Source organism: Variovorax sp. Soil_C_17 (assembly GCF_057657265.1).
This window is the reverse complement of record NZ_JBDGIT010000004.1, coordinates 438606-494706: the sequence shown is the minus strand read 5'-3', so window position 1 is coordinate 494706 and position 56101 is coordinate 438606. Positions and strand designations below refer to the sequence as shown.

Annotated in this window: 51 protein-coding genes and 1 pseudogene (2 of these 52 only partly in view); 34 read left to right on the top strand and 18 right to left on the bottom strand. The window is 68.0% G+C overall.

Annotation, left to right across the window (positions count from 1 at the left end; translation table 11 throughout):
* Window positions 1-99, bottom strand: partial view of a cytochrome c-550 PedF gene (pedF, locus tag AC3A6Y_RS22455; RefSeq protein WP_487870426.1) — the 5' portion only. The gene continues 417 nt to the left of window position 1, outside the view; only the first 99 of its 516 coding nucleotides appear in the window; it begins with the start codon at window positions 97-99; the stop codon falls past the left edge of the window.
* A gap of 286 nt (window positions 100-385) precedes the next feature.
* On the opposite strand from pedF, the gene AC3A6Y_RS22450 reads away from it, so the two are divergent.
* The 11 genes from AC3A6Y_RS22450 to AC3A6Y_RS22400 all read left to right on the top strand — a co-directional run bounded on the left by AC3A6Y_RS22450 (window position 386) and on the right by AC3A6Y_RS22400 (window position 11023).
* A complete protein-coding gene (locus tag AC3A6Y_RS22450) occupies window positions 386-2494 on the top strand; it encodes a sigma-54-dependent Fis family transcriptional regulator (RefSeq protein WP_487870425.1) in 2109 nt (702 codons plus the stop codon).
* A gap of 375 nt (window positions 2495-2869) precedes the next feature.
* Window positions 2870-2944 carry a pyrroloquinoline quinone precursor peptide PqqA gene (gene pqqA, locus AC3A6Y_RS22445; protein WP_409050622.1) on the top strand — a complete coding sequence of 25 codons (75 nt, stop codon included), beginning with the start codon at window positions 2870-2872 and terminating at the stop codon, window positions 2942-2944.
* Window positions 2945-3006: 62 nt separating this feature from the next.
* Window positions 3007-3939: a pyrroloquinoline quinone biosynthesis protein PqqB gene (gene pqqB, locus AC3A6Y_RS22440; protein ID WP_487870424.1), complete on the top strand. Its 933-nt coding sequence runs from the start codon at window positions 3007-3009 to the stop codon at window positions 3937-3939.
* A gap of 62 nt (window positions 3940-4001) precedes the next feature.
* Window positions 4002-4724 (top strand): pyrroloquinoline-quinone synthase PqqC, encoded by a 723-nt coding sequence (pqqC, locus tag AC3A6Y_RS22435; RefSeq protein ID WP_487870524.1) that lies wholly within the window; start codon window positions 4002-4004, stop codon window positions 4722-4724.
* Window positions 4721-4996: a pyrroloquinoline quinone biosynthesis peptide chaperone PqqD gene (gene pqqD / locus AC3A6Y_RS22430; RefSeq protein WP_487870423.1), complete on the top strand. Its 276-nt coding sequence runs from the start codon at window positions 4721-4723 to the stop codon at window positions 4994-4996. The genes pqqC and pqqD overlap by 4 nt, the downstream gene beginning before the upstream one ends.
* Before the next feature lie 56 nt (window positions 4997-5052).
* The gene (gene pqqE, locus AC3A6Y_RS22425; RefSeq protein ID WP_487870422.1) at window positions 5053-6270 is read left to right on the top strand and encodes a pyrroloquinoline quinone biosynthesis protein PqqE; all 1218 of its coding nucleotides are present in this window, start codon (window positions 5053-5055) and stop codon (window positions 6268-6270) included.
* Window positions 6264-6977 carry an ABC transporter ATP-binding protein gene (locus AC3A6Y_RS22420; RefSeq protein ID WP_487870421.1) on the top strand — a complete coding sequence of 238 codons (714 nt, stop codon included), beginning with the start codon at window positions 6264-6266 and terminating at the stop codon, window positions 6975-6977. The genes pqqE and AC3A6Y_RS22420 overlap by 7 nt, the downstream gene beginning before the upstream one ends.
* 9 nt (window positions 6978-6986) lie before the next feature.
* Window positions 6987-7967 (top strand): PQQ-dependent catabolism-associated beta-propeller protein, encoded by a 981-nt coding sequence (locus tag AC3A6Y_RS22415; RefSeq protein ID WP_487870420.1) that lies wholly within the window; start codon window positions 6987-6989, stop codon window positions 7965-7967.
* Window positions 7960-9147 (top strand): type 1 periplasmic-binding domain-containing protein, encoded by a 1188-nt coding sequence (locus AC3A6Y_RS22410; protein WP_487870419.1) that lies wholly within the window; start codon window positions 7960-7962, stop codon window positions 9145-9147. Before AC3A6Y_RS22415 ends, AC3A6Y_RS22410 begins: the two co-directional genes overlap by 8 nt.
* Window positions 9147-10046 carry an ABC transporter permease gene (locus AC3A6Y_RS22405; RefSeq protein WP_487870418.1) on the top strand — a complete coding sequence of 300 codons (900 nt, stop codon included), beginning with the start codon at window positions 9147-9149 and terminating at the stop codon, window positions 10044-10046. Before AC3A6Y_RS22410 ends, AC3A6Y_RS22405 begins: the two co-directional genes overlap by 1 nt.
* The gene (locus tag AC3A6Y_RS22400) at window positions 10043-11023 is read left to right on the top strand and encodes a Bug family tripartite tricarboxylate transporter substrate binding protein (protein WP_487870417.1); all 981 of its coding nucleotides are present in this window, start codon (window positions 10043-10045) and stop codon (window positions 11021-11023) included. Before AC3A6Y_RS22405 ends, AC3A6Y_RS22400 begins: the two co-directional genes overlap by 4 nt.
* Window positions 11024-11135: 112 nt before the next feature.
* Here the strand turns inward: AC3A6Y_RS22400 and AC3A6Y_RS22395 are convergent, their stop codons facing one another.
* On the bottom strand, window positions 11136-11456 hold the full coding sequence (locus tag AC3A6Y_RS22395; protein WP_487870416.1) for a high-potential iron-sulfur protein: 321 nt from the start codon (window positions 11454-11456) through the stop codon (window positions 11136-11138).
* A 37-nt stretch (window positions 11457-11493) separates the two neighbouring features.
* Window positions 11494-13275: a PQQ-dependent methanol/ethanol family dehydrogenase gene (locus AC3A6Y_RS22390; protein WP_487870415.1), complete on the bottom strand. Its 1782-nt coding sequence runs from the start codon at window positions 13273-13275 to the stop codon at window positions 11494-11496.
* Between the two features lie 377 nt (window positions 13276-13652).
* Between AC3A6Y_RS22390 and AC3A6Y_RS22385 the strand changes: the two are divergent.
* The 4 genes and pseudogenes from AC3A6Y_RS22385 to AC3A6Y_RS22370 all read left to right on the top strand — a co-directional run.
* Window positions 13653-14030 (top strand): annotated as a pseudogene (locus tag AC3A6Y_RS22385) (group III truncated hemoglobin); the annotation flags it as partial.
* 57 nt (window positions 14031-14087) lie between these two features.
* Window positions 14088-14732: a hemerythrin domain-containing protein gene (locus AC3A6Y_RS22380; protein ID WP_487870523.1), complete on the top strand. Its 645-nt coding sequence runs from the start codon at window positions 14088-14090 to the stop codon at window positions 14730-14732.
* 23 nt (window positions 14733-14755) lie between these two features.
* Window positions 14756-15259 carry a universal stress protein gene (locus AC3A6Y_RS22375; RefSeq protein ID WP_487870414.1) on the top strand — a complete coding sequence of 168 codons (504 nt, stop codon included), beginning with the start codon at window positions 14756-14758 and terminating at the stop codon, window positions 15257-15259.
* Window positions 15260-15432: 173 nt separating this feature from the next.
* Window positions 15433-15864 (top strand): ribonucleotide reductase subunit alpha, encoded by a 432-nt coding sequence (locus tag AC3A6Y_RS22370; protein WP_487870413.1) that lies wholly within the window; start codon window positions 15433-15435, stop codon window positions 15862-15864.
* A 32-nt stretch (window positions 15865-15896) separates the two neighbouring features.
* Here the strand turns inward: AC3A6Y_RS22370 and AC3A6Y_RS22365 are convergent, their stop codons facing one another.
* The 11 genes from AC3A6Y_RS22365 to AC3A6Y_RS22315 all read right to left on the bottom strand — a co-directional run bounded on the left by AC3A6Y_RS22365 (window position 15897) and on the right by AC3A6Y_RS22315 (window position 31376).
* The gene (locus tag AC3A6Y_RS22365; protein WP_487870522.1) at window positions 15897-17105 is read right to left on the bottom strand and encodes an NAD(P)H-dependent flavin oxidoreductase; all 1209 of its coding nucleotides are present in this window, start codon (window positions 17103-17105) and stop codon (window positions 15897-15899) included.
* Between the two features lie 146 nt (window positions 17106-17251).
* On the bottom strand, window positions 17252-17980 hold the full coding sequence (locus AC3A6Y_RS22360) for a carbonic anhydrase (RefSeq protein WP_487870412.1): 729 nt from the start codon (window positions 17978-17980) through the stop codon (window positions 17252-17254).
* A 19-nt stretch (window positions 17981-17999) separates the two neighbouring features.
* Entirely contained in the window at window positions 18000-18830 is an 831-nt protein-coding gene (locus AC3A6Y_RS22355) for a peptidylprolyl isomerase (protein ID WP_487870411.1), read from the bottom strand.
* A gap of 20 nt (window positions 18831-18850) precedes the next feature.
* Window positions 18851-19585, bottom strand: a complete 735-nt coding sequence (gene narI / locus AC3A6Y_RS22350) for a respiratory nitrate reductase subunit gamma (protein ID WP_487870410.1) — start codon at window positions 19583-19585, stop codon at window positions 18851-18853.
* A complete protein-coding gene (gene narJ / locus AC3A6Y_RS22345; RefSeq protein WP_487870409.1) occupies window positions 19582-20277 on the bottom strand; it encodes a nitrate reductase molybdenum cofactor assembly chaperone in 696 nt (231 codons plus the stop codon). The genes narI and narJ overlap by 4 nt, the downstream gene beginning before the upstream one ends.
* Before the next feature lie 2 nt (window positions 20278-20279).
* Window positions 20280-21812: a nitrate reductase subunit beta gene (gene narH / locus AC3A6Y_RS22340; protein WP_487870408.1), complete on the bottom strand. Its 1533-nt coding sequence runs from the start codon at window positions 21810-21812 to the stop codon at window positions 20280-20282.
* Window positions 21809-25627 (bottom strand): nitrate reductase subunit alpha, encoded by a 3819-nt coding sequence (locus AC3A6Y_RS22335; protein WP_487870407.1) that lies wholly within the window; start codon window positions 25625-25627, stop codon window positions 21809-21811. Before AC3A6Y_RS22335 ends, narH begins: the two co-directional genes overlap by 4 nt.
* A gap of 26 nt (window positions 25628-25653) precedes the next feature.
* Window positions 25654-27306 carry an MFS transporter gene (locus tag AC3A6Y_RS22330; RefSeq protein ID WP_487870406.1) on the bottom strand — a complete coding sequence of 551 codons (1653 nt, stop codon included), beginning with the start codon at window positions 27304-27306 and terminating at the stop codon, window positions 25654-25656.
* Window positions 27303-28592: an MFS transporter gene (locus AC3A6Y_RS22325; RefSeq protein WP_487870405.1), complete on the bottom strand. Its 1290-nt coding sequence runs from the start codon at window positions 28590-28592 to the stop codon at window positions 27303-27305. The genes AC3A6Y_RS22330 and AC3A6Y_RS22325 overlap by 4 nt, the downstream gene beginning before the upstream one ends.
* 163 nt (window positions 28593-28755) lie before the next feature.
* On the bottom strand, window positions 28756-29439 hold the full coding sequence (locus AC3A6Y_RS22320) for a response regulator (protein ID WP_487870404.1): 684 nt from the start codon (window positions 29437-29439) through the stop codon (window positions 28756-28758).
* Between the two features lie 17 nt (window positions 29440-29456).
* On the bottom strand, window positions 29457-31376 hold the full coding sequence (locus tag AC3A6Y_RS22315; protein WP_487870403.1) for a type IV pili methyl-accepting chemotaxis transducer N-terminal domain-containing protein: 1920 nt from the start codon (window positions 31374-31376) through the stop codon (window positions 29457-29459).
* Between the two features lie 56 nt (window positions 31377-31432).
* Between AC3A6Y_RS22315 and AC3A6Y_RS22310 the strand changes: the two genes are divergently transcribed.
* From AC3A6Y_RS22310 to AC3A6Y_RS22260, 11 genes are all read left to right on the top strand, one after another.
* Window positions 31433-31951, top strand: a complete 519-nt coding sequence (locus AC3A6Y_RS22310; RefSeq protein WP_487870402.1) for a universal stress protein — start codon at window positions 31433-31435, stop codon at window positions 31949-31951.
* A gap of 95 nt (window positions 31952-32046) precedes the next feature.
* Window positions 32047-33468, top strand: coding sequence for an oxygen-independent coproporphyrinogen III oxidase (gene hemN / locus AC3A6Y_RS22305; RefSeq protein WP_487870521.1), 1422 nt, complete (start codon window positions 32047-32049; stop codon window positions 33466-33468).
* Window positions 33469-33555: 87 nt separating this feature from the next.
* Window positions 33556-35958 (top strand): adenosylcobalamin-dependent ribonucleoside-diphosphate reductase, encoded by a 2403-nt coding sequence (locus AC3A6Y_RS22300; RefSeq protein WP_487870401.1) that lies wholly within the window; start codon window positions 33556-33558, stop codon window positions 35956-35958.
* 21 nt (window positions 35959-35979) lie between these two features.
* Window positions 35980-36618 carry a nitroreductase family protein gene (locus AC3A6Y_RS22295; RefSeq protein WP_487870400.1) on the top strand — a complete coding sequence of 213 codons (639 nt, stop codon included), beginning with the start codon at window positions 35980-35982 and terminating at the stop codon, window positions 36616-36618.
* Window positions 36615-37166, top strand: coding sequence for a hemerythrin domain-containing protein (locus AC3A6Y_RS22290; RefSeq protein WP_487870399.1), 552 nt, complete (start codon window positions 36615-36617; stop codon window positions 37164-37166). Before AC3A6Y_RS22295 ends, AC3A6Y_RS22290 begins: the two co-directional genes overlap by 4 nt.
* Window positions 37167-37415: 249 nt before the next feature.
* Window positions 37416-37706, top strand: a complete 291-nt coding sequence (locus AC3A6Y_RS22285; protein WP_487870398.1) for a DUF2249 domain-containing protein — start codon at window positions 37416-37418, stop codon at window positions 37704-37706.
* A 36-nt stretch (window positions 37707-37742) separates the two neighbouring features.
* A complete protein-coding gene (locus AC3A6Y_RS22280) occupies window positions 37743-40055 on the top strand; it encodes a nitric-oxide reductase large subunit (protein ID WP_487870397.1) in 2313 nt (770 codons plus the stop codon).
* Between the two features lie 20 nt (window positions 40056-40075).
* A complete protein-coding gene (locus tag AC3A6Y_RS22275; RefSeq protein WP_487870396.1) occupies window positions 40076-40546 on the top strand; it encodes an Rrf2 family transcriptional regulator in 471 nt (156 codons plus the stop codon).
* A complete protein-coding gene (locus AC3A6Y_RS22270; protein ID WP_487870395.1) occupies window positions 40543-40866 on the top strand; it encodes a metal-sulfur cluster assembly factor in 324 nt (107 codons plus the stop codon). Before AC3A6Y_RS22275 ends, AC3A6Y_RS22270 begins: the two co-directional genes overlap by 4 nt.
* A 68-nt stretch (window positions 40867-40934) precedes the next feature.
* Complete coding sequence (locus tag AC3A6Y_RS22265) at window positions 40935-42017, top strand: hypothetical protein (protein WP_487870394.1); 1083 nt, start codon at window positions 40935-40937, stop codon at window positions 42015-42017.
* A complete protein-coding gene (locus AC3A6Y_RS22260) occupies window positions 42017-43213 on the top strand; it encodes an NnrS family protein (protein WP_487870393.1) in 1197 nt (398 codons plus the stop codon). The genes AC3A6Y_RS22265 and AC3A6Y_RS22260 overlap by 1 nt, the downstream gene beginning before the upstream one ends.
* Before the next feature lie 40 nt (window positions 43214-43253).
* Here AC3A6Y_RS22260 and AC3A6Y_RS22255 read toward each other — a convergent pair whose 3' ends face one another.
* Together AC3A6Y_RS22255 and AC3A6Y_RS22250 are read right to left on the bottom strand one after the other, a co-directional pair.
* Window positions 43254-43730 (bottom strand): bacteriohemerythrin, encoded by a 477-nt coding sequence (locus tag AC3A6Y_RS22255; RefSeq protein WP_487870392.1) that lies wholly within the window; start codon window positions 43728-43730, stop codon window positions 43254-43256.
* Window positions 43731-43761: 31 nt separating this feature from the next.
* The gene (locus tag AC3A6Y_RS22250) at window positions 43762-44412 is read right to left on the bottom strand and encodes a YitT family protein (protein WP_487870391.1); all 651 of its coding nucleotides are present in this window, start codon (window positions 44410-44412) and stop codon (window positions 43762-43764) included.
* Window positions 44413-44607: 195 nt separating this feature from the next.
* On the opposite strand from AC3A6Y_RS22250, the gene AC3A6Y_RS22245 reads away from it, so the two are divergent.
* The 8 genes from AC3A6Y_RS22245 (at window position 44608) to AC3A6Y_RS22210 (ending at window position 54612) form a co-directional block, all read left to right on the top strand.
* A complete protein-coding gene (locus AC3A6Y_RS22245) occupies window positions 44608-44916 on the top strand; it encodes a DUF485 domain-containing protein (protein ID WP_487870390.1) in 309 nt (102 codons plus the stop codon).
* Entirely contained in the window at window positions 44913-46640 is a 1728-nt protein-coding gene (locus AC3A6Y_RS22240; RefSeq protein WP_487870389.1) for a cation acetate symporter, read from the top strand. The genes AC3A6Y_RS22245 and AC3A6Y_RS22240 overlap by 4 nt, the downstream gene beginning before the upstream one ends.
* A 36-nt stretch (window positions 46641-46676) precedes the next feature.
* The gene (locus tag AC3A6Y_RS22235; RefSeq protein ID WP_487870388.1) at window positions 46677-47732 is read left to right on the top strand and encodes a DUF294 nucleotidyltransferase-like domain-containing protein; all 1056 of its coding nucleotides are present in this window, start codon (window positions 46677-46679) and stop codon (window positions 47730-47732) included.
* 14 nt (window positions 47733-47746) lie between these two features.
* On the top strand, window positions 47747-47947 hold the full coding sequence (locus AC3A6Y_RS22230) for a hypothetical protein (RefSeq protein ID WP_487870387.1): 201 nt from the start codon (window positions 47747-47749) through the stop codon (window positions 47945-47947).
* 1 nt (window position 47948) lies between these two features.
* Window positions 47949-50705: an ATP-binding protein gene (locus tag AC3A6Y_RS22225; RefSeq protein WP_487870386.1), complete on the top strand. Its 2757-nt coding sequence runs from the start codon at window positions 47949-47951 to the stop codon at window positions 50703-50705.
* Window positions 50702-51070, top strand: a complete 369-nt coding sequence (locus tag AC3A6Y_RS22220) for a response regulator transcription factor (protein WP_487870385.1) — start codon at window positions 50702-50704, stop codon at window positions 51068-51070. Before AC3A6Y_RS22225 ends, AC3A6Y_RS22220 begins: the two co-directional genes overlap by 4 nt.
* A complete protein-coding gene (locus AC3A6Y_RS22215; protein WP_487870384.1) occupies window positions 51067-53238 on the top strand; it encodes a 3'-5' exonuclease in 2172 nt (723 codons plus the stop codon). The genes AC3A6Y_RS22220 and AC3A6Y_RS22215 overlap by 4 nt, the downstream gene beginning before the upstream one ends.
* A 909-nt stretch (window positions 53239-54147) precedes the next feature.
* Complete coding sequence (locus AC3A6Y_RS22210) at window positions 54148-54612, top strand: hypothetical protein (protein WP_487870383.1); 465 nt, start codon at window positions 54148-54150, stop codon at window positions 54610-54612.
* A gap of 205 nt (window positions 54613-54817) precedes the next feature.
* On the opposite strand, the gene AC3A6Y_RS22205 is transcribed toward AC3A6Y_RS22210, so the two are convergent.
* Both AC3A6Y_RS22205 and AC3A6Y_RS22200 read right to left on the bottom strand, forming a co-directional pair.
* Window positions 54818-55873: a ParB/RepB/Spo0J family partition protein gene (locus AC3A6Y_RS22205; protein WP_487870382.1), complete on the bottom strand. Its 1056-nt coding sequence runs from the start codon at window positions 55871-55873 to the stop codon at window positions 54818-54820.
* Between the two features lies 1 nt (window position 55874).
* Window positions 55875-56101 carry the 3' portion of a ParA family protein gene (locus AC3A6Y_RS22200; RefSeq protein WP_487870381.1) on the bottom strand. Its footprint extends 970 nt past the window's final position, so the window shows 227 of its 1197 coding nt (coding positions 971-1197); its start codon lies beyond the right edge, outside the window — the gene reads right to left on this strand; it ends in the stop codon at window positions 55875-55877.

Here is a 56101-nt window from a genome sequence, read left to right as displayed (position 1 = left end):
GGCGACGCAGGCGCACAGGGCGAGCAGCAGTGCGTTGGCCTTCGCGGCGCCGCGCCTGGACGCGGAACGAATGGAAACAGGGGTGGGGGTGCGCTTCATGTCAGGTCTCCGTCATGGTTGTGTTGAAGGATGCGCAGCGGTCCGCAAACCCCGTGCCACGCCGACCTGTTGCAGGCTGGAACACAAATTGCCTTCCCGTGCCGGCCGGTTGCTCCAGATCAAGGCAGCCGGCCGGTTCGATGGCATTCTTCGGACGGATCGGCCAGATCGGACCGAGAAGCTGTACCCGAACAGCACAGTGCCGCGCCGGCCCCCCCGGGGCGCGCGGAATTCGATGGAGACGAGCTGCCCGTCCGCGGCAGCGACACGAGCAGGAGACACGAAGATGTCCGTATCCCATCACGTTCCGGCGACGGCCGGGAGCTGGTCGACGCCCACCGCCCTGCCCTGCATGCAGCATCCCGCGCGCATGGAGCAGATCGAGCAATCGCACCAGCGCTGCGCCGCCCTCGGGCTGACGCGGGTCGAGCGTCCCGATTTCGAGCCGCTGATGCGCAGCGACCTGAGCGTGGCGCGGGAGCGCAACCACCGCCTGTTCACGCATGCGGCTCCGGTGATGGAGATGCTGTTCGAGCAGATCGTCGATACCGAAAGCATGATCGTGCTGGCTGACGCCCAGGGCACCATCCTGCATTCGGTCGGCGACGACCGGTTCCTCGAGCGCGCCGGCAAGGTCGCCCTGGCGCCGGGGGTCAACTGGGCCGAGCATTCCAAGGGCACGAACGCCATCGGCACCGCGCTCTTCCAGGAGTCGCCCACCGTCGTGCATGGTGGCGAGCACTTCATCCACGCCAACAACTTTCTCACCTGCTCGGCGGCCCCCATCTTCGACCCGCGCGGCAACATGCTGGGGGTGCTCGACGTCACGGGCGACCACCGCGCCTACCACCAGCACACCATGGGGCTGGTGCGGATGTCGGCGCGCATGATCGAGAACCAGTGGCTCTCCGACGACTTCGGCAACCGCCTGAGGCTGCATTTCCACAGCCGCGCCGAATTCATCGGCACCTTGCTCGAGGGCATCGTCGTCGTCGGCGCCGACGGCAAGATCCTGGGCGCCAACCGCAGCGCCATCGACCAGCTCGATATGAGCAGCGCGGCGCTGCGCATGCACAGCCTGACCAGCCTGTTCGGCACGAGCGTGTCGGCGATCGTCGATCATTTCCGCGCGCCCCTGTCCACGCCCGCCTGCCTGAGCCTGGCGAACGGTCGGCAGTTCTTCGTGAACGCCCGTTTCAACAGCCCTCGCACGATGATGGCCGGCATGGACGTCGACGCGGCGGACGCGCCCGGCGGCCCGACCCACCCGAGCGTTCGCGCCGGCGCCGCTGCGGCTCTTCCAGGCGCTTCCACGCCCGCCGCGGGCAGCAGCTTGTCGGGCCTGCACTACCTCCGCACCGGCGACCCGCAGATCGAAGCGGTGGTCCAGAAGGTGCAGCGCGTCCTCAACCGCGACATTCCGCTGCTGATCCTCGGCGAAACAGGCACCGGCAAGGAGCTCCTGGCGCGTGCCGTTCACCAGGACTCCAGCCGCGCCAAGCAGCCCTTCGTCGCCGTCAACTGCGCTTCGATTCCCGAGTCGCTGATCGAGGCCGAGCTGTTCGGTTACGAGGACGGCGCCTTCACCGGTGCGCGCCGCAAGGGGGCCAGCGGGCGCATCGTGCAGGCCAACGGGGGCACCCTTTTTCTCGACGAGATCGGCGACATGCCGCTCGCGCTGCAGGCGCGGCTGCTGCGCGTGCTGCAGGAACGCTGCGTGACGCCGCTCGGCAGCCAGAAATCCATCTCGGTGGACATCGCCGTGATCGGCGCCACCCACCGCAACCTGCGCGAGATGATCGAGGCCGGAACCTTCCGCGAGGACCTGTACTACCGCCTCAACGGGCTGGTGGTGCGCCTGCCGGCGCTGCGCGAGCGCCGCGACCTCGACATCGTGGCGCAGCGCATCCTGCTGGCCGAGTGCCCGCAGGGCACTCCCGTGATCGCGCCCGCCGTGGCCGCGCTCTTCGGGCGCTACGCGTGGCCCGGCAACATCCGGCAGCTCGCCAACGTGCTGCGGACCGCGGTCGTGATGGCGGGGAGCGAGGCGCAGATCACCGAGGACCATCTGTCCGACGACTTCCTCGATGACGCACGGCGGCTCGGCGCACCCCCGGCGGCCACGCCGCCGGCCCATCCGATCGCAGGGCAGGATGGCGCAGCCGGCCGCGCCTTCGCGTCAGAGGCTGCAACGGCATCCGGCATGCCTCCGGCGGCCATTGCGCCGCCCGAGCGCTCCCTGGCGCCCGAAGGCGCCGCGGCCCGCACGCTCGAGGAAGCCGAGATCGAGATGATCCGCGCCGCCGTCGCTGCCGCGCAGGGCAACATCTCCGTCGCCTCCAAGCGTCTGGGCATCAGCCGCAACACCATCTACCGCAAGCTGCGCTGGAAGTGAACCCCACCCCCGTATCGGCTCACTTCGTGTAGCCGAGTACCCCCTCAAGGGGGCAACACCAGCGGCCCGGCCCTTCGCCGGGCTCAGGACAGGCCAAGCCCGGCTCCGCGGTGTTTCCCGCCTGGGTCGTGCCAGTTTCCCGGGAAATCCCTGTGCCGTGGCTGCGCAGCACTGCTCCACGGTGGAACAGTGTCACGCGGGCCCCGGCAAGCGTTCGCCGCGTCCGGCGCGCAAATGCCCAGGACAACTCAGTGCAATCCCTTGTCCGGACGCCACCAGCGCCGACAACGTGCCACCGGCACACCTCTTGCAGAAAGGTGATCGTCCTCAAGGCAATTCCGCCCGGACCTCACCTCAACGCTCAAGGAGACTCTCATGCAATGGTCGCAACCCACCTTCGAAGATCTGCGCTTCGGCTTCGAGATCACGATGTACATCTCGAATCGCTGAACCCTTCGGCCCGTCGGCGGCGCATCGAGGGCGATGCGCCGCCCGCAGCCCCACGCACTCCCATGAAAATCCTCGTGCTCGGTTCCGGCGCCGGCGGCGGCTTCCCGCAATGGAACTGCAATTGCCGTCTGTGCGCGGGTCACCGCCAGGGCGCGCTGAGCGCGCATGCACGCACGCAAAGCTCGATCGCCGTGTCGGCCGACGGCGAGTCCTGGGTGCTGCTGAACGCATCCCCCGACATCGGCCAGCAGCTTCGCGGCCACGCGCAGCTGCATCCGCGCGGCGGCCTGCGCGACACGCCAATCAAGGCGGTGGTGCTGATGGACGCACAGATCGATCACGTCACCGGCCTGCTGGGCCTGCGTGAAGGCCCCTGCATCGACGTCTACGCCACGCCCTGTGTGTTCGAGGACCTGACCACGGGCCTGCCGCTGCTCAACGTGCTGCAGCACTACTGCGGCACGCGCTGGCACATGCTGCCGGTGGCGGGCAAGCAGACCCGCGCCGAGTTCCGCATCGAGGGAGTCGCCTCGCTGCGCTTCACGGCGCTGGCCATTCCCGGTATGGCGCCGCCCTACTCGCCGCACCGCCGCGAGCAGCTGGTGGGCGACAACATCGCCCTGCTCATCGAGGACCCGGGCGAGGGCAGGTGCCTTTTCTACTCGCCCGGCCTGGCGGAGGTGGGTCAGCAGGAGCTGCACTGGATGAGCGAGGCCGACTGCCTGCTCGTCGACGGCACCTTCTGGGAAGAAGACGAGATGCGGCTTGCCGGCCTGAGCCACAAGTCCGCCACCGAGATGGGCCACCTGCCGCAGACGGCCAGCGCGGCGCGCGCCGGCATGGTCGAGGCCATGCAGGCCAGCAGTGCGCGCCGCAAGGTGCTCATTCACATCAACAACAGCAACCCCATCCTCGACGAAGACAGCGCGCAGCGCCGACTGCTGGACGCGCACGGCATCGAGGTGGCGTACGACGGCATGGAGATCACCCTGTGAACACCACCACCACCGAACGGCAGGACACCCCGGCGCCGGCGGCTGCCTGCAGCACGCCATCCCTGCGCACGTGGCGTCCCGAGGAATTCGAGGCCCGCCTGCGTGCCTGCGAAGCGCGCTACCACATTCACCACCCCTTCAACCTGCGCCTCAACCGCGGCGAGTTGCAGCCCTTCCAGGTGCGCGGCTGGGTCGCGAACCGCTTCTACTACCAGCTCTGCATCCCGCAGAAGGACGCGGCGGTGCTGGCCAACTGTGCGCAGCGCGAAGAGCGACGGCGCTGGCTCGAGCGCATCCTCGACCACGACGGGCGCGGCGACTTCGCCGGTGCCAATGCCGGCGGCATCGAGGCCTGGAGCCGGCTCGGCCAGGCGGTGGGCCTCGGGCCCGACGCGCTCTGGTCGCAGCGCCACGTGCAGCCCGGCGTGCGCTTCGCCGTCGACGCGTACCTGAACTTCGCGCGCAGCAGGCCCTGGGAGGAAGCGGCGATCTCCTCGCTGACCGAGATGTTCGCCCCCAAGATCCACGCCGATCGCCTGGCGGGCTGGCCGGCGCTGTACCCGTGGATCCAGGCCGAGGGCCTCGCCTACTTCCGCCAGCGCATCCCGCTGGCCACGCGCGACGTCGAGCATGGCCTCGAGGTCGCGCGCCGCTGGGCCTGTACACGCGAGCGCCAGGAGCGCGCGCTCCAGATCCTGAATTTCAAGCTGGACATCCTGTGGTCCATGCTCGACGCCATCGAGCGCGCCTACCCCGACGAACTGGCCGAGGAGCTGCGGCCATGACGGCCCCCGACGCCAGGCCTCACGTGGCCACGATGTTCCGGCTGCAGTTCGAGCCGGCGCAAGACAGTTGGGTGCTGCTCTATCCGGAGGGCATGGTGCGGCTCAACACGCCGGCGGCCGAGATCCTGCGGCGCTGCGACGGCTGCCGCTCGGTGGACGAGATCGTGGCCGAACTGGAGCTCGCCTTCGCGCAGCCCGCGCTGCACGACGATGTCTGCGCCTTCCTCGCGCAGGCCCGGCAGCGCGGCTGGCTGCGGCAGGACCTGCAATGAACCGCCGGGCCGCTCCCGGGGCGAATGGCAACGCAGCCGAAGGCGAAGGCGCTCCCATGCGCGCCACGCACGCGGCCCACGGGGTGCCCGGCCCCGCCACCAAGCCGCCGATGTGGCTGCTGGCGGAATTGACCTACCGCTGCCCGCTGCATTGCCTCTTCTGCTCGAACCCGGTCGACTACGCCCGGCACCAGGACGAGCTGGACACGCCGACCTGGAAGCGCATCCTCGGCGAGGCACGCGCGCTCGGCGCGGTGCAGCTCGGCTTCTCGGGCGGCGAGCCGCTGCTGCGCGAGGACCTGGAGGCGCTGGTGGCCCATGCGCGCGGGCTCGGCTTCTACACCAACCTCATCACCTCCGGCGTCGGGCTCACCGAAGGCCGCGCCAAGGCGCTGAAAGCGGCCGGACTGGACCACATCCAGCTCTCCTTCCAGGATTCGACGCGCGAGCTCAACGACTTCATCAGCTCGACGCGCACCTTCGAGCTCAAGTCCAGGGTCGCCGCGATCATCAAGGCGCAGGGCTACCCGATGGTGCTGAACTGCGTCATGCACCGCTTCAACCTGCCGCACGTGGGCCGCATCATCGACATGGCAGAGCGCATGGGCGCCGACTACCTCGAGCTTGCCAACACGCAGTACTACGGCTGGGCCTGGCTCAATCGTGCGGCCCTGATGCCCACGGTCGAGGAGCTGCGCGATGCCGAAGCCATCGTGATGGCCCATCGCGAGCAGCAGGGCAGCCGCATGAAGGTCCTCTGGGTCTCGCCCGACTATGCCGACGCCAAGCCCAAGCCCTGCATGGCAGGCTGGGGCTCCCTGTTCATGGTGGTGGCGCCCGACGGCAAGGCCTTGCCCTGCCACAGCGCGCGCATGCTGCCCGGCATCGACTTTCCGGACCTGCGCGACACGCCGGTGCGCGACGCCTGGTATGACAGCGGCGCCTTCAACCGCTACCGCGGGCAGGGCTGGATGAAGGACGGCTGCAGCGACTGCGACGAGCGCGAGAAGGACTTCGGCGGCTGCCGCTGCCAAGCCTTTCTGGTCACCGGCGATGCGGCCGCCACCGACCCGGTGTGCCCGAAAAGCGAGCACCGCGGGCACATCGACGCGATGCTGGCCGAGGCGCAGGCCGAGCGCACGCAACAAGCGGGATGCGGCGCGCCGGTGCAGCCGCTTCGCTTTGTGCCCGGCGCCTCCAGGCAGGCAGGGCTGATCTACCGCGGCGACGAGAACTCGCGCCGGCTGTCGGCCATGAAGGACGCACCATGCTGACGGTGCGCAGCCTCACCCACCGCTACGGCGAGCGCGTGGCACTCGATGCGCTCAGCCTGTCGGTGCCGCGCGGCAGCTTCACCGTCCTGCTCGGGCCCAATGGCGCCGGCAAGTCCACGCTGTTCCAGCTGCTCACCGGCCTGTTCGCCGCCGCGGCCGGCGACATCGAGGTGGCCGGCTTCTCGATGCGCCGCCAGGCGCGGCGGGCGCTCGCGCACATCGGCGTCGTCTTCCAGCAGCAGTCGCTGGACCTCGACCTGAGCGTCGCGCGCAACCTCCAGTTCCACGCCGACCTTCACGGCTTGCCGCGCGCACAGGCGGCCGAGCGCATCGCCTCGCAGGCACAGCGCTTCGGCCTGGCCGACGAGCTGGCGCGGCGCGTGCGCGAGCTCTCGGGCGGCACCCGGCGCAAGGTGGAGCTGGCGCGCGCGCTGCTGCACCGGCCCGGGCTCCTGCTGATGGACGAGGCCACCGCCGGGCTGGACCCGAAGTCGCGCCGCGAGCTGGTCGAGGGCCTGCGGCAGGAGGTGCGCCAGCGCGGCGCGGCCGTGCTGTGGGCCACCCACCTCGTGTCCGAGGCGGAGGCGGCGGACCAGGTGCTGGTGCTCCACCGCGGCGAGCTGCTGGCCGGCGGCACGCCGGATGAAGTGACCGCCGCGCTCGGCGGCCCGACGCTCGAAGACGCCTTTCTCCATGCCACACGCTGAGGCCCCGCCATGAGATCACGCCACCTGCTCCCGATCTTTGCGCTCGCAGCCCTGCTGGGCGCCGTCCCTGCGCGGGCGGACGACAGCGGCATCGCCTACATCTCCAGCGAGAAGGACCATGCGATCACCCTGGTCGACCTGAAGACGCTGACCGTGGTGGGCAGCATCCCGACCTGCAAGCGCCCGCGCCACATGCAGCGCCTGCCGAACGGCCGTCGGCTGATGGTGGCCTGCAGCGACTCGGGCCGCGCCGACCTCATCGACCTGGACAGCCGGCGCTCGCTCGGCAGGCTGCCGCTGGGCGAGGATCCCGAGGTCTTCGATCTCTCGCCCGACGGCCGCACCGCCTATGTCTCGGCCGAGGAGGACGGCGCGCTCAACGTCTTCGACCTGGTGGCGAAAAAACTGGTGCGCAGCGTGCCGCTCGGCAAGGAGCCCGAGGGGGTGAAGGTCTCGGCGGACGGCAAGCGGGTGTATGTCGCTTCCGAAGTCGCCAACATGGTCCATGTGGTCGACGCGGCCACGCTCCAGGTGGTCAAGAACATCGCGGTGGGCAAGCGCCCGCGCCGGATGGCCTTCTCGGCCGACGGCAGCGAGCTGTGGGTGAGCAACGAGCTCGGCAGCAGCGTCAGCGTGATCTCGCTGCGCACGCTGGCGGTGGAAGCCACCATTCCCTTCGAGCTCAAGGGCATGCGGGCCGACGACATCACGCCGGTCGGACTTTCGCTGTCGCCCGACGGCAGGACGATGTACGTGGGCCTGGGCCGCGCGAACCACGTGGCCTTCGTCGACGTGGCCACCCGCCGGACCACGCAGCTGGTGCTGGTGGGCAAGCGCGCCTGGAACCTGGCGCCCAGCCGCGATGGCGCGCGCCTGTTCGTGCTCAACGGGCTGTCCGACGACATGACGGTGATCGACACGGCCAGCGCGAAGCCGCTGAAGACGCTGGCCGTCGGCCGCGTGCCGCACACGGTGGTGATCGATGACTGAGCGGCACATCGCCCGCTGCGCCGCGGCGTTCGCCCTGGCGGCGCTGGCGTTCGGCGCCTCGGCCGCAACCCTGACCCTGGGCATCGTGCAGCGCGCCGACGACGAGCGCCTCGACGCGCGGCGCGTGGCGCTGGCCTACCCGGGCCATCCCGGCGGCCCGTTGCATGAAGCCGTGGCGCTGGCCGTGTCGGAAAGCCGATTCGAGCTCGACCACGCCGGGCTGCAGGTGCGACTCGAGCTGCGCGACGTGCGCAGCGCCGAGGAGGCCGGCGCCCAGTTGCGCCAGCTCGAAAAGGCCGGTGCCGGCGGCGCCGTGCTCGACCTGCCGGCCGCCTGGATCGCGGTCGCGGCTTCCGCCACCGGCTTGCCGGTGCTCAACGCCGGGGAGAGCGCCGACGCACCGCGCCAGCAGGGCTGCCGCCCCAACCTCTTCCACACCCTGCCCACCGAGCGCATGCGCGCCGACGCGATCGCGCAGGCGCTGCTGGCGCGCCGCTGGACGCGGGTGCTGCTGCTGCACGGCGGCAGCACCGGGGACCCCACGCGGCTCGCACAGACGCAGGCGGCGCTCAAGCGCTACGGCATCAAGGTGATGGCGCTCAAGCCTTTCAAGCGCTCGGGCGATCCGCGCGAGCGCGATCTCGCCAACCCGCTGCTGCTGACCAGCCCCGGCGTCGGCGGCGAGTACGACGCAGTGTGGGTGGTCGACGGCGACGGCGAGTTCGCGCGCAGCCTGCCGTATCGCACCGCCTTGCCCCGGCCGGTGGTGGGCGACGCCGGGCTGGTCGCCGAGGCCTGGGCGCCGCGCTTCGACCGCTACGGCGCGCCGCAGCTGGAGCGGCGCTTCCAGCGCGCGGCCGGGCGGCCGATGACCAGCTTCGACTGGGCCGCCTACGTGGCCGCCAAGGCGCTGCTGCAGGCAGCGCTGGAGCGGCCCGCGGCCCCGGGTGCCGCGCAGATGCTGAAGGCGCTGGGCCATGCCGGCTTCACGCTCGACGGCTTCAAGGGCGTGCGCCTGAGCTTTCGCGCGTGGGACCGGCAGCTGCGGCAGCCCTTGCTGCTGACCGATGGCGTGGCCGTGATCGGCAGCGCGCCGGTCGAAGGCGTGATGCATCCGAAGAACGTGCTCGACACGCTGGGCACCGACGCGGCCGAATCGGCCTGCAACGGAGCGCCCTGATGGCCGAACCGCCCCGCAGCAGCGCCGCGGCCCACGGGCCTACCACTGCGTCCGCATGCGGTGCCGGGGGGCTTGGGAGCGGCCCCGCGGCGCATGCGCTCCTGGCCCTGCGCGCCATCGTGCAGCGCGAACTGCTGCGCTTCGTGCACCAGCGCACCCGGCTGCTCTCGGCGCTGGTCCGGCCGGTGCTGTGGCTGGCGGTGTTCGCCGCCGGCTTCCGCAACGTGTTCGGCATGGCCATCGCCGAGCCTTACGACACCTACATTCCCTACGAGCTCTACATCGCGCCGGGGCTCATCGGCATGGTGCTGCTGTTCAACGGCATGCAGTCCTCGCTCGCCATGGTCTACGACCGCGAGATGGGGCAGATGCGGCTGCTCCTCACCGCACCGCTGCCGCGCTGGTGGCTGCTGGCCGCCAAGCTCCTTTCGGCGGCGCTGCTGAGCCTGCTGCAGGTGCTTGCCTTCCTCGGCGTGGCCGCACTGCTGGGCACCACGCTGCCGCTCGCGCCGGCATCGCTGCTGCATGCGCTGGCGGCCACGCTGGCCGCTGCGCTGATGCTGGCCGCGCTGGGCCTGCTGCTGTCCGTGTACGTGCGTCAGCTGGAGAACTTCGCCGGCGCGATGAACTTCGTCATCTTCCCGATGTACTTTCTCTCGACCGCGCTCTATCCGCTGTGGAAGCTGGAGGAATCCGGCGCCGTCTGGGTCTGGCGCGTGGCCCAGCTCAACCCCTTCACCCATGCGGTCGAATGGATCCGCTTCGCGCTCCACGGCAAGGACCCCGGCATCGCGCCGCTGGTCGTGCTGGGCGCGCTCGCGCTGTGCTTCCTGCTGGCCTGCCTGGGCTATGACCCGCAGCGCGGCTTCGGCAAGCTGGCGCAGAGGGGCCAGCCATGACGACGCGGCGCAGTCTGCTGCTCGCGACGGCGTCCGCGATCGCCGCACCGCGCGTTCTTGCTTCGCAGCCGGCGGGCGCCGCGTGGTTGCCGCAGCGCCCCATCACGCTGTGGGTGCCCTGGCCCGCGGGCGGCGCCACGGACCTCACGCTGCGCCTGCTGGCCGAACTGGCGGGCCGGCGGCTGGGCCAGAAGGTGGTGATCGAGAACCGCGGGGGCGCCGGCGGAACGCTGGCGATGCCGGTGCTGCAGCAGGCGGCACCCGACGGCCACACGCTCGCGCAGATGCCGCAGCCGGTGTTCCGCGCGCCGTACACGCACAAGGTGGCCTGGGACCCGATCCGCGACACCACGCCCATCCTGCAGGTCAGCGGCGTGACCTTCGGCCTGGTGGTGCCCGTGTCGAGCCGCTGGCACAGCGTGGACGATCTGCTGAAGCACGCGGCCGCTCATCCGGGCCGCCTGAGCATCGCCACCAACGGCATCGGCACCACGCCGCACGTGGTGCTCGACGAATGGTTCGCGCGGCATGGCCTGAGCTACATCCACGTCCCCTACAAGGGCAGCGCCGAGCAGATGGTGGCGGTGGCCTCGGAACAGGTCCTGGCCGGCATCAACTCGAATGGCTTCGCGCCCTACGTGGACGCCGGCCGGCTGCGCCTGCTCGCCACCTTCGGCGCCGCACGCACCCGGCGCTGGCCCGAGGTGCCGACCCTGCGCGAACTGGGGCACGGCATCGTCGCCACTTCGCCCTACGGCCTGGCCGGCCCGCGCGGCCTCCCATCCGCGGTGGCGCAGACGCTGCACGACGCGTTCAAGGCCGCGCTCTTCGATCCCGCGCACATCGCGGAGCTGGCCCGCTACGACCAGGAGATCGCGTACCTGGACAGCGCCGACTACGGCCGCAGCATGCGCGAGGCCTTTGCCGCGGAGCGGCGCGTCGTGGAGCGGCTGGGCCTGGCGCCGGCGGCGTCCTGACCCCCGCGCGCTCAGCTTTTGAACCGCTGGACCGCGACGTCCTGCGCCATCGCCGTGACGCCGATGCAGGGCGCCACGGCAACGACAGCGCGGCAATTCCGCGCCGCCGCCTTCAGACGGGCTTGGCGGCCCAGGCGTTGCACCAGCCCGGGCCCGCGATCTGCTTGCGCCCGAACATGGCGCAGCCGCCCCATTCGTCAGTGGCACTGCCCTGGAAGAACGAGCAGTTGGTGCAGCGCTGCGTCGGGCTGTGCTTGGGAAAGCGCTTCTTGTCGACCTTGGCGGTGTCGTGCACGTAGCCCAGGGCCTTTGCGGTCTCGTCGCTCTCCTCCACCCGCGCGGGGGCGGCCCGCGCGAGTTCGGGAAGCGCGAGGACGGCGCCGGCGCCGGCCACGGTGCGGATGATGAAGATGCGGCGCGTGGTGTCTTTCATGTGGGGTTCTCCGGTCTTGGTTGGATGCGTGCCTCTGTCAGTTCGCCTTGGCGGTGCGGGTGCTGCCCTTGCCGTCGCCGGCCTTGGGGATCTTGAACACCCACACCATGCCGCCCTGTTCGAGGAAGTTGACCTTCTTGGCCACCTCGCCGCCCCACAGCGGCACCGCGCCGCCCCAGCCGGAGACCACGCTCACGTACTGCTCGCCGTCCTGCTGCCAGGTCACGGGCGGCGCCACCACGCCGGAGCCGGTCTGGAACTCCCACACCACCTTGCCGGTCTTGGCATCGGCGGCCTTCAGGAAGCCTTCGGGCGTGCCCCAGAACACCAGGTTGCCGCCGGTGGTCAGCACGCCGCCCCACAGGGGCGCGTTGTTCTTGACCTCCCAGGCGATCTTCCCGGTCTTCGGATCGATCGCGCGCAGGGTGCCGATGTAGTCCTCGTTGAGCGGCTTGATGGTGAAGCCGGCACCGAGGTAGGCTGCGCCCTTCTTGTAGGCCACCGGTTCGTTCCAGATCTCCATGCCCCACTCGTTGGCGGGCACGTAGAACATCTTCGTGTCGGGGCTGTACGCCATCGGCATCTGGTTCTTGCCGCCGAGGAAGCCCGGCGCGGCAAAGACCGCGCTGCCCTTCTTGCCGTCGGTCGTTGCCGTGGGATCGCCGGGCCGGTTCTCGGCGATGAAGTTGGGCCGGCCGCTCTTCAGGTCGATGCTGCTGGCCCAGGTGATCTTCTTGACGAACGGAAAGGCGTTGATGAGCTTGCCGGTGGCCGCGTCGTTCACGTAGAAGAAGCCGTTGCGGTCCGCCTTGCCGCCGACGCGCTTGCCATCCATGTCGAAGGTCACGAACTCGTTCACGCCGTCGAAGTCCCAGCTGTCGTTGGGCGTGTTTTGGTAGTGCCACTTGATCTGGCCGGTCTTCACGTCGATGGCCACGGTCGAGCAGGAGAACAGGTTGTCACCCTCGCGCAGGTGGCTGTTCCAGGGAGCGGGGTTGCCGGTGCCGAAGTAGGCCAGGCCCGTCTTGGCGTCATAGGTGCCGCCGAGCCAGGTGGCGGCGCCGCCGGTCTTCCACAGGTCGCCCGGCCAGCTCTGGTTGGCAGTGCCCGAGACGCCGCTCTCCTTGGCAGTGCCGTCGGGGTCGTAGGTGTAGCCCATGTGGCCTTCGACGGTGGGACGCATCCACACCAGCCGCCCGGTCTTGGCATCGCGCGCCTCCACGCGGCCGACCACGCCGAACTCGCCGCCGGACACCCCGGTGAGAATCAGCCCGTTGGCGATGATGGGGGCCGCGGTGGCCGAATAGCCGGCCTTGTAGTCGTCGATCTTCTCCTTCCACACCACGTCGCCGGTGTTCTGGTCGAGCGCCACGAGCTGCGCATCCAGCGTGGCGAAGATCACCAGGTTGTCGTACAGCGCGGCACCGCGGTTGACCACGTCGCAGCAGGGCATGATGCCCTCGGGCAGGCGGTGCTCGTACTTCCACAGCTTGCGACCGGTCGTGGCATCGAGTGCGAACAGGCGGGAGTAGGAGGCGGTGACGAACATCTTGCCGTTGTGGATGACCGGCTGGGATTCCTGTCCGCGCTGCTTCTCGCCGCCGAAGGAAAAGGCCCACACCGGCGCCAGCTTGCCGATGGTGGCCGTGTTGACCTGCTTGAGCGGCGAGTAGCGCTGACCCTGGGTGTTCAATCCCCAGGTCAGGATGTTGCCGGTGGCGGTGGCTTCGTTCTCGATCATCTTGTCGGTCACGACGGCATGGGCCGCGGAGGCGGCCAGGCCGGCGGAGATGAGAACGGTCAAGAGCTTCAGTTGCATGGGGTCGTCTCCTCGGGGGGTTGAAAAACGCGGGTCGGACACGTCCTGACGGCCGCGTCTTCCACGCTTGTCGATGGCAATGTCCGTGCCACGCGGCCAGCGGGGCCGGACGGCTGCCCAGGCCTTCGATTGAACCGGCGAGCCGCGGGTTTTCCCGCTGCACTGCTCCACGTTTGAGCAGCCGGGCCGTCACGGGCCGTGGCACGAAGGCACACCCGCCACGGCCAAGCGCAAGGAGCTTGCTTCAGATCAAGGAAGCGGCGACCCACCCGCGTTAGGCTTGCGTTGCAGTTCCGATCGGAACGCCAGGAGACACAAGGAGATGCGGGATGGTCGCGGAGAAAGAGGTCACCGGCGCGCGGCTTGCGAGTTCTCTCATGCCGGACCCTGACCTTTGCACGGAAGAGGAGGTCGTGGGCCTGGTCCATGCCTTCTATTCAAAGGTGCGCAAGGACCCGGTGCTGGCCCCGATCTTCGAATCGCACGTCGCCGACTGGGAGTCTCACCTGGCCAAGCTGGTCGACTTCTGGTCGTCTGCCCTCAGAGGCACGGCTCGCTACAAGGGTGCGCCCATTCCCAGGCATGCGGCATTGCCGGGGCTCACGGCCGCGCTGTTCCATCGCTGGCTCGCCCTCTTCCGCGAGACCACCCAGGCACTGGAGAACGCCGCGCTGCGGCAGCGCGCCGACGAGCTCGCGCATCGCATGGCCGGCAGCCTCTGGTATGGCTATCAGTCGCGGCATGGCGCGCCGAACGGCGGCGGGCAGCCGCCTCCGCAGGGGGCAACAGAGCTGCCCAAGAAGGATCGGGCCATGACGCACCCCAGCCTGAACATCATCTGCCAGGAACATCGGGCGCTGTCGGCCATGCTGCGCGCGATCACCCTGCTGCTGGGCGAGCATCGGCGGCGAAACACCTTGCCCGACTTCGATGCGCTGCAGGCCATGCTGTTCTACGTCGACGAGTTCCCGGAGAAGCTGCACCATCCCAAGGAAAGCAGGCTGCTTTTCCCCAGGCTGCGCGGGCGCGATGCGCACACCGACGCGGTGCTCGACCGCCTCGACCGCGACCATGCACGTGGCGAGAAGGCCATCCGCGAGCTCGAACACGCGCTGGTCGGATTCCGGATCATGAGCGAGACGGACCAGGGAGAAGCCCGGCGGCGCCATTTCGAGGCCTTGATGAAGCAATACACCGACTTCTATCTCGATCACATGCGCGTCGAGGAAACCGAGATCCTGCCGCTGGCCCAGGCGGTGCTCAGCGCCGACGAATGGGCCGAACTCGACGCGGCGTTCCTGACGAACCGTGACGCGCTGGCGGGCCGTGAAGCCGACCAGGCGTACCGACCGCTTTTCAGGAAGATCGTCGGCGCACTGAAGGACTCGGGCAGCTTCGGCCTGGCACTCGAAGCCTTCGCAGGCGGCGCCATACCGGCGTTCTCGCCTCCCCACTGACTGCCTCCGCAAGGGAGATCGCCATGCACGGACGAATTCTGGTTCCCATCGACGGCAGCCCGGGCTCCAGCCGGGCGCTGGACGCGGCCATCGATATCGCAAGGAGCACGCATGGCCTGCTGCGCCTGGTCCACGTGATCGACGATCTCTCGCTGCCACGCCGGCTCGCCGACACGGACACATGGCTGGACGCATGTCGCCATGGCGGTCGACAGATCCTGGATGCCGCGACGAGAACGGCCGAGGCTCGAGGCATACGCGCAGATGGCGTTCTGTACGGCGACCTCGTCACGCCGCTTTGCGACGCGATCGCGACCGAAGCGAGGGTGTGGCCGGCCGAACTCATTGTTCTTGGCTCGCATGGGCGCCGCGGACGCGGGCGAGTGACGATCGGCAGCGATGCAGAACGCATTCTGCGAAGTTCGGCCATTCCCGTGGTGCTGGTTCCCGTGCCGGTGGAAGAATCCGGCGACCGGCGCCTCTCGACAAGAAGGCCGGCCGTGGCGCCTGCACTGGGATTCTTGTGACGAGCCGGGCGGCCGTGCGGCGCCACTTCCTGGGGTCCGGACCGCGAGCCGCACACCGATGACAAGCTACCGAGAGGCGGACACCCCCGCGAGCACGGGCTTGACCTGGATCAAGTGTCGAGCAACGAAGATCCGGATACTGCCGACAAGTCCATTTCCTCGGAAGCATCCGCATGAACCCCATGCACCCGCGGCCATCCGCCACCCTCACGAGCTTCGACGATCTGCTGCGCGCCGCGCGTGAACAGGCGCAGCCGCAGCGCCTGCTCTTCGTCTTCACTGCAGCCGGCATGCCGGAGGATGCCTCCCCGGCGCAGCGCGAGCGCTTCCACTCGGGCCAGGGCGGCACCTTGACGCCACTGATGTGCGTCGACAAGACGCCTGACGAGCTGCTCTCGTTCGACGCCTTGCGCGACGAGTCGCGCCAATTCGGCCAAGCCTGGGACATCGTGTTCGTTGCCGCCATCTCGGGCATCGGCGGCCGCGTCCTGACCAGCGAAGAGGCCGAAGCGCCGATGCAGCGCATGGTCGATTCGGTCAAGTCCGGCGCTATCGGCGGCTTCGTTCCATTCGACAACGGGGGCCGGCCGGTGCAGATCGAATGACATCGCGGCTGCAACGCGCTCCACGCCTGCGCTCAACCTGCGTGGACGCCGAGTGAGGGCGTGGCGTCGGCCGGCGTCAGAAGGCGCGCGAGAAGCTCGCGCGCGCTGCGAATCTGGTCGCCGAACGGCAGCTTGCCGACGCCGCGGAAGAACAGGCCCTTCTTCACGTCACCGCGCAGGGCCGCTGCCAATTGGGTGTCGATGCAGAACTGGCCCCAGCCTGCCAGCCCGTCGCGCAATCCACATTGCGCCAGACAGTCGAACGCGAGCGTGCAGCGCGGCTTGACGTGCGCCACGCTCTGCAGCTTGGCTTCGGCCTTCAAATAGCTTTTCAGCCACCGGGTTGCCACGGCGCGTGCCGGCAAACCGGCGACGCTGGTGAACTCGACCAGATCCTCGTCGCGCGCCTGTGCCAGCACGCGCTTGAACTCGGGATGCGCGTCGCACTCCTGCGTCACGGCGAAGGGCGTGCCGAGCTGCACCGCGGCCGCGCCCTGCGCCTGCACCCGCACGATGTCTTCGAAGCGGCGGATGCCTCCGGCCGCGATCAGCGGGATTTCCTTCTCGACGCCCGCCGTTCGCAGGAACGTCAATGATTGCGGGATCACGTTTTCAAAGTCGAAGCGCGGATCGGCCAGGTCGGCGATCTTCGCCGCCCCCAGGTGGCCGCCGGCCAGGCGTGGGTGCTCGATGACGATCGCGTCGGGGAGCCGCTTCCTGCGCTCCCATTTGCGCACCAGAAGCTGCACGCCGCGCGCATCCGAGAGTATGGGCACCAGCAGCGTGTCCGGGTGGTCCTGGGCGAGCTCCGGCAGGTCGAGCGGAAGGCCCGCGCCGACCACCACCGCATCGATCCCGCACTCGAGCGCGCGGGTCACCGAAGGAGCGTACTCGCCGACCGCGCGCATCACGTTGATGGCGATCAGGCCCCGTCCCCGGGAAAGCGCGCGCGCGGCGCGGATCTCGCGCGCCAGCGCCTCGAGATTGGCAGCGTCGATGTCCTCCTTGGCCTGGCGCGTGGCTGTCTCTCCCGGCGCCAGGTCGCGCGTGCGCGCCATCAGGTCCGGATGGTGGCGGCGCAGATCGACCGACGAGATCGTGCCCATCGCGCCGAGCGCCGCAACGCTGCCGGCCAGCCGATGCGCCGAAACGCCGACACCCATGCCGCCCTGGACGATCGGCAGAAGGGTTCGCTCACCGAGGCGCAGCGGCTTCAGGGTGCCGTTGCGCAGCAAGCCCATCAGATGATCGGCGTCGTCGCGCGTGTCAGGGGCTGGGAGCAGGTGCTTGTCAATGGTCATGGCGGCCGCGGCAGGGCGCATGCACGCCGCATCTGTTGGAACCCACGAACGGTAGGGCAAGGCCTCGATCGGGGTGTTGACGAAGGTCAAACTTGCGCTTCGCGGCGCGGCGCCGGTCCCAGCGCTTCGTCGATCTCGTTGAAGATGCCGGTCCCGCTGCCATCGTCGACCGGTGCGTGGTCGAACGGGCCGGTGCCGCTGTGATCGGCGTCGGACGCCGGCACGAAACCTCCGCTGCGCAGGTCGAAGACATGCACCTCGCCCTCCTCGATCACGTAGTGCCAACCGTGCAGCGCAAGGCGGCCCGCTTCGACGCGCTCGCGCACCATCGGGTAGCCCATCAGCCGTTCCAGCTGCAGCACGACGCAGCGCTGCTCGGTGCGGCGCAGCGCTTCGGGCGTCACCTGGACCGGCAGCGCGGCCTCGCGCGCGAGCTCGAGCCAGGCCGCGAGGTTGGTCGCCTCGGGCACGGACTCTTCGTACAGCGCCCGGATGCCGCCGCAATGGCTGTGACCGCAGACGACGATGCGCTCGACGCCGAGGCGAAGCACGGCAAATTCGATCGCCGCAGCCGTTCCGTGGTAGCCGGCCGAGCCGTCGTGCGGCGGCACCAGCGCACCGACGTTGCGCACGATGAACAGCTCGCCGGGCCCGGTACCGGTGAGCAGGTACGGGACGAGGCGCGAGTCGGAGCAGCCGATGAACAGGATGTTCGGATGCTGGCCGTCGCGCACCAGGCTGCGGAACCGATCCTGCACGCCGGGAAAATAGTCGTCATGGAAGCGCCTGAGCCGCTGCAGCAGTTCGTCGGGCATCGCACACTGCCTGCTGCGACTATTGGACCAGCGGCGTCTGCGCTGCATCGAGGTCCACGCCCTCGACGGTGGCCTGTCCGGCCAGCAGCTGAAGGCACTGCCGCAGCGCCGTCACATAGGTCTGCTGGCGCAGTGCCATCGCGACCGCGCCGCGCACCGACGCAAAGGACTGGGGCTCGCCGCCCTCGCGCTCCAGCACCTCCACCACGTGCAGGCCGAAGCGGCTGTGAACCAGGCGCGGCAGCACGCCGACCTCGACGCGACCGAAGATCTCGCGCGCGAACTCGGGCGCGCAGTCGGCCGGCGTCAGCCACCCGAGCTCGCCGCCTTCAGCCCCGCTCGGGCAGTTGGAGAGTTCGCGGGCAGCCCGCTCGAAGCCGGTGCTGCTCGCGCACGCAGGTGCCTTGCCGTCGTGGCAGCGGACATCGAGCAGGCAGGCCTCTGCGCGATTGCGCAGTGCCGCCACGTCCACGCCCGGCGTCACAGCGAACAGGACATGCCGCACCCGCACGCGCTGTCCCGTGCGGTAGCGGGCCGGGTGAGCCGCATGATGGCGGCGGCAGGCCTCCTCGGACGGCTCGGGCAACTGCAGTTCGCGCTCGAGCCAGGCATCGATGGCCTGCGAGGCGGCTTCGCTGAGCACGCCGTCGCCGGGCGCCACGTCCGTGGGTGCCAGCAGGCCACCCCGAATGGCCGCCTGACGCAGCAGTTCGGAACATGCGCGCTGGCGCAGCGCTTCCAGCGACAGGATTTCAGCTTCGGCGTGAAGCGCCACGCCATTGATCCGCGCCACGCGGGTCGCCAGGGCCGGGGGTGCCGCGGCGCCGGGGTCGACAGTTTCGGTGTTCATGAAAGTCGTTCTCCTCGAGCTCAGGCGCCGGCGCGGGGCTCGCGCGGTTGATTGTGGTCGGCCGGCACGTTCAGCCGGCGACTGCGCACGACCTGGTGCGGCCGGAACAGGAATCGGACCGTCCCGAAGCCGCTCCACACATGCACCAGGCGGCTGAACGGGAACAGCAGGAAGATCGTCATGCCGAACACGATGTGGAACTGGTAGGGCCAGGCCAGGGCGGCCAGTGCGGTGGCATCCACCGGCCGCAGCGTGACGATGCGCTGCGCCCAGTCCGCCAGGATCAGCATCACGCTGCCGTCGGCATGCTGCAGCGAGAACGGCAGCGTGATCAGTCCCACCACGAGCTGGACCCACAGCACCAACAGGATCGCGATGTCGGTGGGATGGCTGGTCAGACGGATGCGCGGATCGAATATCCGCCGGTACAGCAGCAGCGACAGGCCGACGAAGCACAGCGCACCGGCGACGCCGCCGGCCACGACGGCCATCATCTGCTTGGTCGCCGCGCTCATGAAGATGCCGTAGACGCTGTGCGGCGTGAAGAGCCCGACCATGTGGCCGAAGAACAGGAACAGGACGCCGATGTGGAACAGATTGCTGCCCCAGCGCAGGGTTCCGGCACGCAGCATCTGGGACGAATCGCTCTTCCAGCTGTACTGGCTCTGGTCGAATCGGATCAGGCTGCCGATCACGAACACCATGAAGCAGACATAGGGATAGACCTGGAAAAGAAAGCCATACACGCCGTTCATGACGATGCTCCTTGTGTCGCGTTGTTCCTGCGCACGAGGTGGATGGGTTGCGGCTGGCCGGGCCTCGCCTGGCCTTTCGACGAGCAGCCGTCGAACGCGACCGGCTCGGCCCAGCTGTCGTCGAGCGCCTCCTCGGCCGGCGGCTCGACCGGTTTCGCCTTCTCCCCGGCCAGTTCGAGCAGGGCGCCGAAGACGCTGGCGTAGGGGCTGCGGCGATCGAGCAAGGCGCTGAAGACGGCATTCAGGATGTGCGCCATCTCGCCCAGGAAGGCGCGCGCCTCGCGCGCCGGCTGCGTCGAGGCGAACTCCAGCACGGCCGGCAGATAGTCGGGCAGTTCGCCATCGGCCAGGAACAAGCCGGCCTTCTCGTAGGTCTGCGCCAGGTCGATCATGGCCGGTCCCCGCTCGCGCGAGTCGCCGTGCACATGCTCGAACAGGTGCAGGGAGGTGCCGCGGCCCCGGTCGAAGAGCTCGACGTAGTCGGCTTCGGCCTCCAGGTCGTCGGCGCGCCACAGCGTGTCCATCAGCGCATCGATCTCGCAAGCGCGGGAAGGCGGCACGGCGTGCTCGTGCCTCAGCAGCTCGCGCATCTCGGGCAGCGCGGCGCGCAGCTGCGCATCGGGGTAGCCGAGCACGGCCGAGAGGACGCGCAGGCTCTTGGTCATGGGACGCGGGGAATTCAGTGCAAGCATGCTCAAACCTCCGCCCGGATGGGAATGGTGCGCTTCTTCTCGCTGCCGAACAGACTCACCTCGCTGGTGCCTTCCGAGCATCCGTTGCCGAAGGTGAAGCCACAGCCTCCGCGCACGTTGAACGTGTTCTCCGCGTACTCGCGATGGGTCGAAGGGATCACGAAGCGATCCTCGTAATTGGCGATCGCCATCACCTGGTACATCTCCTCCACTTCCAGCTGGCTGATGCCGACCTGCTCCAACACGGCGTGGTTGATGCGCCCGTCGACGTGTTTCTCGCGCTGGTAGGCCCGCATGGCCAGCATGCGCTCCAGCGCCTGCACGACCGGCACCGTGTCGCCGGCAGTGAGCAGGTTTGCCAGGTAGTTGACCGGGATGCGAAGCTGGTTGACATCGGGGATCTCGCCGTTGCTTCCCATGTGCCCCGCATTGGCGGCGGCGCTGATCGGCGACAGCGGCGGCACGTACCAGACCATCGGCAGCGTGCGGTACTCGGGATGCAGCGGCAGGGCCACCTTCCACTGCACCGCCATCTTGTAGACCGGGCTGTGGCGTGCCGCCTCCATCCACTTGTCGGGAATGCCGTCGAGGCGCGCCTGCGCGATGACCTTGGGGTCGTTCGGGTCGAGGAAGATGTCCAGCTGCGCCTTGTACAGGTCGCGGTCGTGCGGGACGCTGGCGGCCTCCTGGATGCGGTCCGCGTCGTAGAGCAGCACGCCCAGGTAGCGGATGCGGCCGACGCAGGTCTCGCTGCACACGGTCGGCTGCCCCGCTTCGATGCGCGGGTAGCAGAAGATGCACTTCTCGGCCTTGCCGCTCTTCCAGTTGTAGTAGATCTTCTTGTACGGGCAGCCGCTCACGCACATGCGCCAGCCGCGGCACTTGTCCTGGTCGATCAGCACGATGCCGTCTTCCTCGCGCTTGTAGATCGAGCCGGAAGGACACGACGCCACGCACGCCGGGTTCAGGCAGTGCTCGCACAGTCGCGGCAGGTACATCATGAAGGTGTTCTCGAACTGGCCGAGCATGTCCTTCTGCACCCGGTCGATGCCGTCCAGGTTCTTGTCCTTGCTGCGCCCCGAGAACTCGCCGCCGAGAATTTCTTCCCAGTTCGGTCCCCAGACGATCTTGTCCATCTGCTTGCCGGTGATCAGGCTGCGCGGACGGGCCGTGGGCGTCGCCTTCATCTCCGGCGCCGACTGCAGGTGGCCGTAGTCGAAGGTGAAGGGCTCGTAGTAGTCGTCGATCTGGGGCAGGTTCGGGTTGGCGAAGATGCGCATCAGCAGCTTCCACTTCGCACCCTGCCGAGGCTCGATGCTGCCGTTGGCCTTGCGCACCCAGCCGCCGTTCCACTTGTCCTGGTTCTCCCACTCCTTCGGGTAGCCGATGCCGGGCTTGGTCTCGACGTTGTTGAACCAGGCGTACTCCATGCCGGGCCGGCTGGTCCAGACGTTCTTGCAGGTGACGGAACAGGTGTGGCAGCCGATGCACTTGTCCAGATTGAGCACCATCGCGATCTGCGCGCGAATCTTCATGCGACTTCTCCTTGCGCCTGTACGGGGCGAATCAGTTCATCGGCCACGGGCGTGTCGAGCCAGTCGACCCGGTTCATCTTGCGCACCACCACGAACTCGTCGCGGTTGGTGCCGATGGTCCCGTAGTAGTTGAAGCCGTAGCTGAACTGCGCGTAGCCACCGATCATGTGGGTGGGCTTGAGCACGATCCGGGTCACCGAGTTGTGGATGCCGCCGCGCGCGCCGGTGATCTCGGAGCCCGGCGTGTTCACGATCTTTTCCTGCGCGTGGTACATCATCACCATGCCCGGGTTGACGCGCTGGCTCACCACCGCGCGCGCCGCGATGGCGCCGTTGACGTTGAACAGCTCGATCCAGTCGTTGTCGACGATGCCGGCGCGCTTCGCGTCGTCCTCGCTCAGCCACACACAAGGACCGCCGCGGCTCAGGGTGAGCATCAGCAGGTTGTCGGTGTAGGTCGAGTGGATGCCCCACTTCTGGTGCGGCGTGATGAAGTTCAAGGCGATCTCGGGGTTGCCGTTCGGCTTGACGCCCTGGATGCCCGCGGTGGTCTTCAGGTCCACCGGCGGCCGGTAGCTGGCGAAGCCCTCGCCGAACGCAAGCATCCACGGGTGGTCCAGGTAGAACTGCTGCCGCCCGGTCAGCGTGCGCCATGGGATCAGCTCGTGCACGTTGGTGTAGCCGGCGTTGTACGAGACGGTCTCGCTCTCGATGCCGCTCCAGGTCGGCGAGCTGATGATCTTGCGCGGCTGCGCCTGGACGTCGCGGAAGCGGATCTTCTCGTCCTCGCGGTGGATCGCCAGGTGCCGGTGGTCGCGCCCGGTCTGCTTGCCCAGTGCCTCCCACGCCTTCACCGCGACGTGGCCGTTGGTCTCGGGCGCCAACATCAGCACGACCTCCGCCGCGTCGATGTCGCTTTCGATCTTCGGCATCCCGCAGGTCACGCCGGGCTCGGTGACGAAGCCGGAGAGCTCGCCGAGCTGCTTCACCTCGGCCTGGGTGTTCCAGCCGATGCCCTTGCCGCCGTTGCCGGCCTTTCCCATCAGCGGTCCCAGTGCCGTGAAGCGCTTGTAGAGGTTGGGGTAGTCGCGCTCGACCACCTGCAGGCTGGGCGCGGTCTTGCCCGGCACCAGCTCGCACTCGCCGCGCTTCCAGTCGCGGACCTCGAAGGGCTGGGCCAGTTCCGCAGGGCTGTCGTGCATCAGGGGCGTCATCACCAGCTCGCGCTCCACCCCCAGGTGGCCGACGCAGACCTCGCTGAACTTCCGGGCGAAGCCCTTGTAGATGTCCCAGTCGCTGCGCGCCTGCCAGGCCGGGTCCACCGCCGTGGAAAGGGGATGGATGAAGGGGTGCATGTCGCTGGTGTTGAGGTCGTTCTTCTCGTACCAGGTGGCCGTGGGCAGCACGATGTCGCTGTAGAGGCAGGTGGTGCTCATGCGGAAGTCGAGCGTCACCAGCAGATCGAGCTTGCCTTCGGGCGCCTTGTCGTGCCACACGACCTCCTCGGGCTTGGCCTGCTCGGCGCCGAGGTCCTTGCCCTGCACGCCGTTGCTCGTGCCGAGCAGGTGCTTGAGGAAGTACTCGTGCCCCTTGCCGCTGGAACCCAGGATGTTGGAGCGCCACACGAACATGTTGCGCGGCCAATTGTCCGGGTGGTCGGGGTCGGTGCAGCTCATCTTGAGCGAGCCGTCCTTCAGCGCCTGGACGGCGTAGTCCTTCGGATTGACGCCGGCGGCCTGTGCGTCGCGCACCACCTGCAGTGGATTGGTCTGCAGCTGAGGCGCGCTCGGCAGCCAGCCCATGCGCTCGGCGCGCACGTTGTAGTCGATCATGCTGCCTGCATACGCCTTCCTGTCGGCCAACGGCGAGAGCACTTCCTCCACGCCCAGCTTCTCGTAGCGCCACTGGTCGGTGTGCGCGTAGAAGAAGCTGGTGCTGTTCATCTGGCGCGGCGGGCGGATCCAGTCCAGCGCAAAGGCCAGCGCGGTCCAGCCGGTCTGCGGGCGCAGCTTCTCCTGCCCGACGTAGTGCGACCAGCCGCCGCCGCTCTTGCCGATGCAGCCGCACATCATCAGCATGTTGATGACGCCGCGGTAGTTCATGTCGCTGTGGTACCAGTGGTTCATCGCCGCGCCGATGATCACCATCGACTTGCCCTGCGTCTTGTGCGCGTTCTCGGCGAACTGGCGCGCCACCGTGATCAGCTGCGCGCGCGGCGTGCCGGTGATGCGCTCCTGCCACGCCGGCGTGTAGGGGGTGTCGTCGTCGAAGCTGCTGGCCGCCAGCTCGCCGTCGAGCCCGCGCGCCACGCCGTAGTTCGCCACCTGCAGGTCGAAGACGGTCGCCACCAGCGCGTCGCGCTGCTCGCCGGCCTTGCCGAGCGCGATGCGTCGGACCGGCACGGTCCGCACCAGCACGTCGGTCTGCTCGTTGTGGGGGAAGTGCTCGCTGGCGATGCCGCCGAAGTACGGGAAGCCGACCCGGGCCGTCTCGGGGCTCGGCGAATCGCCTTCGAGCACCGACAGCCGCAGCTTCACCGCGTTGCCATGGCGCGCCTCCTTGGCCTCGAGGTTCCACTGGCCTTGGTCCGCCCGTCCGTCGGGCCCCCAGCGGAAGCCGATCGCGCCGTTCGGCAGCACCACCCTGCCCTCTTCGTCGAAGGCGACGGTCTTCCATTCCGGATTGTTGGCCTGGCCCAGCTTGCCGTTGAAATCCGATGCCCGCACATAGCGGTCGGGCACCATGACGACTTCGCCACCGGGGAGCTGGTGCTCCTTGAGCATCACCAGCATCGGCATGTCGGTGTAGCGGCGCACGTAGTCGTCGAAATAGGCGCTGCGCTCGCGGCCACCGTCGGGAAAGTAGAACTCCTTCAGGATCACGTGGCCCATTGCCATCGCGACCGCTGCATCGGTGCCCTGCTTCGGATGCATCCAGATGTCCGCCAGCTTGGCGACCTCGGAATAGTCCGGCGTCACGGCCACCGTCTTCGCGCCCTTGTAGCGCACCTCGGTGAAGAAGTGCGCGTCGGGGGTGCGGGTCTGCGGCACGTTGGAGCCCCAGGCGATGATGTAGCTGGAGTTGTACCAGTCGGCCGACTCGGGCACGTCCGTCTGCTCGCCCCACACCTGCGGGCTGGAGGGCGGCAGGTCGCAGTACCAGTCGTAGAAGCTCATGCACACGCCGCCGATCAGGCTGAGATAGCGGCTGCCCGCGGCGTAGCTGATCATCGACATCGCCGGGATCGGCGAAAAGCCGATGATGCGGTCCGGGCCGTGCTTCTTGATCGTGTAGACATTGGCCGCGGCGACGATCTCGTTGACTTCGTCCCACGAGGAGCGCACGAAGCCGCCGAGGCCGCGCACCTGCTGGTAGTCGCGGCGCTTGGCATCGTTCTCGACGATCGAGGCCCAAGCGCTGACGGGGTCGTGCGCGATGCGCGCCTCCCGCCAGCTCTTGAGGAGCCTGCCGCGCACCATCGGGTACTTGACGCGGTTCGCGCTGTACAGGTACCAGCTGTAGCTGGCGCCGCGCGCGCAGCCGCGCGGCTCGTGGTTGGGCATGTCCCAGCGGGTGCGCGGGTAGTCGGTCTGCTGGGTTTCCCACGTGACGATGCCGCCCTTGACGTAGATCTTCCACGAACACGAGCCGGTGCAGTTCACGCCATGGGTCGATCGCACGACCTTGTCGTGCGCCCACCGGTTGCGGTAGGCATCTTCCCAGGTGCGGTCTTCGCCCGTGGTGACGCCGTGGTCGCCGGAAAAGGATTCCCGTGGCTGGCTGAAATAGCTGAGGCGGTCGAGGAAATGGCTCATTGAATGGGCTCCGGAAAAATCGTGGTTCAGGGGTTCTTCACGTACGCGTTGGCGCGCAGGTAGAACCACCAGTTGAGAATGAGGCACAGGGCGTAGAACACCGCAAAGCCGTACATGGCGAGCTCGGGCGTGGCGGCCTTGATCTGCGCGCCGATCACCACCGGCGCGATGAAGGCCCCGTAGGCCGCCACGGCCGAGGTCCAGCCGAGCACCGGGCCGGCCTGCTGCCGGTCGAAGATCACGCCGATGGTGCGGAAGGTCGAGCCGTTGCCGATGCCGCTGGCGGTGAACAGGACCACGAACAGCGCCATGAAAAGGAGGAAGTACTCCTCGGGCGTGGCCGAACGGTAGGCCAGCAGCATCACGTAGCCCACCGCCGTGGAGGCCACGACCATCACCGCCGAGATGATCTGGGTCACGATCGAGCCGCCAATCCTGTCGGAGATCCAGCCGCCCACCGGCCGCACCGCCGCGCCGATGAAGGGGCCGATCCAGGCGTACGTCAGGGCCGAAGGCGCATTGGGGTTCTTCAGCACGTGCTGCATCACGCCGGAGGCGTCCGGCACGTGGCTGACGCCGAAGATGACCGTGATGGCCAGCGGCAGCGCCATCGAGAACCCGATGAAGGAGCCGAAGGTCACGATGTACAGCAGCGTCAGCGACCAGGTGTGCCGGTTGCGGAAGATGCCGAACTGCTTGGCGATGCTCTCCTTCATCGGGCCGAAGGCCGTGAGCTTGAGCACCAGCAGCGTGCTGACGATGATCAGCGGCATGGCGATCCACATGTTCAGCACGCCGAGGCCCGTGGGCGCCGGCAGGTACAGGTACAGCCCGAGCCCGGCCGGGACGAAGGACAGCGTGTAGAGCCAGACGATCTTCAGGAAGGCGACGATCGGGCTGCCCGTGTCCGGCGAGACGGTCTTCAGGTTGTTCATGCCGAACCAGCAGAAGGCCGCAAGCGGCACCAGCGACAGCAGCCAGGCGAAGCCCGCGTTCTGGATCCAGGTCGGCGTGCCGGCCGCGATCTTCCCGAAGATCCAGCCGCTGTCCTTGACCAGCGTCATCGGCTCGCCGCCGAAGCCGCCGAACAGCCCTGCCGTCATCACGAGCGGAATGACGATCTGCATGCTCGTCACGCCGAAGTTGCCCAGCCCGGCATTCAGCCCCAATGCCGTTCCCTGCAGCCGCTTGGGAAAGAAGGTGCTGATGTTGGACATCGAGCTCGCGAAGTTGCCGCCGCCCACGCCCGACCACAGCGCCATCAGCTGGAAAGCCCACAGCGGCCAATCCTTGTGCTGCAGCACGATGCCGGTGCCGATGGCCGGTGCCAGCAGCATGGCGGTGGTCAGGAAGATGGTGTTGCGCCCGCCGGCCAGGCGGATCAGGAACGAGGCCGGGATGCGCATCGTGGCGCCCGCGAGCCCGGAGATCGCAGTCAGCGAGAACAGTTCGGCCTGGCTGAACGGAAAGCCCAGATTGAGCATCTGGACCGTGATGATTCCCCACATGCCCCAGATCGCGAAGCCGCACAACAGGCTGGGCACCGAGATCCAGAGGTTGCGATAGGCGATGCGGCGGCCGGTGGATGCCCAGAAGGCCTCGTCTTCGGGTCGCCAGTCGGCGATGTCAGCGCCGTTCGCGGGCGGCAACGGCCCCTTGATGTCGATGGTGGTGGTCATGCGGGTTCCTGCAAGGAGGGGGAAACGGATGAGCCGTCGAGGCTGAAGGCGTGGGCACGCCGGCCCATGACCTCGGTGCCGCGCACCTCGGTCCAGTACATCCAGATCAGCGAGACCCAGACCACGCCGTACATCAGCATGAACGCGCTGGAGCGGATGCCGGTGAGGTCGAGCAGCGCGCCGAACATGATCGGCAGCACGAAGCCGCCCAGCCCGCCGGCCAGGCCGACGATGCCGCTGATGGTTCCGATGTTCTCGGGATAGTCGTCCGCGACGTACTTGAAGACCGAGGCCTTGCCGAAGGCGAAGGCGATGCCGAGCAGGAACATCAGGCCGGTGAAGGCGTAGACGTTCAGGCCGATGTGAAAGGTCTTCGGCCCGGCGACGGTGAGGATGGTGAAGTCGGTCTGCGGGTAGCTCAGCAGGAACAGGCAGATCCAGCTCACCCACATCACCCACCAGGTGACCGAATGTGCGCCGTACTTGTCGCTCAGCCAGCCGCCGACGGCACGCAGCACGCCGCCCGGCAGCGAGAAGCAGGCGGCCAGGAGCGCCGCGGTACGGATGTCCAGGCCGAACTCGCCGATGTAGTACTGCACCATCCACAGGCTCAGCGCGACGTAGCCGCCGAACACGATGCTGTAGTACTGGCAGTACTTGACGACCTTCGGGTCTTTCAGCGCGCGCAGCTGGTCCGAAAAGCGCGTGTGGCTCGGCACGCGGTGCGCCGGGTCGCTCGCGCTGAACACCCAGAACAGCAGCAGGGTGCCGAGCATGACGGCGGCGTACACCTGCGGCACGACGGTCCATCCGAAGGCGACGACGAGCGCCGGCGCGATGAACTTGTTGACCGCCGCGCCCGAATTGCCTGCACCGTAAACCCCCATCGCGAAGCCCTGGCGATTCTTCGGGAACCAGCGCGCCACGTACGGCGTGCCCACCGAGAACGACCCGCCGGCCAGGCCGACGAACAGGCCGATGACCAGGAAGTGCCAGTACGCCGTTGCATAGCTCATCAGCCAGATGGCCGGCACGGTGAGGGCCATCAGCAGCGCCATCACGATGCGGCCGCCGTACTTGTCGGTCCAGATGCCCAGGGGCACGCGGATCAGGGAACCGGTGAGTACCGGCGTGGCGGTCAGCAGGCCGAACTCGGTGGCGTTGAGGTCCAGCGCCTTCTTGATCGGAATGCCGATCACGCCGAACATCATCCACACCATGAAGCACACGGTGAATGCCAGCGTGCTGACCATCAGCACCGACAGTGCCTGGCTGTTCCTGCTCATGACGAAGTCCGCTCGTTGATCATGGGTCGACTGTAGGAAGCGCCGGCGCCTCGCACCATCCTTCGGTGGAGGGGCCGCAACGCGGCATCGGGAGGATGTCGCCCGATGCGGCATCCTTCGGAAGAACTATCGACGGGGGAAAGCGCTGCGCGTTTGCGCTGGATCAATCCAGGCCGCGCTCGACGGCGATGACGGCAGCCTGCACGCGCGAGCTCACGTTGAGCTTGCGCAGGATGTGCTGGACATGGATCTTCACGGTGGTCTCGGCGATGCCCAGCGAGCGTGCAATTTCCTTGTTGCCCTGGCCACTGGCGATGCCGCGCAGGATCTCATGCTCGCGCGGCGACAGTGCATCCAGCGGCGACACACGTGCCGCGGGTTCCGCAGCCTTCGCGGGCTGCGGCGCGGCGGCATCGCGGTAGGCCGCGACCAGCTTGCCGGTCATCTCCTCGGCCACGATGCTCTCTCCGCGCATCACCCGCCGGATGGCGGCGGCCAGTGCGTCGCCTTCGATGGTCTTGAGCAGGTAGCCGCTCGCACCTGCACGCAGCGCGCTCGCGAGGTCGCATTCATCCTCGCTGACCGTGAGCATCAGCACCCGCGCCGCGGGCACGGCCTCGCGCAGCGCCGGCAAGGCGTCGACGCCGGTGACGCCCGGCAAGTGGTTGTCCAGCAGGATCAGATCGGGCTTGAGTTCCTGGGCGCGGCGCTGGGCTTCCCCGGCGTCGCCGGCGTCGCCGACGACCTCGAAGCCCGGATCGCGATGCAGCAGTGCCATCAGTCCGCGCCGGAAGAGCGTGTGGTCGTCCACCACCAGGATGCGGATCTTCGTCGGGACGGGGTTCATGGGTACGCAAGTCATCTTCAGGCTACGCGAAGTTGGGGCGCCGCCGCCTGGACGGCGGTGCCGGACGGCATCGGCAGGGTCAGGACGACCGAGGTGCCCCGGCCGGGCGAGGACATCACCTCGAGCTGCGCACCCAGGCGCTCGGCGCGCTCGGCCATGATGCGCATGCCCACGTGGGTTTCGTCGGGCCCGCCGTCGCCCTCGGCAAACCCGAGACCATCGTCGCGCACCTCGAGCCGCCATTGCGGCGCCTGCTGCACGTCCAGCCACACGCGGCCGGCATGCGCGTGCTTGCGAACGTTCGACAAGGCCTCCTGCACGATGTGAAGCACCTGGATCTGCGTGTCGGGGAGCAAGGGCATGCCATGACCCTGCATCTGGAGAGTGGCTTTCAATCCGCTCTGGTGCTCGAACTTCCGAAGCGTGGTGAGCAGTGCCGGCTCGATGTCCTCGCTGTTGGTCCGGGTGCGGAAATGCATCAGCAGCTCGCGCACATCGCCGTAGCTCTCGCGCACGCCGACGTCGATCTCCCCCAGGACGTGCTGGACCTGGGTGCCATCGCCGGCAGCGAGCGCGTCCCGCATGAGCTGGACCTGGATCTTCAGGAACGCGAGCGATTGGGCGATCGAGTCGTGCAGCTCGCGCGCGAGCAGCCCTCGCTCCTGCGAAATCGCAGCCTCCAGCTCCAGCGAATCCAGTCGCAGGTTTTCCATGGCCCCCGCGAGATGGACGGTGAGCGATTCCAGCAGCGAGCGCTCCGCCTCGGAGATCGTGATCCGGGCGTGGAAGAACAGGTCCACCTCGCCCATCAGGCGCTCGTGCAAGCGTATCGGTATGGAGACCACAGTCTCGAAGCCCGCCTGGACGCAATGCTGCATCCGCACGGGCTGCATGGCACGGATGGCGATCACGCGCGCGCCCGATGCAGCATGCGCCGAGCCGCAATGGCAGTCGCCGGCCTTCAGGCAGTTCTCGGCATCCGTCATCGCCTGGGGCAGGCCCTGCGAGGCCAGCATCAGGTAGCGGCGGTTCGCCTCGTCCGACCAGCGCAGGGCGACGCCATCCGCACGTGCGATCCGGGCAATGCTCTCGGTGAATCCCTGTGCCAGCTCGTCGAGCGTGGTGGCCTTGGCGGCCAGCGCCGTGACTTCGTAAAGACACTCCAGACGGCCGCGCTCTTTTTCCAGCAACGCCGTTTTCTCCCGCACCCGGCGCTCCAGGTCGCGGTACATGGACTGCAGTTGCTCGGCCATGTCGTTGAAACCCTCCGCCAGGGTCCCGAATTCGTCCGTGCTGGTGCGCGCGACGCGGCCGCCGAGGTCGCCAGCCTGGAGGCGATGGAACGCGTCCTTCAGCAGGCCCAGCGGCTCCAGGACGAAGCGATAGCCGGTATGGACCAGCACCGCCGCGGCAATGAGCGCGATACCCATCATCGCGACCTGCAGCAGATGCATCAGCGCCGTCCAGCGCGACAGATGGTCTTCGATGCCGGCCACGAACGCATCGATGTCCAGCGTAAAGGCGACCGCGTCGGCGCCCAGGTCCATCGTGGCGGGGACGCCGCCCGGGGTCATCGGCTCCCCCAGGCGGCCGCGAAAGGCGACCCAGTCGCGTTCGACCACGGCGAAGCGCTCGCGCACGGCTTTGTCCCAGGGCACGAACAGGGGTCGTTCGGCGTCGCCGTCGCGCAGCAGCTGGAGGCTGCGCTCGAACTCCGCCACCTGTTGCGTCAGCGCCTGCACGTCCGGCTCGCGCGCCGACAGCACGATCCGATAAGTGCGCATGCGCATGCGCCCCGCTTCGTTGACCGCGGCGGCGCCACCCTCGATCTGCCACGACATGTAGACCAGCGTCGCAATCGCACCCAAAGCCGCCAGCAGGAAGGGCATGGCAACGAGCGCCAGCTTGGCGCCAAGCGTCCACTGCCTGGGTTTCATCATCGCGCGTGAGTCTTTCGTTGGGCTGCCCGATTCTCGAAGCCCGATCGGCATGCTTGATTGATCCAGATCAAGTACCCAAAGGCCCACCGGACTACGCTGTCGACACTCAACGTACCAGGAGATCGATCATGTTCAAGCGCATTCTTGTCGCCACCGATGGCTCCCAACTGGCAGAAAAAGCTGTCGCCAAGGCCATCGATCTGGCCACGGAACACAAGGCCGAGCTGACCGCCTTTACCGTGGTGCCGCGGCAAGCCAAGAGCCACATGGATGGGGCTCTCAAGTTCGAATCCGAAGAGATGGACCGCATCGAGGGCCGGCGCGCGGAGCAGGCCAGGACCATGCTCGAGGCGATCGAAAAGCGCGCCGAGGCATGTGGCGTCCGGGTGAGTTCGGCCATCGTCAGATCCAGCCGCATCGCGCATTCCATCGTCGACGCAGCCGGCAAGCACGGCAGCGATCTCATCGTGATGGCCACGCATGGACGCACCGGACTGACGAGCGCCTTCCTGGGCAGCCAAACCGCACAGGTGCTTGCACAGTCCGACGTGCCCGTGCTCGTACTGCGCTGATGTCCGGCATGGCCACAAGCCTTGTCTCGCGCGCCCTTGCGCTCGGCCCCGGGCATGGGCGCGAGGCCCTGCAGACCGCGTACCGGAAAGAAATCATGCCTGCCGCACTGGCCCCCGCACCCGCAAGCACGCAGTCGTCGATCTCCGCCGACATGCTGGCCCGCTTCGACGTGTCCGGGCCTCGCTACACCTCCTATCCGACGGCGGATCGCTTCGTGGAAGCTTTCGGTCCCGCCGACTACGGTGACGCTGCGCGCCAGCGAAGGCTGCTGGGCATCAGCGCAAGCAAGGCCCCGATCTCGCTCTACGTCCACATTCCGTTCTGCGCATCGCTGTGCTATTACTGCGCCTGCAACAAGATCATCACCCGGCATGCCTCGCGTGCGCGCGAGTACCTGCGGTACCTGGAGAAGGAGATCGCCTTGCAAGAGGCGCAACTGGGCGCGCGCACGCCGGTGAGCCAGCTTCACCTCGGCGGCGGGACGCCGACCTTCCTGAGCGACGACGAGCTGACCGAACTGATGCGGATGTTGCGCAACGCCTTTTCATTCGCGCCCGATGGCGAATACTCGATCGAGATCGATCCGCGCACGGTCGATGCCGGCCGCCTCGCGCACCTGGCCCGACTCGGCTTCAATCGCCTGAGCTTCGGAGTCCAGGACTTCGAGCCGGCCGTTCAGCAGGCGGTGCATCGGATTCAGCCCGCGCAGCAGGTGTTCGATCTCGTCGCATCGGCACGCACACTGCAGTTTCAGTCCGTCAACGTCGACCTGATCTACGGGCTGCCGCGACAGACCGTCGCGTCCTTCGACCGGACGCTTGCGCAGATCTGCGAGCTGCGACCGGACCGCATCGCGCTCTATGCCTATGCACACCTGCCCGAGAGGTTCAAGCCGCAGCGACGGATCGCCGCCGGCGAGTTGCCCTATGCGGCCACGAAGATCGAGATGCTGTCGCGCTCCATCGGCACGCTCACGGCTGCCGGCTACGTCTACATCGGCATGGACCACTTCGCGTTGCCGGACGACAGCCTGGCCGTCGCCAAGCGCCAGGGCCGGTTGCACCGCAACTTCCAGGGCTACAGCACGCAGCCGGACTGCGATCTGGTCGCTCTCGGTGTGTCGGCGATCGGAAGGGTCGGCAGCACGTACAGCCAGAACGCGAAATCCCTGGAGGACTACTACGACCACCTCGACCAGGGACGCCTGCCGGTGGCACGCGGGCTCGCGCTGTCGCGCGACGACGTGCTGCGCCGCACAGTGATCATGGCCATCATGTGCCAGGGGTACGTGGACTTCGAGTCGGTGGGCATCGCCCACCTGATCAACTTCAGCGAGTACTTCGCGTCCGAACTCGGCACTCTCCGCCAGATGGAGGCGGATGGGCTGGTCCACGTGACCGACCGCGATCTCACCGTGACGGACACCGGGTGGTTCTTCGTGCGGGCGGTGGCCATGGTCTTCGACCGCTACCTGCAAACGGACCGCAAGCGCGCCCGCTTCTCCCGGGTCATCTAGTGGAGCGCAACAGCCAATTCGGAAGTGCCTGCCTGGCGTGGCACCCCTTCGAACCAAGCAGCACACAAGCACAAGAAGGAGCGTCGCATGAAGCGCGATGACGCTGTGTTCGACTCGCTGCCTGTGCAGCCCATCAGCCGCGACGTGCTGCAGGAAAAGTACCTCAGGCCCGGCGAGGAGGAGGTCGAGGATCTCTTCGCGCGCGTGGCAAGGGCACTGGCGTCGGTGGAGGCCGACGGCGAACGCGAGCAGTGGCAGGCGCGCTTTCTCGCCAACCTGCGCGCAGGCGCCATCGGGGCCGGACGCATCATGAGCGCGGCCGGCACCGGGCTCGACGCGACGCTGCTCAATTGCTTCGTGCAGCCGATAGGCGACTGCATTCAGGGCACGGACGAAGCCGGTTACGCCGGCATCTATGAAGCCCTGCGCGAAGCCGCGGAAACCATGCGCCGCGGCGGCGGGGTCGGCTATGACTTCTCGCGGATTCGGCCGCGCGGTGCGCAGGTGCGCGCTACCGCCTCGCTGGCCTCCGGCCCGTGCAGCTACATCGACGTGTTCGACCGGTCCTGCGCGACGGTCGAGAGCGCTGGCGCGCGCCGCGGTGCGCAGATGGGCGTGCTGCGCATCGACCACCCGGACGTGCTGGAGTTCATCACCGCCAAGCGCGCCCCGGGACGCTGGAACAACTTCAACGTGTCCGTCGCTGTCACCGACCCGTTCATGCGCGCGCTGGCGGCCGACGAGCATTGGGCGCTGGTGCACAGCGCCAGGCCGGGGGCCGAACAGATCGCGCGAGGCGCGACGCAGGCCCTGGACGGCAAGTGGGTCTACCGGCGTCTGCCGGCGCGCGAGCTGTGGGACACGATGATGCGTTCGGCCTACGACTTCGCCGAACCGGGCATCCTGTTCACGGACGCCATCAACATCGACAACAACCTGCGCTACTGCGAGCACATCGAGGCGACCAATCCCTGCGGCGAGCAGCCGTTGCCGCCTTACGGCTGCTGCGACCTCGGGCCGATCATCCTGCCGGGCTTCGTCGAGCACCCGTTCGGCATCGGTGGCGCGGCACGCTTCGATTTCCAGCGCTTCGACGACAGCGTCGCCTTGCAGGTCCGTGCCCTCGACAACGTGCTGGACCTCAGCTTCTGGCCGCTGCCCCAGCAGCGCGCCGAAGCGATGGCCAAGCGCCGCATCGGCGTGGGCTTCACGGGCCTGGGCGACACGCTGGCCATGCTGTGCCTGCGCTATGACCAGCCGGAGGGCCGGGCCATGGCCGCACGCATCGCGCGGAGCCTGCGCGACGCCGCCTACGCGGCTTCGGTGGCGCTGGCGCGCGAGAGGGGCCCCTTTCCTCTTTTCGATGCAGAGCGCTACCTGGCGCGAGGCACTTTCGCCAGCCGCCTGGACCAGGCATTGCAGGAGCAGATCCGCATGCATGGCATTCGCAACAGCCACCTGGTGTCCATTGCGCCGACCGGCACCGTCAGCCTGGCATTCGCCGACAACGCCTCGAACGGCATCGAGCCGGCGTTCTCCTGGACCTACCGGCGCAAGAAGCGCGAGGCCGACGGGAGCGTTGCCGAGTACGAGGTGGAAGACCATGCCTGGCGCTTGTACCGCGCCCTGGGAGGCGACACCGGGGCGCTGCCGCCCTACTTCGTCTCGGCCCTGTCGATGCCCGCTGCGGCCCATCTGGCGATGATGGAAGCGGTCCAGCCCTTCGTCGACACCGCCATCTCCAAGACCGTCAACGTGCCGGCCGACTACCCGTACGAGGACTTCAAGGAGCTCTACCAGCACGCCTGGACAGCCAAGCTGAAAGGTCTTGCCACCTACCGGCCCAACACCATCCTGGGCTCGGTGCTGGAACTCGCCCCGGCCGGCAGGGAAGAGCCGCCCGCGCGCGTCGACCCTGCCGCGGCCGACCCGATGCGCGCGATGATCGCCAGCCGCCCGACGGGTGCATTGAACGCGAGCGCCGAGAAGATCGAGTACTGGACGCAGCAGGGCCGGCAGACGCTGTACCTGGTGGTCTCGTTCCTGCCTCTGCCGGACGGACGCGAGCGGGCCATCGAGTTCTTCATGCCCGTCGGCCAGAGCGGCGAATCGCAGCAGTGGATCACTGCGAGCATGCGCCTGCTGTCTCTGGCCGCGCGGGGCGGCTTTCTCGACCGGGCGCTTGCCGACATGCGCAAGGTCGCCTGGGACCGCGGTCCCGTGCGCCTGGGCAACCACCTGAAGGCCGACGGCACCGCGGTGCCCATGTGGCACGACTCCGAGGTCGGCGCCATCGCCTACGCGATCCAGATGCTGATCGCCAAGCGCAGCGGCTCAACGCCCACTGCACCGGTGCCTTCGACGCCGGCGCTCGCCGTGGCGCCTGCGCCGATCGGCGCCAAGTGCCCGGAATGCGGTGCCCACGCAATGATCCGCAAGGACGGCTGCGACTACTGCACGCAGTGTGGGCATCTGGGAAGCTGTGGATGAATCTCGACGGGGGAACTCGACATGTCTGCCGATGCGAACCATTGCGAATCGACCGCCGAACCGGCGAGCCCGCCCATCACCGGACGGCAACTGGCCAGGCTCCTGCATGCACGCCGTACCGTGCTGCCCAAGCGGCTCGGCGCGCCGGGGCCCGAGCGGGCCGAGCTCGATCAGATCCTTGCCGCCGCAGCCGCGGCGCCCGATCATGGCGGGCTGGTGCCGTGGCGCTTCGTCATCGTTCCGCCGCGTGAAAGGGAGCGCCTGGCCGCGGTCTTCGAGCAGTCCCTGCAGGAACGCGATGCCACGGCCACGCCGGATGAGCGCGGAAGAGCACGCGAGAAGGCATTTCAGGCTCCGGTCCTGATGCTCGCGATCGTGCGACTGGGCCCCGAGGGCGGAGACATTCCGGCTGCCGAGAGAATCCTGTCGGCCGGATGCGCCATCCAGAACATGCTGCTGACCGCGACGGTCCTGGGTTACGAATCGGCGTTGACCTCGGGCAAGTCGCTGGAATCGGCCGGACTGCGCACCTTGTTCGCCCTGGACGAGCACGAGGCACCGCTGTGCTTCATCAGCCTGGGCACGATGGTGGCCTACAAGGCCGGCCCGGCGCGGCCCGAGATCGGGCGCTACGTCTCCGAGCTGAAGCACGCGCCATGAATTCGTCTTCGCGCTTGGCCTCCCTCATCGCCTCGCCGGCCGCCGGGTTCGAACAGCCCTTCGAGATGATGGCTGCCTGCCATGAACGCCTGCTTCGCACGCTCGGGCTGCTCGAGCGCTTGCGTGCACATGTCGCGCGTCACGGTGCCGATCCGCAGGCGCAACAGGCCGCCCGCGACGTCATGCGCTATTTCGACATGGCCGCGCCGCAACACCATCTCGACGAGGAGATGCATGTGTTCCCCGCGCTGATCGAGCGCGGCGACCCTCCCATGCTCGGGCTCGTCGCTCGCCTGCAGCAGGACCATCTCCAGATGGAGGCGCGCTGGCGCTTGGTGCGCGCGATCCTCGAACGGGTGGCGCACGCCGACATCCACGCCGTTCCGGCGCCCGATGCATCGGAGATCGACGCCTTCACGCGCTTGTATGGCGCCCACATCGAAGCCGAGGAGCAGATCGCCTACCCGGCCGCCGTCGCGCTGCTCGACGATGGCGCGCGCAACGCAATGGGCACCGAGATGCGGCGTCGCCGCGGCGCGGTCTCCTGAGACCAGGCGTTCCGGAGAGCCCATCAACCGTGGTTGTCGAGCGCTCGGCGGGGGCCGGCGCGCGGCCTGCCTCCCCACGCCCGAGCAGCTCGAAGCGGTATCCGTAGCGCCGGGCTCGGTGAGTTCGCGAGCGACGCCGGTTTCGATGCGGACCTTGATGCAGATCAACATCCCGCAGCAGCCCCTTTCCTAGCATAGATGCATCTGAAATACACCTTCTGCGCCATTCGCATCCACAAGGAAATCCACGTGAAATCTGCAGTCTTCTCTTCCACCCTCGACGTCCGGGTCCTGGAACCACGCTTTCGTCATTCGCACATCTTCTCGACCTTCGGCGCTCTCGACGACGGCCAGGCGATCGAACTCGTGAACGACCACGATCCGCTGCCGCTCTACGCACAGTTCCAGGCGCAGTGGCCCGACGGCTTCGCATGGAACTACCTCGAGGAAGGCCCCTCGGTGTGGCGCGTCGCGATCACCAAGGTCCCGACCTTCAAAGGTCATGCCAGCGGCTGCTGCGGCGGATGCTGCGGCGCCTAGGCGCCGAGCCATCCCTCGATGACGCAAGGAAATGTCATGAGAAACAACAGCAGGCTGTGGCGCTGGCTCGCCTTCATCTTCGTCCTGTCGTTCGGTGCGCTGGGCTACCTGGGCATGCAGATCTACCTGACGGCCCCCCCGATCCCGACGTCCGTCACGACTTCCAACGGCGATGTGATCTTCACCGGCGAGCAGGTCCAACGAGGCCAGCAGGTCTGGCTGTCGACCGGCGGTCAGCAGCTGGGCTCCGTGTGGGGCCACGGCAGCTACGTCGCACCCGACTGGTCTGCGGACTGGCTGCACCGCGAAGCGGTTGCGCTCAAGGAGCGCCATGCGCAGGCCTACCGCAAGGCGTCTTCCGCGCTGACTGCGGCCGAACGCGGTGCGCTCGACGCCACGGTGGTCGACCAGATGCGGCGCAACACCTACGACAGCACAAGCGGCGTGATCACCGTTTCCGCGGAACGTGCTCTGGCGATTCGCGAGGTGGCAGCCCACTATGACGCGCTGTTCGGCCACGATGCATCGGTCGCCAAGCTGCGCGACCAATATGCCATGACCGCCGGGACACTGCCAGATCGCGCCGACCGCCAGGCGCTGACGGCCTTCTTCTTCTGGTCGGCATGGGCGGCCGCCGCCGATCGGCCGGGCGAGACGGGATTGAGCTACACGAGCAACTGGCCGCACGAGCCGCTGGTCGGCAACACCATGACCAGTTCCGCGGCCGTGTGGTCGATGGTCAGCATCGTGCTTCTCCTGGCCGCCATCGCGGCCATGCTGTGGCTGCACGGCAGTCAGAAGCACGAAGCGGAAGCCCAGCCGCCCAAGGCCGACCCGCTGATCGGCGCCGCCGCGACACCTTCCATGAAGGCCACGCGCAAGTACTTCTTCGTCGTGATCGGACTGATGCTTCTGCAGATCGCGATGGGGGTCGTCACCGCCCACTATGCCGTCGAAGGCCAATCCTTCTTCGGCCTGCCACTGGCCGAGTTGCTGCCCTACGTGGTCAGCCGCACGGTGCACACGCAGATCGGCATCTTCTGGATCGCCACCGCATGGCTGGCCACCGGTCTTTACATCGCCCCCTTGCTGTCCGGGCGCGAGCCCAAGCTTCAGAAGCTGGGCGTGGATGTGCTGTTCTGGGCCCTGATCGCCATCGTGGTCGGCTCGACGCTGACCGGCTGGCTCGGCACCCTGCAGCGCCGCGGCGTGGATTTCAGCTTCTGGCTGGGCAACCAGGGCCTGGAATACACCAGCATGGGCCGCGTCTGGCAGGTCCTGCTGTTCGTGGGCCTTCTGTTCTGGGTCTTCCTGCTCGGTCGCGCGCTGTGGCCGGCATTGACCAAGCCTTCGGCATCGCGAGGCCTGATCGCGATGGTGTTCCTGTCGGCCACCTGCATCGGCGGCTTCTACGCCACCTCGCTCACCTGGGGACAGCACACCCACTACTCGATGATCGAGTACTGGCGCTGGTGGCTGGTGCACCTCTGGGTGGAGGGATTCTTCGAGGTGTTCGCCACCGCCGTCGTCGCGCTCATCTTCACGCGCCTGGGCCTGGTGCGCACCGAGAGCGCCAACCGCGCGATCATCGCCGAGACCATCGTGTTCCTGTTCGGCGGCATCCTGGGCACCCTGCATCACCTGTACTTCACCGGCACGCCGACCTCCGTGATCGCCGTGGGCGCCGTGTTCTCCGCGCTCGAAGTCGTGCCGCTCACCCTGATCGGCCTGGAGGCATTGCAGACCTACCGCCGTTCGCAGGCCATGCCCTGGCTCGCCGCCTACAAGTGGACCATCATGTGCTTCGTGGCCGTCGGCTTCTGGAACACCATCGGCGCCGGCGTGCTCGGCTTCGCCATCAATCCGCCCGCCTCGCTCTACTACGTGCAAGGCCTCAACATGACGCCTGCCCACGGGCACGCCGCGCTCTTCGGGGTCTACGGCATGCTGGGCATCGGACTCATGCTCTTCTGCCTGCGCGGCTTGTACGAGCGCCATCTGCACGCCGACGGCCTGCTCAAGCATGCGTTCTGGAGCCTCAACATCGGGCTTGCCATGATGGTGTTCCTGTCGCTTTTGCCGGCCGGCATCTACCAGGCCTGGGCCAGCGTCACGCAGGGGCTGTGGTTCGCCCGCTCTGCCGAGGTCGTGCATTCCAGCGTGATGGAAATCCTGGTCTGGATGCGCGTACCGGGCGACATCGTCTTCGCTCTGGGTGCGGCGCTCCTGGCCGGGTATGCGATGCGTCTGCTGCGCCGTCCGGTGTCGCAACCCGCATCGGCGACCTTGCCGGGCCCGAAGGGCCGCAGGGGCTTGGCCGTTCAGGCGGGCCGCACAGCCCCACGTTGACACGACTGGCTGGCGCCGCCATGAAGCTCACAGCCTTCACCGACTACAGCCTGCGCGTGCTGATCTACCTCGCCGCGCAGCCGCAGCGGCGCGCCACCATCGCGGAGATCGCAACTTCCTTCGGGGTGTCGGCGCATCATCTGACCAAGGTGGTCCATTTCCTGGGCAGACACGGGTGGCTCGCCAACGTTCGCGGCAAGGGCGGCGGCTTGTCGCTCGCCAAGGCGCCCGAGTCGATCAATATCGGCGACGTCGTGCGCCACACGGAGGCCGGCACGATCGTCGAGTGTTTCGGCGAAGGCGGCGGCGAATGCCGGATCACCGGGCTGTGCCGTCTGCGCGGGGTGCTGGACGAGGCCGTTGCGGCGTTCCATGCGGTCTTGCGCCGCTACACGCTGGCGGATCTCGTCAGCAATCGGGAGGCGCTTTCGGCCATCTTCTTCGTCGACAGAGCAGCGCGCCCCCGCCCCACTGAGAAGAGGGCTGCATGAGCTTCCCTTACGAAGGGCCCGAAGCCCTGAGGCAACCGGTGACGACAGCGCTGTCGCGTGTGGTCGACCCGGAAGTCTCGCTCAACATCGTCGATGTCGGTCTGGTCTACGGCGTCACTGTGGCCGGCGACACGGTGCACGTGCGCATCACGATGACGTCGGCCGCCTGTCCCGTGGCCGATCTCATCATCGAGGACGCGGAGCTCGAGTTGAACAAGGTGTTGCCCGAGCACTTCAAGATCTGTACCGAGCTGGTGTGGGAACCGCCCTGGACGCCGGACCTCATGAGCCGGGGCGCCAAGCGATTCATGGGATGGTGAACGCCGAACGCTCCATCGCCGCAGGCCGCCGACGGGCACCGGCACCTCGAACTCGGAACGTCGCGCGCGTGCTGTTTGGCGCCCTGGTGGGCCTGTCCTTGGCGGGCGGCGTCGCGGGCGGACTCTGGCGCCTCGGCGTGGCAGTGCCGGACCCGTCGTCTTTCACCCGCACGGGCCAGGTGCTCCTCGCGCATGCGGCCTTGATGATCTGCGGCTTCCTGGGAACGGTGATCGGCATCGAACGCGCCGTGGCGGTCAAGCACCGGGCGGCTTTCCTCGCCCCGCTCGCTGCGGGCTCGGGCGCACTGTGCCTGGCACTCGGGCAGCACGCCCTCGGCGCATGGCTCGGCGTGGCAGCGGCGCTGCTCTTCCTTGCGGTCAACGCGGCGGTCGTGCGGCGCCAGCCGGCCGCGCACACCCTCGTGCTGCTGGCGGGCGCGGCCGCCTGGGTGGCAGGCAGCCTCCTGTTCGCGTTGGGCCAGGGCAGCCATGCGGTTCTGCCTTGGTGGTTCGCCTTCCTGATCATGACCATCGCCGCCGAGCGCCTGGAGATGACGCGGCTCATGCGACGACGCCCGGCAGCCAACATCGGGCTCCATGCGGTGCTGGCGCTGCTGCTGGCAGGTGCTGCATGGTCGGGCGTGGCGCCGCGCGCCGGCGGGCTGGCCTATGGCACGGCACTCGTGCTGTTGGCGGCGTGGCTGGCGAGCTTCGATGTCGCGCGACGCACGGTGTTCGCGCACGGCCTCACCCGCTACATGGCCGTCTGCCTGCTTGGCGGCTACGTCTGGCTCGGGGTTGCCGGCGTGGCGTGGGTCGCGATGGCACTCGGCTGGGACTCCCGGGATGCGGCGTTGCACGCGTTGGGACTCGGCTTCGTCCTCAGCATGATGATGGGTCACGCGCCCGTGGTGCTGCCGGCGATCGCGCGGGTCAAGCTGCGATTCGGCGCCTACTTCTATCTGCCGCTGGCCGCCCTCCATCTGTCGCTCCTCGTGCGGCTCGCGCTCGGAACCTTCGACGAAGCGCTGCGGGCGGCCGGCGCCACCTTCAACGCGGCAACCATCGGCTTCTTTGCCGCCACCGTGGCCGGCGCGGCCGTGGCGTGGCGTATTCAACATGGCGCCGGCGGCGCCGGAAAGTCCAGGTAATGGCCCCCTTCACCGCGATCAAGCCAACGCAATCACCTGCGGGCCCTCAGCCCCGCCTCGCCTTGTGGCAGCTCGGCTTCCGGCCGTTCTACCTGCTGGCCAGCGCCTTCGCAGCCCTGTCCATCGGGCTGTGGGCGGTGCAGTTCGCCGGCTGGCTGCCGCTGGCCTATCTCCAGGGCCCGCTGTGGCATGCACACGAGATGCTGTTCGGCTTCATGCTCGCCGTGATCGTCGGCTTCCTCTTCACCGCAGGGCGCAACTGGTCCGGCCGGCCGACGCCTGCGGGCCTGCCGCTGGCGGCCCTGGCGGCACTCTGGGTGGCAGGGCGCATCCTCGTGCTCACGCCTTTTGCCTGGACAGCCGCGCTCGTCAACGCCGCGTTTCCGCTGGCCAGCGCGCTGGCCCTGGCCATTCCGCTCATGAGCGCTCGCAATCGCCGCAACTACTTCTTCGTCGGGTTGCTGCTGCTGCTGTCGGGGGCGGCGCTGGCGTTCCATCTTTCGGCGCTCGGCGTGATCTCGGCGCCGGCATGGATCGGCATCCAGCTGGCGCTGGATATCCTGCTGTTCATCATGGCGGTCATGGGCGGCCGGGTCATTCCGATGTTCACCAACAACGGCGTGTCCGGCGCCAACGCGACGCGCCAGCCCCTGGTGGAACGGGCCGCGCTCGGCTCCGTGCTCGCCCTGTTGCTGGTGGGCGTGTCGGGCCTGCCGCCGATCGTCGCGGCCGCTGTCGCCCTCTTTGCGGCGCTCGCGCATCTGGTGCGGTGGCTGCTGTGGCGGCCGTGGAAGACGCTGGACAACACACTCGTTCTGGTGCTGCACCTGGCCTATGCCTGGATCCCCGTTCATCTCGCGTTGCGGGTACTGGCCTCGCAGGGCTGGGTGTCACCCTCGCTGGCAACTCACGCGCTGACCGTGGGGGCCGCGGGAGGACTCATCATCGGGATGATGGTCAGGACCGCACGAGGCCACACGGCCCGGGTCCTGCGCGCCGATCAGTTCGACACCGCCTGCTTCCTGCTGGTCCTGCTCGCGGCAGTGGTGCGGATTCTGTTGCCGCTCCTCGCACCGTCGCAAACGATCGTTGCGGTGCTTGTTTCCGCCGCCTTCTGGACGTCGGGCTTCGGCCTGTATGCGGTGCGCTATTGGCCCGTGCTAACGCGGCCCCGCCTGGACGGCAAGCCCGGTTGAACCTGCCGACCATCATCGACGTCGAACATCGATGCGAGGCTCAATCCGAGGAAGCGTGCTGCACCGCTTCACGCAGCGCGGACCACACGGGAGGCGAAGGCTTCGCCCGAAGCTCGGTGTTCGCGGGTTTGAATCTGGCGCCGCGCAGATGGAGGGCGAGGGCCGCATCCATGGTCTGAACGTGCTTTTCATACCAGCCCCTGAGTTGACGCGCCATCTCACGCACCTGCAGCAGCTTTCCTTCCCCGGCCTGCAACGCACCTTCGCGCATCACCCCCAGCACCACGCGATGCTGGATCTCATGGTCCTTTTGCGATACATGGCCGGTCGCCCGCATCCAGACGTCCTCGCGCGCAAAGTTCTCGGCGGCGCAAAGGACCAGATCCTGCCAGGCTGACGGCAATCGCGCGTTGTCGGCGTTGTCGACACTTGTGAGGAGGCCGATGAACTTCTCGCGATCGTGATCCATGAAAGGCAAGCCGAGCGAAAGTGCTTCTGAACGATCCAAGGCAGCCATGTGGTCTCCTTTTGATGATGATGACTCAAGGCTATCGACGCGCGACGAACGCTGTTTTGACATGGCTCAAGGATTGGGCATCCGGTCGATGGTTCCAGACCAGCACCAGGTTCACCATCACTGCCGACACGATCGAATAGATGACCCGGCTCGGTTCGACGAGCGCGAATGCCGCCGCGACGACCACGGCGTCGCATGCCAACTGCACCGTTCCAGCGCGCCATCCTCGCTGCCGCTGCAGGAACAAGGCCACCACGCCGAATCCACCCGAGCTGGCGCCATGGCGGAACAGGATGAGCAAGCCGACGCCGATCAGCAAGCCGCCGGCGACGGCCGCGAACAGTGGATGTGCCGGATGCACGGTGAGCGCCCTGCCTATTCCTTCGACGCCGAGGGACAAGCCTGCGATCACGAGGCCGGTCTTGCCGGTGAACCGCGGTCCGAATGCGCGCCACGCGAATGCCATGAATGGCAGATTCACGAGAGTCAATGCCCAGCCGAGCGTCCAGCCGGTGGCATAGCTCGTCAGGAAGGCCAACCCCGGCATCCCGCCGGTCAAGAGGTTGGCGCTTTGAAGCATGCCCAATCCCAGGCCGACCAACAGGATCGCGGTCCCGCACCCTTGAATGTCGTCAAGCAGCGTGTGCCGCCTTGCGAGGTCGCCGCGTGAACCTTGATCCATGGCCGAGTGTCCTTGTTGCGGCGGAAACGGACCTTGCGCCAGAGCAAGGTTCCGGGCGCTGCCGGCCTGAAACCTCCCAGGTGAACTGCGTGGAAGGTCGACATGACATTCACAGACCTTGCGCTAGCGCAAGGGCGTGTGGCGCGCCTCAGATTCCAATGGCGGCGCAATTCCCCCATTCCTGAAGGAGACCCCATGGACGACGATCTGGTTCGGCGCATCGCCAGCCATCCTCAATACCAGGCGCTCAAGGCCAGACGTACGCGCTTCGGCTGGATCCTGACCCTGCTGATGCTGGTGGTGTACTACGGCTTCATCATGCTGGTGGCTTTCAACAAGCCTTTCCTCGCGCAACGGCTGGGCGACGGCGTGATGACGCTGGGCATCCCGATCGGCTTCGGCGTGATCCTCTTCACCATCGCGATCACCAGCTACTACGTGAAGCGCGCCAACGCCGAGTTCGACACGCTGTCCGAGGCGGTGGCGAAAGGAACACTCAAATGAACATCCTGTCCCTCACCGCACGCCGGACACTCGTGCTTGCCAGCCTGTTCGCCGCGTGCGCGGCGGCCTGGGCGGCGGGCGCCGATCTGGGCCAGGCCCAGAAGCAGGCGACCAACTGGACCGCCATCGGCATGTTCGGGATGTTCGTCCTCGGCACGCTGTACATCACCAAGTGGGCGGCAGCGAAGACCAAGTCGGCGGCCGACTTCTACACCGCCGGCGGCGGCATCACCGGCTTCCAGAACGGTCTGGCGATCGCGGGCGACTACATGTCGGCGGCCTCCTTCCTGGGCATCTCGGCGGCCGTGATGGCCGCGGGCTACGACGGCCTGATCTACTCCATCGGCTTCCTGGTGGGCTGGCCGGTCATCACCTTCCTGATGGCCGAGCGGCTGCGCAACCTGGGCAAGTTCACTTTCGCCGACGTGGCGGCGTTCCGCTTCAAGCAGTCGCCGGTGCGCATCTTCGCGGCGTCCGGCACGCTGGTCGTGGTGGCCTTCTACCTGATCGCCCAGATGGTGGGGGCGGGCCAGCTGATCAAGCTGCTGTTCGGCCTGGAGTACTGGATCGCGGTGGTCATCGTCGGCTCGCTGATGATGGTCTACGTGCTCTTCGGCGGCATGACCGCCACCACCTGGGTCCAGATCATCAAGGCCTGCCTGCTGCTGGGTGGCGCCAGCTTCATGGCGCTGTCGGTGCTGTGGCACTTCGGCTTCAGTCCCGAGGCGATGTTCGCCGGGGCCGTGAAGATCAAGACCGACCTCGCGCTGAAGGACGGCAAGACCGCGGAGGCGGCGGCGGCCATCGGCCAGTCGATCATGGGCCCCGGCAACTTCGTCAAGGACCCGATCTCGGCCATCTCCTTCGGCATGGCGCTGATGTTCGGCACTGCCGGCCTGCCGCACATCCTGATGCGCTTCTTCACGGTGCCGAGCGCCAAGGAGGCGCGCAAGTCGGTGATGTGGGCCACCGGCTGGATCGGCTACTTCTACCTGCTGACCTTCATCATCGGCTTCGGCGCCATCACCTTCGTGCTCACGAACGCGCAGTTCGTCGACGCCAAGGGCGGGCTGATCGGCGGCGGCAACATGGCGGCGATCCATCTGGCCAACGCAGTGGGCGGCAACGTGTTCCTGGGCTTCATCTCGGCGGTGGCCTTCGCGACCATCCTCGCCGTCGTGGCGGGCCTCACGCTGTCGGGCGCCTCGGCGGTCTCGCACGACCTGTATGCGACCGTCGTCAAGAAGGGCAAGGCCGACAGTGCCTCGGAGTTGCGCGTCACGCGCATCACCACGGTCGCGCTCGGCGCGCTGGCAGTGCTGCTCGGCATCGTGTTCGAGAAGCAGAACATCGCTTTCATGGTGTCGCTGGCCTTCGCCATCGCGGCGTCGGCGAACTTCCCGGTGCTGTTCATGTCGGTGCTTTGGAAGGGCTGCACCACGCGCGGCGCGGTGATCGGCGGCTTCCTCGGGCTGATCTCGTCGGTGGCGCTGACGGTGGTTTCGCCGTCCGTGTGGGAGGCGACGCTGGGCTACCCGAAGGGCTCGGCGCTCTTCCCCTATGCCTCGCCCTGCCTGTTCTCGATGACCATCGGCTTCCTCGGCATCTGGATTTTCTCGCTGCTGGACAGCAGCAAGCGCGCCGACATCGACAAGCAAGGATTCCTGGCGCAACAGGTGCGCTCGGAGACCGGCATCGGAGCCGCCGGCGCCAGCGGCCACTGAGGATTGGCCACCATGCGGCGCTGCGAGGACGGGACCATGCCGGGACTGTGTCCCCTCGGCCTCGCAAGCTTCGCCGGCGACGACCCGCAGGCCATCGCGCGGCAGATCGACGAGGCCGCCCGTGTCGCCGACCTGGCGGCCTCGGCCGCGCGCATCGATGCGATGGTGGCGGCGCTGCACGCCGGCGGCCTGAAGATCGAGCGCATCTCGAAGCTCGTCTGCGAGCTCAACGCGCGTGTTTTCGCGCGGCTGTGGTCGATGGTGGCACCGCCGCAGCTGGTGGCCAACAGCTGCCTGGCCGTCATGGGCAGCGAAGGCCGCGGCGAACAGATCCTGAAGACCGACCAGGACAATGCCTTGATTCTGCGCGACGGCTACGAATGCCCGGGCCTCGAGACCATCGCCGCGCAGTTCAGCGTCGGCCTGGCCGAGCTGGGCTATCCGCCCTGCCCCGGCCGCATCATGATCGACAATCCGCTCTGGCGGCAGCCGTTGGCCGCCTTCAAGGCGACGCTGCACGACTGGGTCTACGGCACGCAGCCCGAAGGACCGATGCACCTGGCCATCTTCCTCGACGGCCTGGCGGTCGCCGGCGATGCCGAGCTGCTCACCCAGGCGCGCGATCATCTCGACCGGATTCTCGATCGGACCGATGTCTTCTTCGCGCGCTTCGCCAGCGCGATCGACCTCTTCGATCCGCATCCGAACTGGTGGCACCGGCTCATGGCGCGCCACGACGAAGCGCTGGACCTGAAGAAGCTCGGCATCTTCCCCATCGTGCACGGCGTCAGGGCGCTCGCGTTGCAGCAGCGCCTGCGCGTGAACGCCACGCAGGAGCGGCTGCGCCTTTTGGTCGAGCGCCAGCAGATCGACCCGGACCTTGCGCGCGACGTGCTCGATGCGCTGCATTTCCTGATGACGCTCAGGCTCGGCTGCCAGCTGCGCCAGAAAGAGGCCGGGCAGGTGCCGGGCAATCGCGTGCTCCAGTCCGAGCTCGGCACCCTGGAGCGCGACACGCTGCACGCCGCGCTGGGCATCGTGCGGCGCTTCCGCGGCGAAGTCCATCAACGCTTCCGCCTCGATGCCTTGTAGCCCGGAGAGCACGCATGTCCGAAGGCTCCAAGCCCCAACGCCTGTTCGGCCTGTTCGCGCTCGGCTGGCTGCTGCTCAACGTGCCGCTGCTCACGCTCTGGGATCGCCCGGTCATGCTGTGGGGAGTGCCGTTGATGCCGTTGGCGCTCTTCGCCGGCTGGGCCGGGCTGATCGCACTGGCCGCATGGGTTGCCGAGGCACCCGGCGAGCCTTGACATGCCTGCCGCGCCCGTCGTCGTCCTTGCCGCGTTCGGCTACCTGGCACTGCTGTTTGCGATCGCGCATGTCGGCGACCGCCGGGCGCGCGAAGGGCGTTCGCTGATCGGCAGCCCCTGGGTCTACACCCTGTCGATCGGCGTCTACTGCACCGCCTGGACCTACTTCGGCAGCATCGGACGCGCCGCCTCGTCGGGGCTGTGGTTCCTGCCGATCTACCTCGGCCCGACGCTCGCGATGCTGATGGCCTGGACGGTGCTGCGCAAGATGATCCGCATCGCGCGCACCCACCGCATCACCTCCATCGCCGACTTCATTGCCAGCCGGCACGGCCAGAGTCCGCTGCTGGCGATGCTGGTGACGCTGATTGCGGTGGTGGGCATCCTGCCCTACGTGGCACTGCAGCTCAAGGCGATCGCGAGCGGCTACGCGCTGCTGGTCGATGCCCCCGCGCAGCCGCTGGCCTGGTGGCGCGACAGCACGCTCTACATCGCGCTGGTGCTGGCCGGTTTCACGGTGGCCTTCGGGGCGCGCCATCTCGACACCACCGAGCGCCACGAGGGCATGGTGGCGGCGATCGCCTTCGAGTCGCTGGTGAAGCTGCTGGCTTTCCTGGCCGTCGGTGCCTTCGTCACCTGGGGCCTGTTCGACGGGCCCGCCGACCTGTTCGGCCGCGCCGCGGCCCGGGCCGAGCTGGCGCCGCTGCTGGGTCTCGGAAGTGGCGCCGCCGGCGGTTTCGCGGGGGGCCAATGGTTTGCGCTGACGCTGCTCGCAATGCTGTCGGTGCTCTTTCTGCCTCGGCAGTTCCAGATGATGGTGGTGGAAAACGTCGACGAGCGCCACCTGCGGCGCGCCACCTGGGCGTTCCCGCTGTACCTGCTGCTGATCAACCTGTTCGTGTTGCCGATCGCGCTGGGCGGCCTTCTGCACTTCCAGGGCGGCAGCGAGAACCCCGAGACCTTCGTGCTCTCGCTGCCGCTGGCAGCCGGCCAGCCCGGGTTGGCGCTCGCCGCCTTCATCGGCGGACTCTCGGCGGCCACCGGGATGGTGATCGTGGAGGCCATCGCGGTCTCCACCATGGTCTGCAACGACCTCGTGATGCCTCTGCTGCTGCGGGCCGGCCTGCGCAGCGCGCGCGACCTCAGCGGCGTGCTGCTGGGCGTGCGCCGGGCGGTGATCGTGGCGCTCCTGCTGCTGGGCTACCTCTACTACCGCATCGCCGGTGAAGACTATGCGCTGGTGAGCATCGGGCTGATCAGCTTTGCCGCCGTCGCGCAGTTCGCGCCGCCGATGCTGGCAGGCATGTACTGGAAAGGCGGCACCCGCCTCGGTGCGCTGGCCGGCCTGGGCGCGGGCTTCGCGCTGTGGGCCTGGACGCTGATGCTGCCCTCGATCGCCAAGTCGGGCTGGATCCCGGCCCGGTTCATCGCCGAGGGGCCGTTCGGCATCGCCTGGCTGCGGCCCGAGCAGTTGCTGGGCCTGGAGGGGCTGGACAACCTGACGCACGCGCTGTTCTGGAGCCTGCTGGTCAACTGCGTTCTCTACTTCGGCGTCTCGCTCCTGGGCCGCCCGTCGGCGCGCGAGACGAGCCAAGCGCTGACCTTCGTCGACGTGTTCGAGCGCGGCGCGGACCATGCCGCCGACACCGGCCCGGTGTTCTGGCGCGGCACCGCGAGGCTGGCCGACCTCCGCCGGCTGGCCACCCGCTTCCTGGGCGTGGACGGCACGGAAAAACTGCTGCACGACTATGCGCGGCGCAACGGCTTGGCCGGGCCGCAGCAGATCGTTGCCGATGCACGGCTGGTGCAGTTCGTCGAACGGCAGCTCGCGGGCGCCATCGGCAGCGCCTCGGCCCGGGCCATGGTGGCCTCGGTGGTCGAGGAAGAGGCTCTGGAGCTGGACGACGTGATGCGAATCCTGGAGGAGGCCTCGCGAGAGGCGGCCGCACTGCGCGCGCACTCGCGGGCGCTGGAAGAGAAATCTCTCTCGCTGGAGCATGCGACCGCCGAGCTGAGCGAGCTCAACGAGCAGCTCAAGAGCCTCGATCGGCTGAAGGACGACTTCATTTCCTCGGTGACGCACGAGCTGCGCACGCCGCTGACCTCGATTCGCGCGCTGGCCGAACTGATGCTCGACGACCCCGGCATGGACCCCGCGCCGCGCCAGCGCTTCCTGGGCCTGGTGGTGGTCGAAACCGAGCGCCTGACGCGGCTGGTCAACCAGGTGCTGGACATGGCGAAGATCGAGTCCGGCGCGGCCGAATGGCGCAGCACCGAGGTCGACCTTTGCGCGCTGGCGCGGCAGGCGGTGCAGACCACGCAGGAACTGTTTCGCGAGCGCGGCGCGACCGTGACGCTGCACCTGCCCGAAGCGCTGCCGCGGCTGCAGGCCGACCCCGACCGCCTGACGCAGGTGCTGATCAACCTGCTGTCGAACGCGGCCAAGTTCGTGCCCTCCGGCAGCGGTCATGTCGAGCTGAGCCTGCATGCCGCTGGCGGCCGGGTCGTCTGCACCGTGCGCGACAACGGCCCCGGCGTCCCGCCCGGGCAGCAGGCGCTGGTGTTCGAGAAATTCCGGCAGGGCGGCGATGCCGGGCATCGGCCGCAGGGAACCGGCCTGGGCCTGCCGATCAGCCGCCGCATCGTCGAGCATTTCGGGGGGCGGATGTGGCTCGAGCCGGCATCGGGCCCAGGCGCATGTTTCGGCTTCGAGCTTCCCCTGCAGCGCCAGCCCGCACGCGCGGAGGCAAGTCCATGAGCTCCAAGGTGCTGATCGCCGACGATGAGCCCAACATCGTCATCTCGCTCGAATTCCTGATGAAGCGCGAAGGCTACGACGTGAGCATCGCACGCGACGGCCAGGAGACGCTGGAGGCCATCCGGCGCCTGCGGCCCGACCTGGTGCTGCTGGACGTCATGATGCCGCTGCGCTCCGGGCTGGAGGTGCTGCAGGCGGTGCGTGCTGACGAGGCCCTTGCCGGGACCCGGATCCTCATGCTCACGGCCAAGGGCCGCGAGACCGACGTCGCGAAAGGCCTGGCCCTGGGAGCCGATGCCTACATGACGAAGCCCTTCTCGACCCGAGAGCTGGCCGAGCGCGTGCGCCGGATGCTGTTGCCATGAAGGCCGACGCGGGCGAACTCGCCGCCGTGCTGGCGCCCGGTGCGGTGCTGGCGCTCGCCGGCCTCGGGCTCGGCGCCATGCTGGCCGCCACGCTGGCGCCGGCGGAGCGCGCGGCCTTGGCCGCGATGCTGGCGCCGCGCGCCGCGTTGCTGCTGCTGGCGTGGGCGGTACTGGCTGTCGCGCTGGGCGCACTGGCGCGTCGCGCCCATGCGATCTGGGTGAGGCAGCCGGCCCGGCTGGCCGAGGCCGCCCAGGCCCTGCTGGCCGTCGGCCATGCCGTGCGGGAGCAGCCCCTGCCCGCTGCGGCGCCGTGCGCAGCGGGCGCGCGGGCGCTGGCCGAAGTTGCCGAAGGGCTCGCCCGCCAGCGCGACGCCCTGCGCGCCGACATCGATGCCAAGGTGCAGGAGGCAGCACGCGGCATCGAGCACGAACGCAGCCGTCTCGCGGCGCTGATGTCCGAGCTGACGCAGAGCGTGATCGTGTGCAATCTGGATGGCCGCATCCTGCTCTACAACGCGCGCGCGCGGCTGCAGTTTCGGGCACTCTCGCCGACCGGCGGCGCCGAGTTGGTCGGGCTGGGTCGCTCCATCTACGCCGTGTTCGATCGCCAGCTCGTCGCCCACGCGCTGGAGAGCGTGCAGCAGCGCCTGCAGAACGGTGCGGCCCAGCCGGCGGCGCAGTTCGTCACCAGCTCCCGCGCCGGCCAGTTGCTGCGCGTGCAGATGGCGCCGGTGCGCGACCCGTCCGCGGCACCGGGGCATGCCGCGCAGCTCTCGGGCTTCGTGCTGATGCTGCACAACATCACGCGCGAGTTCGAGCACGACTCCGAGCGAGACCAACTGCTGCATGCGCTGACCGAAGGCAGCCGCTCGTCCCTGGGCAGCCTGCAGGCGGCGGTCGACATGCTGGAGCTGCCGGACCTGGATGCGCCCGCGCGCGAGCGCTTCCTGCGCGTGGTACGCGAGGAAGTGCGCTCGATGACCTCACGCATCGAGTCGCTCGCAGCAAGCGCCAGCGAGAGCCTGAAGACGCGCTGGCCGCTCGAGGAGATGCTCGGCGCCGACCTGGTGCAGGCCGCGCTGCGCCACATCGAGGCGCGCTCGCAGGTGCGCGCCAGCGCGGCCGAGGTCGACCCCGGCCTGTGGCTGCGGGTCGACAGCTATGCGCTGCTGCAGGTGCTGGCCTCGCTGGCAACCCGCCTGGGGGAGGAATTCGCCGTTGGCCGCGTGCAGCTGCGCCTGCGGCGCGAAGGCGAGCACGCCCTCCTCGACCTGGTGTGGCATGGCACGCCGATCAGCACCGAGACGGCCATGGGCTGGGAGTCCAGCCCGATGACGGTGGGCGGCGAAGCCAGCCCGCTGTCGGTGCGCGACGTGGCCGAGCGCCACGGCGGCGCGTTCTGGTTCCAGCGCGAGCGCGCGCGGCAGGAATCCTTCTTCCGTTTCCTGCTGCCGCCGGCCCAGCCGCAGGAGCAGTTGGAGGCCGCCGCGGTGCTGCGCAGCGACAGCCGGCCCGAGTACTACGACTTCGACCTGTTTCGCACCGGCGCGCAGGCCCGCGAGCTCGGCGAGCGGCGGCTGGTCGACCTGGCCTACACCGTGTTCGACACCGAGACCACCGGCCTCGATCCCATGCAGGGCGACGAGATCCTGCAGATCGGCGCGGCGCGCATCGTCAACGGCAAGGTGCTGCGGCAGGAGTGCTTCGAGCAGTTGGTTGATCCCGGTCGGAGCATCCCGGCGGCGGGCATCCCCATCCACGGCATTACGCCCGCGATGGTCGCCGGCCAGCCCGGCATCGCGCAGGTGCTGCCGGTCTTCCACGCCTTCGTCAGCGACACCGTGCTGGTGGCCCACAACGCCGCCTTCGACATGCGCTTCCTGCAGATGAAGGAAGCCGCCACCGGCGTGCGCTTCGAGCAGCCGGTGCTGGACACGCTGCTGCTGTCGGAGGTGGCCAGCCCGCGGCAGGCTTCGCATGAGCTGGAGGCCATCGCGGCACGCCTGGGCATCCCGGTGCTCGGCCGGCACACCGCGCTGGGCGATGCGCTGCTGACCGCGGAGATCTTCCTGCGGCTGATCCCCTTGCTGGCGGCGCAGGGAATTCACACCCTGGACCAGGCGCGCGAGGCGGCGCAGAAGACCTGGCACGCGCGCCTGCGCTACTAGGAGCGATTTCAGCGGCGCGCACTGCGTCGAGGATGCCGATTAAAAGCTGGACAGTTCAGCTTGGGCGGCGCACGCCCACCCTCCCCGTCCAAGCCTCTTCTCCATGTTGGTCAACGAACCACTCGCTGTTCCGAAGTCACCGCCATGGCGGTCCGACTGCCTGTTCCCTCGGTGCGGGCGCGCGCTGCGGATCGGAGCCGTCAACATCGTCGGCTGCGGCGGCGTCCGAAAGGTGGCATGTCGAAGCTGCCCGATCAAAAGCTGGACAGTTCCGGCTTGATGGGGAAGATGTGAAAGAGCTGCGCGGCCCTGTTGCGCTTGACCGCTGGCACGCCCGGGCCGCGGGCCGGCCGCTCCCGGCTTTTCCTGCGCTGGCTTGAGCACCCCCGCTAGGGAATTGCGTTCTGCCAGTGTTTCACGACATTTGGTAGCGTCAAGTTTTGTTGTTTGTTGACAAGGACTTAGCATGATTTTCTGCCGACGAGCTGCATCGATGTTTCACGAAAATCAACAGCTTAGAGGCAACTCTTGAAAGATTATCGAGGTTGAGCAGATAATTCGGCTATTGAGTAACCAAACTACCCATCACCGAGCGAGGCCCACGTTGTGGAAGAACACCTAGCAACCGCCGCTCAAAGCAAGGGGGCGCTCCCCTCCCCTGCATCCAACACGCTGGGATGGCCACCCATCTGCACGCTGGCCGAACTGGCGCGCATCCTGACGCTCGTTCATGGGGTCAGGGCGCCGGCCGAGTCCTCCCTCAAGAAATGGAGCGCAGCCGGTGCGTTCAGGTCGTGCATTGCGACCGAGGAGGAAGTACATGCGAGCACGGCGTCATCCGCTTGGACGCACACCGTGCTGCAGCGCCCGCGGCGGGCCGGCCGCCCCGGACTGAGCCTGCACACGGCCTTGGCCATCCGCCGCGTGTACGAACTATGGCCTTTTTTGAGCGAATCCGACCCCCAAGCCGTCCTGGAACTGGTAGTCGCCAGGACCGCAGACCATCTCCGGTCGGCCATCACGCACGTCATGCCTGCATCGGGGATGCCTGCGGAGAGGACGCAGGACGACGGCGCGAGCGCGTCTGTGCACGCCCCTGCATTCCAGGAGATCGAGCGGCAGCTGGCCCTGCTCACTCAGGAGGTCGGCGCCCTCAAGAAGGAGGTTGCTCAGTTTTCCGCGCTGCGTAACAACCTCATCACGCGTCTTGACGAGGCCGTAAGCCGCGCGAAGGAAGCGCTGTCGGCGGCGGTGCCGGGCGCGGGCGATCCGCTGGTGGAGGCGAGACGAGACCGGGACATGGGCGTCATGAAGTCCACACTGAGCGAAATCCTCGGGGCGCTGCAGCGTATCGAAGCGGGAAGTGCCAAATGACGGTGAGCTTGTGCGCAGGGCAGACAGCACGCCAGCCGCCGAAGCGGGGGTAGTTTGAAACCACCCCCTTCCGAGAGGCACTCTGCGAAGGGTGCGCGCGATCGAGAGAGCCCGGAGGGCGGCGCCGTCAGGCGCATAGGTGGTGAAGCAAAAAAAAGGGGGTAGTTTGAAACTACCCCTTTTTGTCAGCGCGCCTCAGGTGCCATCAGAGCGAGTCGACGAATCCCTGCATGGCCTTCAGCAATGCTTGCTGCTGCTGCTCGGACAGTTTGACAGACAGCCGGATCGAGGGGCGTCCGAGTGCATCGAACTTCACGGCGCCCACCTTCTGGTTGGCGTGCTTCAAGGCATGACTTGCCTGCGCCATGGGCGGCGACGCCGCGCCCGACGGGGCCGGCGCAGACACCAGGCGTGCGAACACGCTCTTCGCCGAATGAACACTCTTGTCTGCCACCAGCGCCTGCGCGCGCGCGACCAGGCCGGCCTCGTCTTCCTGAAAAGCCCTTCCGAGTTCCGTGGCCCAGGCCAACTGAATCGATTGCGGCGTCGGAAAGGCAGCGACCACGGCCTCGGGCAGCCGCGCCAGCGCCAATGCCTTGCCCAAATTGCTGATGTCGACCCCCAACGCGGCCGCCATCTGCCGGTTCGACGGGTAGACGCCCCTTTCGAGCGCGCGCAGGTAGGTCATGCCTTGCTCCCATGGCGACGGGTCGGCACGGCCCCGGTTCTCCCGATCCATTTCCTCCACCAGCGCGCGATCGTCCAGGTTCTCGACCACTGCCCAGACCGGGATGCCGAGCTGGCGGCAGGCCTCGTAGCGCCGATGACCGAAGACCAGCTCGTACTTCGGGCCCTCGCCCGGTCTGGCGATCGCGCGCACCTTGATCGGCTGCGAATTGCGGCCCGCTTCCTGGATCTCGCGCTTGAAGTCCTCGAAGGCCTTGCCCACGAACGCCGACTCGTGCCGGTTGGCGAACTCGCTGCGAGCGATCTCCGAGGTGTCGATCGATCGGGCCGGCAGGGCCCCATCCCAGGTGCGGAGCTCGGCGCTGACTTCGCTCAGGCGCCCTTCCAGCTCGCCGATCTGCGCGGCCCGGGTCCGCAGCTCTTCGTTCTCGCGCAGCAACTCCGAACGCTGGTCGTTGGCGAACGCCATCATCGCGCCCGGCGCCGTCTTCGGCTTTGCCGCATCAGGCACCGGCTGCGGCGCCGGCATGATGGATGCGAAGTCGATCTTCGAGGCTTTGTCTTTCAAACCCATGTCAGACCGCCGTTTCCAAGATTTGGCGTTCCGCCACCTGCCGCGCCCACACGGCTTCGATCTGCTGCTCGATCAGCTCGCACATCCGGTCGTAGGCAACACGCGCGCGGGAGAAGGTCTTCGAATTCACCGAACCGCGCGGCAGGTCGTAGACCGTGCCGAACTCCGCACTGGCCGTCGCCGCCACGGCCGTCTTGGGGATCTCAATGGGCAGCACCTTGTCGCCAT

What these genes read in the sequence shown, in the direction of transcription:
- AC3A6Y_RS22450 (WP_487870425.1), top strand. Translation starts at nt 386, where the DNA reads ATGTCCGTATCCCATCACGTTCCGGCGACGGCCGGGAGCTGGTCGACG.
- pqqB (WP_487870424.1), top strand. Translation starts at nt 3,007, where the DNA reads ATGAAAATCCTCGTGCTCGGTTCCGGCGCCGGCGGCGGCTTCCCGCAA.
- pqqD (WP_487870423.1), top strand. Translation starts at nt 4,721, where the DNA reads ATGACGGCCCCCGACGCCAGGCCTCACGTGGCCACGATGTTCCGGCTG.
- pqqE (WP_487870422.1), top strand. Translation starts at nt 5,053, where the DNA reads ATGCGCGCCACGCACGCGGCCCACGGGGTGCCCGGCCCCGCCACCAAG.
- AC3A6Y_RS22420 (WP_487870421.1), top strand. Translation starts at nt 6,264, where the DNA reads ATGCTGACGGTGCGCAGCCTCACCCACCGCTACGGCGAGCGCGTGGCA.
- AC3A6Y_RS22415 (WP_487870420.1), top strand. Translation starts at nt 6,987, where the DNA reads ATGAGATCACGCCACCTGCTCCCGATCTTTGCGCTCGCAGCCCTGCTG.
- AC3A6Y_RS22410 (WP_487870419.1), top strand. Translation starts at nt 7,960, where the DNA reads ATGACTGAGCGGCACATCGCCCGCTGCGCCGCGGCGTTCGCCCTGGCG.
- AC3A6Y_RS22405 (WP_487870418.1), top strand. Translation starts at nt 9,147, where the DNA reads ATGGCCGAACCGCCCCGCAGCAGCGCCGCGGCCCACGGGCCTACCACT.
- AC3A6Y_RS22400 (WP_487870417.1), top strand. Translation starts at nt 10,043, where the DNA reads ATGACGACGCGGCGCAGTCTGCTGCTCGCGACGGCGTCCGCGATCGCC.
- AC3A6Y_RS22395 (WP_487870416.1), bottom strand. Translation starts at nt 11,456, where the DNA reads ATGAAAGACACCACGCGCCGCATCTTCATCATCCGCACCGTGGCCGGC.
- AC3A6Y_RS22390 (WP_487870415.1), bottom strand. Translation starts at nt 13,275, where the DNA reads ATGCAACTGAAGCTCTTGACCGTTCTCATCTCCGCCGGCCTGGCCGCC.
- AC3A6Y_RS22380 (WP_487870523.1), top strand. Translation starts at nt 14,088, where the DNA reads ATGACGCACCCCAGCCTGAACATCATCTGCCAGGAACATCGGGCGCTG.
- AC3A6Y_RS22375 (WP_487870414.1), top strand. Translation starts at nt 14,756, where the DNA reads ATGCACGGACGAATTCTGGTTCCCATCGACGGCAGCCCGGGCTCCAGC.
- AC3A6Y_RS22370 (WP_487870413.1), top strand. Translation starts at nt 15,433, where the DNA reads ATGAACCCCATGCACCCGCGGCCATCCGCCACCCTCACGAGCTTCGAC.
- AC3A6Y_RS22365 (WP_487870522.1), bottom strand. Translation starts at nt 17,105, where the DNA reads ATGGGCTTGCTGCGCAACGGCACCCTGAAGCCGCTGCGCCTCGGTGAG.
- AC3A6Y_RS22360 (WP_487870412.1), bottom strand. Translation starts at nt 17,980, where the DNA reads ATGCCCGACGAACTGCTGCAGCGGCTCAGGCGCTTCCATGACGACTAT.
- AC3A6Y_RS22355 (WP_487870411.1), bottom strand. Translation starts at nt 18,830, where the DNA reads ATGAACACCGAAACTGTCGACCCCGGCGCCGCGGCACCCCCGGCCCTG.
- narI (WP_487870410.1), bottom strand. Translation starts at nt 19,585, where the DNA reads ATGAACGGCGTGTATGGCTTTCTTTTCCAGGTCTATCCCTATGTCTGC.
- narJ (WP_487870409.1), bottom strand. Translation starts at nt 20,277, where the DNA reads ATGCTTGCACTGAATTCCCCGCGTCCCATGACCAAGAGCCTGCGCGTC.
- narH (WP_487870408.1), bottom strand. Translation starts at nt 21,812, where the DNA reads ATGAAGATTCGCGCGCAGATCGCGATGGTGCTCAATCTGGACAAGTGC.
- AC3A6Y_RS22335 (WP_487870407.1), bottom strand. Translation starts at nt 25,627, where the DNA reads ATGAGCCATTTCCTCGACCGCCTCAGCTATTTCAGCCAGCCACGGGAA.
- AC3A6Y_RS22330 (WP_487870406.1), bottom strand. Translation starts at nt 27,306, where the DNA reads ATGACCACCACCATCGACATCAAGGGGCCGTTGCCGCCCGCGAACGGC.
- AC3A6Y_RS22325 (WP_487870405.1), bottom strand. Translation starts at nt 28,592, where the DNA reads ATGAGCAGGAACAGCCAGGCACTGTCGGTGCTGATGGTCAGCACGCTG.
- AC3A6Y_RS22320 (WP_487870404.1), bottom strand. Translation starts at nt 29,439, where the DNA reads ATGAACCCCGTCCCGACGAAGATCCGCATCCTGGTGGTGGACGACCAC.
- AC3A6Y_RS22315 (WP_487870403.1), bottom strand. Translation starts at nt 31,376, where the DNA reads ATGAAACCCAGGCAGTGGACGCTTGGCGCCAAGCTGGCGCTCGTTGCC.
- hemN (WP_487870521.1), top strand. Translation starts at nt 32,047, where the DNA reads ATGCCTGCCGCACTGGCCCCCGCACCCGCAAGCACGCAGTCGTCGATC.
- AC3A6Y_RS22300 (WP_487870401.1), top strand. Translation starts at nt 33,556, where the DNA reads ATGAAGCGCGATGACGCTGTGTTCGACTCGCTGCCTGTGCAGCCCATC.
- AC3A6Y_RS22295 (WP_487870400.1), top strand. Translation starts at nt 35,980, where the DNA reads ATGTCTGCCGATGCGAACCATTGCGAATCGACCGCCGAACCGGCGAGC.
- AC3A6Y_RS22290 (WP_487870399.1), top strand. Translation starts at nt 36,615, where the DNA reads ATGAATTCGTCTTCGCGCTTGGCCTCCCTCATCGCCTCGCCGGCCGCC.
- AC3A6Y_RS22280 (WP_487870397.1), top strand. Translation starts at nt 37,743, where the DNA reads ATGAGAAACAACAGCAGGCTGTGGCGCTGGCTCGCCTTCATCTTCGTC.
- AC3A6Y_RS22275 (WP_487870396.1), top strand. Translation starts at nt 40,076, where the DNA reads ATGAAGCTCACAGCCTTCACCGACTACAGCCTGCGCGTGCTGATCTAC.
- AC3A6Y_RS22270 (WP_487870395.1), top strand. Translation starts at nt 40,543, where the DNA reads ATGAGCTTCCCTTACGAAGGGCCCGAAGCCCTGAGGCAACCGGTGACG.
- AC3A6Y_RS22260 (WP_487870393.1), top strand. Translation starts at nt 42,017, where the DNA reads ATGGCCCCCTTCACCGCGATCAAGCCAACGCAATCACCTGCGGGCCCT.
- AC3A6Y_RS22255 (WP_487870392.1), bottom strand. Translation starts at nt 43,730, where the DNA reads ATGGCTGCCTTGGATCGTTCAGAAGCACTTTCGCTCGGCTTGCCTTTC.
- AC3A6Y_RS22250 (WP_487870391.1), bottom strand. Translation starts at nt 44,412, where the DNA reads ATGGATCAAGGTTCACGCGGCGACCTCGCAAGGCGGCACACGCTGCTT.
- AC3A6Y_RS22245 (WP_487870390.1), top strand. Translation starts at nt 44,608, where the DNA reads ATGGACGACGATCTGGTTCGGCGCATCGCCAGCCATCCTCAATACCAG.
- AC3A6Y_RS22240 (WP_487870389.1), top strand. Translation starts at nt 44,913, where the DNA reads ATGAACATCCTGTCCCTCACCGCACGCCGGACACTCGTGCTTGCCAGC.
- AC3A6Y_RS22235 (WP_487870388.1), top strand. Translation starts at nt 46,677, where the DNA reads ATGCCGGGACTGTGTCCCCTCGGCCTCGCAAGCTTCGCCGGCGACGAC.
- AC3A6Y_RS22230 (WP_487870387.1), top strand. Translation starts at nt 47,747, where the DNA reads ATGTCCGAAGGCTCCAAGCCCCAACGCCTGTTCGGCCTGTTCGCGCTC.
- AC3A6Y_RS22225 (WP_487870386.1), top strand. Translation starts at nt 47,949, where the DNA reads ATGCCTGCCGCGCCCGTCGTCGTCCTTGCCGCGTTCGGCTACCTGGCA.
- AC3A6Y_RS22220 (WP_487870385.1), top strand. Translation starts at nt 50,702, where the DNA reads ATGAGCTCCAAGGTGCTGATCGCCGACGATGAGCCCAACATCGTCATC.
- AC3A6Y_RS22215 (WP_487870384.1), top strand. Translation starts at nt 51,067, where the DNA reads ATGAAGGCCGACGCGGGCGAACTCGCCGCCGTGCTGGCGCCCGGTGCG.
- AC3A6Y_RS22205 (WP_487870382.1), bottom strand. Translation starts at nt 55,873, where the DNA reads ATGGGTTTGAAAGACAAAGCCTCGAAGATCGACTTCGCATCCATCATG.